The sequence below is a fragment of the Marinobacter mangrovi genome (assembly GCF_016798325.1).
Classification (GTDB): Bacteria; Pseudomonadota; Gammaproteobacteria; order Pseudomonadales; family Oleiphilaceae; genus Marinobacter_A; species Marinobacter_A mangrovi.
In genome coordinates, this window is record NZ_JAERVO010000001.1 from 230,687 (window position 1) to 287,458 (window position 56,772).

59 protein-coding genes (1 of these 59 running past the window's edge) are annotated in these 56,772 nt (G+C 61.5%); 50 read left to right on the forward strand and 9 right to left on the reverse strand.

The features are described from left to right. Positions 1-569 carry the 3' portion of a transcriptional repressor LexA gene (gene lexA, locus JL474_RS01010; protein WP_123633183.1) on the forward strand. Its footprint begins 40 nt before the window's first position, so the window shows 569 of its 609 coding nt (coding positions 41-609); its start codon lies beyond the left edge, outside the window; it ends in the stop codon at positions 567-569. 32 nt (positions 570-601) lie between these two features. Continuing rightward, positions 602-1,129: a cell division inhibitor SulA gene (locus JL474_RS01015; protein WP_123633185.1), complete on the forward strand. Its 528-nt coding sequence runs from the start codon at positions 602-604 to the stop codon at positions 1,127-1,129. A gap of 279 nt (positions 1,130-1,408) precedes the next feature. On the opposite strand, the gene JL474_RS01020 is transcribed toward JL474_RS01015, so the two are convergent. Both JL474_RS01020 and JL474_RS01025 read right to left on the reverse strand, forming a co-directional pair. Further along, entirely contained in the window at positions 1,409-1,675 is a 267-nt protein-coding gene (locus JL474_RS01020; protein WP_123633187.1) for a hypothetical protein, read from the reverse strand. 87 nt (positions 1,676-1,762) lie between these two features. Beyond that, complete coding sequence (locus tag JL474_RS01025; protein WP_203140618.1) at positions 1,763-2,239, reverse strand: DUF6586 family protein; 477 nt, start codon at positions 2,237-2,239, stop codon at positions 1,763-1,765. A gap of 259 nt (positions 2,240-2,498) precedes the next feature. Between JL474_RS01025 and JL474_RS01030 the strand changes: the two genes are divergently transcribed. From JL474_RS01030 to flhB, 23 genes are all read left to right on the forward strand, one after another. Continuing rightward, on the forward strand, positions 2,499-3,860 hold the full coding sequence (locus tag JL474_RS01030) for a DUF1329 domain-containing protein (protein WP_203140619.1): 1,362 nt from the start codon (positions 2,499-2,501) through the stop codon (positions 3,858-3,860). A gap of 145 nt (positions 3,861-4,005) precedes the next feature. Next, entirely contained in the window at positions 4,006-4,320 is a 315-nt protein-coding gene (locus JL474_RS01035) for an SOS cell division inhibitor (RefSeq protein ID WP_203140620.1), read from the forward strand. Between the two features lie 208 nt (positions 4,321-4,528). Next, positions 4,529-5,974, forward strand: coding sequence for a sigma-54 dependent transcriptional regulator (locus JL474_RS01040; protein WP_203140621.1), 1,446 nt, complete (start codon positions 4,529-4,531; stop codon positions 5,972-5,974). A 252-nt stretch (positions 5,975-6,226) separates the two neighbouring features. After that, positions 6,227-7,462 carry a sensor histidine kinase gene (locus JL474_RS01045; RefSeq protein ID WP_203140622.1) on the forward strand — a complete coding sequence of 412 codons (1,236 nt, stop codon included), beginning with the start codon at positions 6,227-6,229 and terminating at the stop codon, positions 7,460-7,462. Positions 7,463-7,513: 51 nt separating this feature from the next. After that, positions 7,514-8,944, forward strand: coding sequence for a sigma-54-dependent transcriptional regulator (locus JL474_RS01050; protein WP_203140623.1), 1,431 nt, complete (start codon positions 7,514-7,516; stop codon positions 8,942-8,944). Between the two features lie 280 nt (positions 8,945-9,224). Further along, positions 9,225-9,602: a flagellar hook-basal body complex protein FliE gene (fliE, locus tag JL474_RS01055; protein WP_131477906.1), complete on the forward strand. Its 378-nt coding sequence runs from the start codon at positions 9,225-9,227 to the stop codon at positions 9,600-9,602. Between the two features lie 15 nt (positions 9,603-9,617). Beyond that, complete coding sequence (gene fliF / locus JL474_RS01060) at positions 9,618-11,357, forward strand: flagellar basal-body MS-ring/collar protein FliF (protein ID WP_203140624.1); 1,740 nt, start codon at positions 9,618-9,620, stop codon at positions 11,355-11,357. A 46-nt stretch (positions 11,358-11,403) separates the two neighbouring features. After that, positions 11,404-12,399, forward strand: coding sequence for a flagellar motor switch protein FliG (gene fliG / locus JL474_RS01065; RefSeq protein WP_236012011.1), 996 nt, complete (start codon positions 11,404-11,406; stop codon positions 12,397-12,399). Continuing rightward, a complete protein-coding gene (locus JL474_RS01070) occupies positions 12,399-13,310 on the forward strand; it encodes a flagellar assembly protein FliH (protein WP_203140626.1) in 912 nt (303 codons plus the stop codon). The genes fliG and JL474_RS01070 overlap by 1 nt, the downstream gene beginning before the upstream one ends. After that, positions 13,291-14,661, forward strand: a complete 1,371-nt coding sequence (gene fliI / locus JL474_RS01075; protein ID WP_203140627.1) for a flagellar protein export ATPase FliI — start codon at positions 13,291-13,293, stop codon at positions 14,659-14,661. The genes JL474_RS01070 and fliI overlap by 20 nt, the downstream gene beginning before the upstream one ends. Next, positions 14,658-15,107, forward strand: a complete 450-nt coding sequence (fliJ, locus tag JL474_RS01080) for a flagellar export protein FliJ (RefSeq protein ID WP_123633211.1) — start codon at positions 14,658-14,660, stop codon at positions 15,105-15,107. The genes fliI and fliJ overlap by 4 nt, the downstream gene beginning before the upstream one ends. Before the next feature lie 205 nt (positions 15,108-15,312). Beyond that, positions 15,313-15,618, forward strand: coding sequence for an STAS domain-containing protein (locus JL474_RS01085; RefSeq protein ID WP_131477894.1), 306 nt, complete (start codon positions 15,313-15,315; stop codon positions 15,616-15,618). Positions 15,619-15,636: 18 nt separating this feature from the next. Continuing rightward, on the forward strand, positions 15,637-17,379 hold the full coding sequence (locus tag JL474_RS01090; RefSeq protein ID WP_203140628.1) for an ATP-binding SpoIIE family protein phosphatase: 1,743 nt from the start codon (positions 15,637-15,639) through the stop codon (positions 17,377-17,379). A 159-nt stretch (positions 17,380-17,538) separates the two neighbouring features. Next, positions 17,539-17,886: an Hpt domain-containing protein gene (locus tag JL474_RS01095; protein ID WP_131477892.1), complete on the forward strand. Its 348-nt coding sequence runs from the start codon at positions 17,539-17,541 to the stop codon at positions 17,884-17,886. A 156-nt stretch (positions 17,887-18,042) separates the two neighbouring features. After that, positions 18,043-19,308, forward strand: a complete 1,266-nt coding sequence (locus JL474_RS01100; RefSeq protein ID WP_203140629.1) for a flagellar hook-length control protein FliK — start codon at positions 18,043-18,045, stop codon at positions 19,306-19,308. 221 nt (positions 19,309-19,529) lie between these two features. Next, positions 19,530-20,036 carry a flagellar basal body-associated FliL family protein gene (locus JL474_RS01105; protein ID WP_131477888.1) on the forward strand — a complete coding sequence of 169 codons (507 nt, stop codon included), beginning with the start codon at positions 19,530-19,532 and terminating at the stop codon, positions 20,034-20,036. Positions 20,037-20,085: 49 nt separating this feature from the next. Then, positions 20,086-21,084 (forward strand): flagellar motor switch protein FliM, encoded by a 999-nt coding sequence (gene fliM / locus JL474_RS01110; protein ID WP_123633223.1) that lies wholly within the window; start codon positions 20,086-20,088, stop codon positions 21,082-21,084. After that, positions 21,077-21,598 (forward strand): flagellar motor switch protein FliN, encoded by a 522-nt coding sequence (gene fliN / locus JL474_RS01115; RefSeq protein WP_123633225.1) that lies wholly within the window; start codon positions 21,077-21,079, stop codon positions 21,596-21,598. The genes fliM and fliN overlap by 8 nt, the downstream gene beginning before the upstream one ends. Before the next feature lie 61 nt (positions 21,599-21,659). Continuing rightward, complete coding sequence (fliO, locus tag JL474_RS01120; protein WP_407944032.1) at positions 21,660-22,121, forward strand: flagellar biosynthetic protein FliO; 462 nt, start codon at positions 21,660-21,662, stop codon at positions 22,119-22,121. 5 nt (positions 22,122-22,126) lie between these two features. After that, a complete protein-coding gene (gene fliP, locus JL474_RS01125; RefSeq protein ID WP_203141268.1) occupies positions 22,127-22,882 on the forward strand; it encodes a flagellar type III secretion system pore protein FliP in 756 nt (251 codons plus the stop codon). A gap of 12 nt (positions 22,883-22,894) precedes the next feature. Next, entirely contained in the window at positions 22,895-23,164 is a 270-nt protein-coding gene (fliQ, locus tag JL474_RS01130; RefSeq protein WP_203140630.1) for a flagellar biosynthesis protein FliQ, read from the forward strand. A gap of 2 nt (positions 23,165-23,166) precedes the next feature. Beyond that, on the forward strand, positions 23,167-23,949 hold the full coding sequence (fliR, locus tag JL474_RS01135) for a flagellar biosynthetic protein FliR (protein ID WP_203140631.1): 783 nt from the start codon (positions 23,167-23,169) through the stop codon (positions 23,947-23,949). Positions 23,950-23,967: 18 nt separating this feature from the next. Continuing rightward, on the forward strand, positions 23,968-25,104 hold the full coding sequence (flhB, locus tag JL474_RS01140) for a flagellar biosynthesis protein FlhB (RefSeq protein WP_123633228.1): 1,137 nt from the start codon (positions 23,968-23,970) through the stop codon (positions 25,102-25,104). A 316-nt stretch (positions 25,105-25,420) separates the two neighbouring features. On the opposite strand, the gene JL474_RS01145 is transcribed toward flhB, so the two are convergent. From JL474_RS01145 to upp, 3 genes are all read right to left on the reverse strand, one after another. Beyond that, the gene (locus tag JL474_RS01145; protein ID WP_203140632.1) at positions 25,421-26,272 is read right to left on the reverse strand and encodes a class I SAM-dependent methyltransferase; all 852 of its coding nucleotides are present in this window, start codon (positions 26,270-26,272) and stop codon (positions 25,421-25,423) included. A gap of 78 nt (positions 26,273-26,350) precedes the next feature. After that, positions 26,351-27,619: a uracil-xanthine permease family protein gene (locus JL474_RS01150; protein ID WP_203140633.1), complete on the reverse strand. Its 1,269-nt coding sequence runs from the start codon at positions 27,617-27,619 to the stop codon at positions 26,351-26,353. 2 nt (positions 27,620-27,621) lie between these two features. After that, positions 27,622-28,260, reverse strand: coding sequence for a uracil phosphoribosyltransferase (gene upp / locus JL474_RS01155; RefSeq protein ID WP_123633231.1), 639 nt, complete (start codon positions 28,258-28,260; stop codon positions 27,622-27,624). A gap of 216 nt (positions 28,261-28,476) precedes the next feature. Here upp and flhA point away from each other — a divergent pair, with 216 nt between their 5' ends. The 14 genes from flhA (at position 28,477) to JL474_RS01225 (ending at position 43,129) form a co-directional block, all read left to right on the forward strand. Continuing rightward, positions 28,477-30,654 (forward strand): flagellar biosynthesis protein FlhA, encoded by a 2,178-nt coding sequence (gene flhA, locus JL474_RS01160; protein ID WP_123633232.1) that lies wholly within the window; start codon positions 28,477-28,479, stop codon positions 30,652-30,654. Positions 30,655-30,712: 58 nt separating this feature from the next. Continuing rightward, positions 30,713-31,984 (forward strand): flagellar biosynthesis protein FlhF, encoded by a 1,272-nt coding sequence (gene flhF, locus JL474_RS01165; RefSeq protein WP_203140634.1) that lies wholly within the window; start codon positions 30,713-30,715, stop codon positions 31,982-31,984. A 109-nt stretch (positions 31,985-32,093) separates the two neighbouring features. After that, positions 32,094-32,906 (forward strand): MinD/ParA family protein, encoded by an 813-nt coding sequence (locus tag JL474_RS01170; protein ID WP_123633234.1) that lies wholly within the window; start codon positions 32,094-32,096, stop codon positions 32,904-32,906. Between the two features lie 67 nt (positions 32,907-32,973). Next, the gene (locus JL474_RS01175) at positions 32,974-33,717 is read left to right on the forward strand and encodes an RNA polymerase sigma factor FliA (RefSeq protein ID WP_123633235.1); all 744 of its coding nucleotides are present in this window, start codon (positions 32,974-32,976) and stop codon (positions 33,715-33,717) included. A 293-nt stretch (positions 33,718-34,010) separates the two neighbouring features. Then, positions 34,011-34,397, forward strand: coding sequence for a chemotaxis response regulator CheY (cheY, locus tag JL474_RS01180; protein ID WP_123633236.1), 387 nt, complete (start codon positions 34,011-34,013; stop codon positions 34,395-34,397). 17 nt (positions 34,398-34,414) lie between these two features. After that, entirely contained in the window at positions 34,415-35,200 is a 786-nt protein-coding gene (locus JL474_RS01185) for a protein phosphatase CheZ (protein WP_203140635.1), read from the forward strand. Between the two features lie 13 nt (positions 35,201-35,213). Then, a complete protein-coding gene (locus JL474_RS01190) occupies positions 35,214-37,406 on the forward strand; it encodes a chemotaxis protein CheA (RefSeq protein ID WP_203140636.1) in 2,193 nt (730 codons plus the stop codon). A 16-nt stretch (positions 37,407-37,422) separates the two neighbouring features. After that, on the forward strand, positions 37,423-38,547 hold the full coding sequence (locus tag JL474_RS01195) for a protein-glutamate methylesterase/protein-glutamine glutaminase (RefSeq protein WP_203140637.1): 1,125 nt from the start codon (positions 37,423-37,425) through the stop codon (positions 38,545-38,547). After that, the gene (locus JL474_RS01200; RefSeq protein ID WP_123633240.1) at positions 38,547-39,287 is read left to right on the forward strand and encodes a flagellar motor protein; all 741 of its coding nucleotides are present in this window, start codon (positions 38,547-38,549) and stop codon (positions 39,285-39,287) included. The genes JL474_RS01195 and JL474_RS01200 overlap by 1 nt, the downstream gene beginning before the upstream one ends. An 11-nt stretch (positions 39,288-39,298) precedes the next feature. Continuing rightward, positions 39,299-40,081 (forward strand): flagellar motor protein MotD, encoded by a 783-nt coding sequence (gene motD, locus JL474_RS01205; protein ID WP_123633241.1) that lies wholly within the window; start codon positions 39,299-39,301, stop codon positions 40,079-40,081. A 255-nt stretch (positions 40,082-40,336) separates the two neighbouring features. Further along, positions 40,337-41,119 carry a ParA family protein gene (locus JL474_RS01210; protein ID WP_203140638.1) on the forward strand — a complete coding sequence of 261 codons (783 nt, stop codon included), beginning with the start codon at positions 40,337-40,339 and terminating at the stop codon, positions 41,117-41,119. 31 nt (positions 41,120-41,150) lie between these two features. Further along, entirely contained in the window at positions 41,151-42,041 is an 891-nt protein-coding gene (locus JL474_RS01215) for a chemotaxis protein CheW (protein WP_203140639.1), read from the forward strand. A gap of 150 nt (positions 42,042-42,191) precedes the next feature. Continuing rightward, on the forward strand, positions 42,192-42,680 hold the full coding sequence (locus tag JL474_RS01220; protein WP_123633244.1) for a chemotaxis protein CheW: 489 nt from the start codon (positions 42,192-42,194) through the stop codon (positions 42,678-42,680). Between the two features lie 59 nt (positions 42,681-42,739). Further along, positions 42,740-43,129: a DUF2802 domain-containing protein gene (locus JL474_RS01225; protein WP_123633245.1), complete on the forward strand. Its 390-nt coding sequence runs from the start codon at positions 42,740-42,742 to the stop codon at positions 43,127-43,129. Here the strand turns inward: JL474_RS01225 and JL474_RS01230 are convergent. Both JL474_RS01230 and fliK read right to left on the reverse strand, forming a co-directional pair. Then, a complete protein-coding gene (locus tag JL474_RS01230; protein WP_123633246.1) occupies positions 43,117-43,455 on the reverse strand; it encodes an EscU/YscU/HrcU family type III secretion system export apparatus switch protein in 339 nt (112 codons plus the stop codon). The two genes, JL474_RS01225 and JL474_RS01230, sit on opposite strands and share 13 nt — an antisense overlap. Then, the gene (gene fliK, locus JL474_RS01235; protein WP_203140640.1) at positions 43,452-44,789 is read right to left on the reverse strand and encodes a flagellar hook-length control protein FliK; all 1,338 of its coding nucleotides are present in this window, start codon (positions 44,787-44,789) and stop codon (positions 43,452-43,454) included. Before fliK ends, JL474_RS01230 begins: the two co-directional genes overlap by 4 nt. A 274-nt stretch (positions 44,790-45,063) precedes the next feature. Here fliK and ccmA point away from each other — a divergent pair, with 274 nt between their 5' ends. The 9 genes from ccmA to ccmI are packed head-to-tail and all read left to right on the forward strand — an operon-like array spanning position 45,064 to position 52,196. After that, complete coding sequence (gene ccmA, locus JL474_RS01240) at positions 45,064-45,708, forward strand: cytochrome c biogenesis heme-transporting ATPase CcmA (RefSeq protein WP_203140641.1); 645 nt, start codon at positions 45,064-45,066, stop codon at positions 45,706-45,708. Positions 45,709-45,713: 5 nt separating this feature from the next. Beyond that, a complete protein-coding gene (gene ccmB, locus JL474_RS01245; RefSeq protein ID WP_223807794.1) occupies positions 45,714-46,433 on the forward strand; it encodes a heme exporter protein CcmB in 720 nt (239 codons plus the stop codon). A gap of 15 nt (positions 46,434-46,448) precedes the next feature. Continuing rightward, positions 46,449-47,180: a heme ABC transporter permease gene (locus JL474_RS01250; protein WP_123633250.1), complete on the forward strand. Its 732-nt coding sequence runs from the start codon at positions 46,449-46,451 to the stop codon at positions 47,178-47,180. 7 nt (positions 47,181-47,187) lie between these two features. After that, complete coding sequence (ccmD, locus tag JL474_RS01255) at positions 47,188-47,403, forward strand: heme exporter protein CcmD (RefSeq protein WP_123633251.1); 216 nt, start codon at positions 47,188-47,190, stop codon at positions 47,401-47,403. Next, positions 47,403-47,873, forward strand: a complete 471-nt coding sequence (gene ccmE, locus JL474_RS01260; RefSeq protein WP_123633252.1) for a cytochrome c maturation protein CcmE — start codon at positions 47,403-47,405, stop codon at positions 47,871-47,873. The genes ccmD and ccmE overlap by 1 nt, the downstream gene beginning before the upstream one ends. A 12-nt stretch (positions 47,874-47,885) precedes the next feature. Next, the gene (locus JL474_RS01265; RefSeq protein ID WP_203140642.1) at positions 47,886-49,886 is read left to right on the forward strand and encodes a heme lyase CcmF/NrfE family subunit; all 2,001 of its coding nucleotides are present in this window, start codon (positions 47,886-47,888) and stop codon (positions 49,884-49,886) included. Continuing rightward, a complete protein-coding gene (locus JL474_RS01270; protein ID WP_203140643.1) occupies positions 49,883-50,425 on the forward strand; it encodes a DsbE family thiol:disulfide interchange protein in 543 nt (180 codons plus the stop codon). The genes JL474_RS01265 and JL474_RS01270 overlap by 4 nt, the downstream gene beginning before the upstream one ends. Next, positions 50,422-50,916, forward strand: a complete 495-nt coding sequence (locus tag JL474_RS01275; RefSeq protein ID WP_407944038.1) for a cytochrome c-type biogenesis protein — start codon at positions 50,422-50,424, stop codon at positions 50,914-50,916. The genes JL474_RS01270 and JL474_RS01275 overlap by 4 nt, the downstream gene beginning before the upstream one ends. A gap of 17 nt (positions 50,917-50,933) precedes the next feature. After that, on the forward strand, positions 50,934-52,196 hold the full coding sequence (gene ccmI / locus JL474_RS01280) for a c-type cytochrome biogenesis protein CcmI (protein WP_203140645.1): 1,263 nt from the start codon (positions 50,934-50,936) through the stop codon (positions 52,194-52,196). A 76-nt stretch (positions 52,197-52,272) separates the two neighbouring features. On the opposite strand, the gene rnt is transcribed toward ccmI, so the two are convergent. Next, positions 52,273-52,908 (reverse strand): ribonuclease T, encoded by a 636-nt coding sequence (gene rnt / locus JL474_RS01285; protein ID WP_203140646.1) that lies wholly within the window; start codon positions 52,906-52,908, stop codon positions 52,273-52,275. 80 nt (positions 52,909-52,988) lie between these two features. Further along, complete coding sequence (gene pyrC / locus JL474_RS01290; RefSeq protein WP_203140647.1) at positions 52,989-54,023, reverse strand: dihydroorotase; 1,035 nt, start codon at positions 54,021-54,023, stop codon at positions 52,989-52,991. A gap of 167 nt (positions 54,024-54,190) precedes the next feature. Here pyrC and JL474_RS01295 point away from each other — a divergent pair, with 167 nt between their 5' ends. Beyond that, positions 54,191-55,093, forward strand: coding sequence for an OmpA family protein (locus tag JL474_RS01295; protein WP_223807781.1), 903 nt, complete (start codon positions 54,191-54,193; stop codon positions 55,091-55,093). A 189-nt stretch (positions 55,094-55,282) separates the two neighbouring features. Next, on the forward strand, positions 55,283-56,497 hold the full coding sequence (locus tag JL474_RS01300) for an argininosuccinate synthase (RefSeq protein WP_203140648.1): 1,215 nt from the start codon (positions 55,283-55,285) through the stop codon (positions 56,495-56,497). Positions 56,498-56,772 lie beyond the last annotated feature (275 nt).

The following is a 56,772-nucleotide window of genomic DNA, read 5'->3' on the forward strand; positions in this document are numbered from 1 at the left end:
TCCGTCGGTCGATCGACGAGACGGGTTATCCCCCCACGCGTGCGGAAATCGCCCAGGAGTTGGGCTTCAAGTCCGCAAACGCCGCGGAAGAACACCTGCGGGCGCTGGCCCGCAAGGGTGCGATCGAAATGGTGCCGGGCGCCAGTCGTGGCATCCGGTTGCCGGAAGCGGAAGAGGATCCGGGCCTGCCGATTGTCGGCCAGGTCGCTGCCGGCAGTCCCATTCTCGCGCAGGAGCACATTGACGACTATTGTGCCCTGCAGCCAACCTTTTTCTCCCCATCCGCTGATTACCTGCTGCGCGTTCGCGGCATGAGTATGAAGGACATCGGTATCCTCGACGGCGATTTGCTGGCCGTTCACCGAACCCAGGACGTGCATAACGGTCAGGTGGTCGTGGCCCGGGTTGGCGAGGAAGTCACGGTCAAGCGCTACAAGCGCGACGGCTCCCGTGTCTACCTGATTGCCGAGAATGAGGAATTCGACCCCATCGAGGTTGATCTCACAGAGCAGGAACTGTTTATCGAAGGCCTGGGGGTGGGTGTGATCCGTCGTTCGGATATGCACTGACCACCCGGCACGCGAGCATTCGGAGGTGTCCCATGGAGCAGCTCAGTTTTAACCCGTCACTTTCCCGTCATCCGATGCCGGCGCCTGTTGTGGAGCCGGCCCTGGAACGACAGAGTCGTCGCCAAGAGACGGGCCGCCCGACCGGATCCGTTGATTTCGCGAGGAGCGCGTCGTCCCGCGGAGCATCGGCGCCTCAGGTGCCCCAAGGTAATGTGACGGAGATTATCCTGCCGGAAGCGCAGGTGGAAAACATGCAGTTGCTCCTGCCCATGCTGACCCAGCTCAACCAGGAGCGCCGTTGGCTGGCGTGGATTGATCCGCCCCAGGCACTGATGCAGAAATGGCAGCAGATGCACGGTATCGTTGCCGGGGAAATCCTGGTGCTGCGTTCCAGCGATCAGCACGATGCGTCGTCACTGGCCGAGCGTGCTCTGCGGGCCGGAACGTGCCATGCGGTCGTGATGTGGACCGGTGGTGTTATGGGCGCGCCGGCGTTCGAGCGCCTGCAGTCGGCTTCAGCGCAGGGCAACAGTCATGGCGTCGTACTGCGCCAGAGGTAAGCTTTCGCGGGCGTGGCCGTTGAGCGCAGGGGCATTCGGATATCATGGTTCGCTCGGATGATCCCGGCCTGATGGCGACTTGTGGGCAAATCGAATCGCGCACATTCAGGTCGAGCATGGTAGGCGCTGTTGTTCAGGTTAGTCGGTCGTCGTGGTCGGGTCGCCGATGCTCTGGATGGGTCGTTTTTCAGGTTAATTGGAGCGGGGGTGGTGGTTTGCGGCGAGCAGCCGCGCTGAACTCGCCACGATGAGAAGCAGGGTCTGGAAGGTCCGACCCTGTCAGTGAAGTGTTCTGGGGGTAACCGGTTTGGCGACCTCGGCCTCGGCGTCTTCATCATCCCAATCGATGGCATCTGCAATATTGCCCACCGCCTCGATACCGGCGGTCATCATCGCTTTGGCGACAGACAGGTCGCGATCTTCCATCATGTCCCGTGCTTCCTGGGAGAAAGAAATACGCACCAGCGGTGTGGTTTCGTCGTCCGCCCGGCGCAGGGCAAAGTCACCATCGGGAAGTTCGACAATTTCCAGAATCGATGTGGACATATAGACTGCCTTATCCTGAAGGCCATTGGCCTTTTCAAATCAGTGTGTTCGTTGTCGCCGCGTCATGGCATGGGGGAGAGTGATTGGTCACCACTCGTCATGACGCTCCACGACCATTTCCAGATACGTTTTCATGCCGGCGGCGGTTTCCTGCAATGCCGGCAGCGCGCGATCCGGTCCGTTCTGGGACGAAATCGCAATCATGTTTTCCTGCTCGGTTGGCGCCTTGCGCTCCGTCGGTCTCTGTTGCTCACTGAGCAACTGTTCGGTTTGCTGCCACCAGGAGCCGGGCTCCATCGACAGGCGTCTCAGCTCTTCCACCTCGGCACGATCACCGCCAATGCTGTCTGCGAGGGCGTCCAGGCTTTGTGGTGCCTGCTGGCGCGCCTGGTAGATGTCGGCAATGACTCGCAGCAGGGCCTGGCGTGATTCGGCCAACAGGGCAATACCGCCCTGAATGCTGGCTTCCCGCTCAACGGCGTGTTCCTGCTGCTCGGCAAGCCGGAACAGGGTACTGGCCAGAAACAGCTTCTGTCTGGTAAATGACGGCCATTGTGACGCCATGTCGGAACCCCGTGACTTCATTGATCGCTACTGGTTGTGATTCTACCAGATTGTTGCCTGTGTTTCGCTGTCGTTGTGTGTCGATGATTGGCGCCTCGCAAGCTACCAATTAACAACTTCCTACAATTCAATGCTTGTCATCCGCTCGCCAATCAGGCAAAAAGCGCGCGCATTCGAAAAATATAACGACGTGTTCGCAACACGTTCGACGAAAGGTCGTCCGTGGCGGAATGCGTCCATGCTGGTTGGAGAACGGACTATGGGGAAGCAGACGCTTGCACTGATGGCAGTGTTGTCATTGGCCGGGATGGGCAGTATCGCCCAGGCCAAGGTATCCGACGCTGAGGCCGCCCGCCTGGATCAGGACCTGACACCGGTTGGCGCCGAGCGCGCTGGAAATCCGTCAGGCACGATCCCGGCCTGGGACGGCGGGCTGTCAACGCCGCCCGCGAGTTACCAGAAGGGTAAGATCGAGACGGATCCGTTTACCGATGACAAGCCGCTGTTCGTCATTACGGCCCGCAATGCCGATCTCTACAAGGACAAGCTGACCGCCGGCCATCGAAAACTGCTGGAGCAGTACGGCTCCGATTATGTGATGCCGATCTACCGGACCCGGCGCACGGCGGCTTACCCTGAGCGAATCTATGATCGCCTGCGTGATAACGCCGTTTCTGCAACCCTGCTGGATAACGGTAATGGCGTGCGCGATACCATTGCCACCAGCCCGTTCCCGATACCCAAGAGCGGCCTGGAAGCGATCTGGAATCACATCCTGCGCTACCGGGGGGAAGAAGTGTCCTACCGTTCCGCCTTCGCCACACCGACGGTGGATGGATCGTTCACGCCGGTGCTGACCGAGTACGACTACTTCTTCGCCTACAGCGAGCCGGGCGCTACCCTCGCGGATATCGACAACAAGATCTTCTATCTGAAGACCCGGATTATGGCGCCCTCCAGTCTGGCCGGGACACTGAATCTGGTTCACGAGACGCTGGACCAGGTGCGTTCGCCGCGTCTGGCGTGGCGTTATGAATCCGGAGAGCGTCGCCTGCGTCGGTCCCCGAACCTGGCCTATACCACGGATCTGCCCAACAGCTCGTCGCTGCGTTCGGTGGATCAGAAGGATATGTATAACGGTGCGCCCAACCAGTACGACTGGGTGCTCAAGGGCAAGCGTGAAATCTACGTGCCCTACAACGCCTATCGCCTGCATCAGCCGTCCGCAACGGCCGACAAGATCGTCCAGGCGCGCCACATCAATCAGGAACTGACCCGTTACGAACTGCACCGGGTCTGGGTTGTGGAAGCCACCCTGCGGACCGGCATCGAGCACATTTATCATCGTCGTGTGTTCTACATCGACGAAGACAGTTGGCAGATCCTGGTGTCTGAAGAGTACGACGAGGACGGCAACCTCTGGCGGGTTTCAGAGGCTCACAACATCAGCTACTACACGGTACCGGTGTTCTGGACCACGCTGGAACTGACCTACGATCTCAAGTCCGACCGCTATTATGTGGATGGGCTTGATGATGGCCAGGGCCCGTATGATTTCCATCCGGGCTTCCGTGGCAACGAGTTCACCGCCTCTGCGGTACGCCGCTCAGCCCGCCGCTGATGAATATCGACGCCGATAAAACCCGATCCCTGTGGATCGGGTTTTTTGTTGGGACGCAAGCCTGGTGGCGTACCGGTCGGCGGCAGGCGATATCGCGGTTATACTGCGTGAATCATCCACTGAACGCCGGGAAGGGGAAGACCGAATGCCGAACGCACTGGAATCGCTGGATCGCCTGATCAACGCCTTTCGCGAAGCGCTCTCGCAGGAAGACTGGGAGACGCTGGGGCAGATCAGCCAGTCTGTTCAGCCGACGGTTTCAGCAGCCGTTGCGGATGAGGCGAATGATCGCGGTGAGCTGGGTCAGCGGCTGGAAACCCTCCAGGAGTTGATGGACGACGCTGCCCGGCAGGCGACCGAATCTCGTGATACGGCGGCGAGGGAACTGCGTGGAATGAACCAGAACCGTAATGCGCTGAAGACCTATGCCAATGTCCGTGCCCGCGGGCGCCGGCCGTGATTTTTGGTAAAAATTTGCGTCATAAAATTGACTCAAACCTTTCCGGAGTCTTAACTACGCGTCAGAATTCAGGCAAACTGTGGCCTTTCCAGAGCATTGCCGAGGGGCTCCGGCATCCAATGCAGCACATCTTTCGCAGACCCGTCCCCGGGGCGATCTGACAGCTGGCTGGTCGGTGCCTTCCTGATAACCCGGAGACAAATCCTGCATGTCCAGCGAACACAATAAAATTCTGGTCCTGATTAGTAATGACGCAGTCCGTCGTGATCTGACAACGATCCTGGATTTTATCGGAGAGGTCTCTCAGGTGGTCGCCCCGGAGGCTTTGGCGAGTATTGAGACGACCGATCTGGCCGACGCGACGTCGGTGATGGTGGACAGCGCCGAGCCGGGGCTGGTCGACCTGCTCAAGCAGCTGGACGAGCGTGATCCCGGACTGCCGGTTCTGGTGGTGGGGGATCCCGACCTGACCGATGTCAGTGAGGACATCGCGAAACGGGTGATCGCCCGCATGGAATGGCCCCTCAACTACACCAAATTTGTTGACTCCCTCTATCGCGGGCAGGTCTTCCGTGATCAGTACGCCCGATCCAAAGAGCGGGGCCAGCAGCGCAGCGTTCAGCTGTTCCGCAGCCTGGTGGGCACGAGTCGAAGTGTCCAGCATGTGCGCCAGCTGATGAGCCAGGTCGCCGATAAAGAAGTCAGCGTGCTGATCACCGGCGAATCCGGAACCGGCAAGGAAGTGGTGGCGCGCAACCTGCACTACCATTCGCCGCGCCGCGACAAGCCCTTCGTACCCGTCAACTGCGGCGCCATTCCCGGCGAGCTGCTGGAAAGCGAATTGTTCGGTCATGAGAAAGGCGCTTTCACCGGCGCGATTACCGCCCGCATTGGGCGTTTCGAGATGGCCGAAGGCGGCACCCTGTTCCTCGACGAGATCGGCGATATGCCGCTCAACATGCAGGTCAAGATCCTGCGGGTCCTGCAGGAGAAAACCTTTGAACGGGTGGGCAGTAACCGCACCCAGAGCGCCGACGTTCGGGTCATCGCCGCCACCCACAAGAACCTCGAAGACATGATCGAGGGCGGCGACTTCCGGGAAGACCTCTACTACCGCCTCAATGTCTTTCCCATCGAGATGCCGGCCTTGCGCGAGCGTGTCGAGGACATTCCGCTGCTGGTGAACGAGCTGATCGCCCGTATGGAGAAGGAAAAGCGCGGCTCACTGCGACTGAATTCCGCTGCCATCATGAGCCTGTGCCGCCATGACTGGCCGGGCAATGTGCGCGAACTGGCCAACTTGGTGGAGCGCCTCGCCATCATGCACCCCTACGGCGTGATCGGTGTCCAGGAGCTGCCCAAGAAGTTCCGCTATGTGGACGATTTCGATGAGAATCGGCCGATGGAAGATCAGGGCATGCCGGGCGCCGTGCCGGGCCTGGTGGGGCTGGATGCGCCGGCGCTACTGCCCGTCAACGGCATCGACCTGAAAGATTACCTGGGCAATCTCGAGAAGCAGCTGATCCAACAGGCGTTGGATGAAGCCGGCGGCGTCGTGGCTCGTGCGGCGGAAAAACTGCGCATTCGCCGGACCACGCTGGTGGAAAAAGTCCGCAAATACGGCCTGCGCGAAGAGACTTCCGAAAACGCCTGAATGTCCCGGGCCGGCTGTTCGTGGCCGGCCCGAATGCCTGATTCCTTCCACTGTCAAAATCCCGTTCCCGCCTTGTCTAACGCCTTCATATTCCGACAAATATCTGGCATCTCCGCTTTCTGTTTTCCGGAAACTTACTGAAAAGTAAGAAAAAATAAAAACTGGCACAGCAATCGCTTGACGACCTGCAACGCTAATTATATTGCGGGCGTCGCGACCTTTCGTCGTGAGCCCGCAGCCGGGAGGTCAGGCATGAGCCAGCTGCAGTTTTCCGCCAAGTCATCCGCGACGGCCGGTGGGTCCAACGCCGCCGCCGACGCCAATCAGAAGGTGACGGCGCTGTTTCCGGAAGCCACCGACGATGCTGCGGTGGATTCCGCCCTGGACCTGTTCAACCGCATGTCCCGGCAGATTACCGATTCCTACCGCACGTTGGAGTCCCGGGTGAACCAGCTGTCTGGTGAACTGACCGCTGAGACCCGACAGCGCCAGCAGGAGCTGGAAGAGAAGGAGCGCCTGGCCGACCGACTGTCCACACTGCTCTCCGTCATGCCGGCGGGCGTGGTGGTTCTCGACAGCAAGGGCGTCGTCAGCCAGTGCAACCCGGCGGCGGTGTCGCTGCTCGGCGAGCCGCTGGAAGGGGAGGCCTGGCTGGAGGTGATCCGGCGCTGTTTCGCACCGCGTCGGGACGACGGTCATGAAGTCTCTTTGCGGGATGGCCGGCGGGTCAGCATTGAAATCCGCTCCATGGAAAACGAGCCGGGCCAGTTGATCCTGCTGAACGACCTGACAGAAACCCGTCGCCTCCAGGCCCAGCTGTCCCACGCCCAGCGCCTGTCGGCCATGGGCCGGATGGTGGCGTCGCTGGCCCACCAGATCCGTACACCGCTGTCCGCCGCCATTCTGTATGGCGGGCATCTGTCCCAGCCGGACCTGGAGCCGGAGCTGCGTCAGCGTTGTGCCGATCGACTGATGTCCCGACTGACTCACCTGGAACAACAGGTCCGCGACATGCTCATCTTTGCCCGTGGCGAGACACGCCTGGCAGAACAGCTGTCGCTGGCGTCCCTGGGCGAGGCCCTGCAGAGCGCGGCCGATGCTCTGGCGCTGCGTCCGGAAACGACGCTGGAGTGGGCGCTGACACCGTCCACCGCGTCGATCCACTGCAATCGCGACGCCCTGATCGGCGCCTGTCTGAACCTGGTGAACAACAGCCTCGAAGCTGGCGCCAATCATGTGACGGTGCGGGTCAGCGTGAACGAAGGCCAGGCGGAAATCATTGTGGCTGACAACGGGCCGGGCTTTGCGCCGGAAGAGCGTGAGCAACTGCTCGAAGCGTTTTACACCACCAAATCCCAGGGCACCGGGCTGGGTCTGGCCGTGGTCCAGGCCGTGGTGAAAGCGCACAAGGGCGAATTTGATCTGACGTCCGAGGGCTCAGGTGCGCAAGCGATTCTACGCCTGCCTCTGGCCCAGGACGCGGTTTAACACTGAACTCAAGAAACTGAGTACAAGAGTAAGGACAAGGCGGAGGCAATCATGGCCAAATCAACCGTTCTGATCGTCGAGGATGATCGTGACCTGCGCGAGGCGTTGGTGACGACCCTGGAGCTGGCGAAATTCAAGGTACGTGAAGCCGACTCCGCCGAGCAGGCGCTGCAGCGGCTGGCGGACGGCCCCGTCGATATTGTGGTGAGCGACGTCAACATGCCCGGTAAGTCCGGTCATGACCTGCTGTCGGACGTCCAGCGACTGCATCCGGGGCTGCCGATGATGCTGATTACCGCCTACGGCCAGATCAGCGACGCGGTGGCCGCGATGCAGGCCGGCGCCATCGATTACCTGGTCAAGCCGTTCGAGCCGCAGGTGCTGGTAGAGGCGGTTGGTCGCGTTGTGGGCGGCGATGGCTCCCGCCGCAAGGACGAGCCGGTAGCGGAAGATCCGGTCAGCCAGCGTATGTTCCAACTGGCCCGCAAGGTAGCCGCCAGTGATTCGACGGTGATGATCTCCGGCGAGAGCGGGACGGGTAAGGAAGTGCTGGCTCGCTATATCCATCAGTATTCCTCGCGGGCGGATCAGCCGTTCGTGGCGATCAACTGCGCGGCGATTCCCGAAAACATGCTGGAAGCGATCCTGTTTGGTCACGAGAAAGGGGCCTTTACAGGCGCCCACGCCTCATCGCCGGGCAAATTCGAGCAGGCCAACGGCGGCACGTTGCTGCTGGACGAGATATCCGAAATGGACATGGGCTTGCAGGCCAAGCTGCTGAGGGTCCTGCAGGAAAGAGAGGTGGAGCGCGTCGGCGGTCGCAAGCCGATCCGGCTGGATGTGCGCGTGCTGGCCACCACCAACCGTGACCTGGCGGATTATGTCCGCGAAGGCAAATTCCGGGAAGACCTCTACTACCGCCTGAGCGTCTTCCCGATGCAGTGGCAGCCGCTGCGCGAGCGCCCGCGGGACATTATGCCCCTGGCGCGCCACCTGCTGAAGTCCCACAGTCGCAAGATGAAACTGACCGGCATCAGCTTCAGCCGCGATGCCGAGCAGGCCCTGCGCCATCACAGCTGGCCGGGCAACGTTCGTGAGCTGGACAATGCCATCCAGCGGGCGTTGGTGCTGCTCCAGGGTCAGGACATCGTCGCCGACGATCTGTGTCTGGACATGGGCATTACCGGACTGAGTCCCCGCACCGTGCCAACCCCGCCGCAACCGGTGGTTGAAGAACCGACGCTGCCGGTCAGTGAGTCGCTCCAGACGGAAATGACCGAAGAAGAGGCCGAGTCCGGTTCATTGGGGCAGGACCTCAAACAACGTGAATTCCGCATCATCATCGATGCCCTCAAGCGTGAGCGCGGCCGCCGGAATCGCGCCGCCGAGCAGTTGGGCATCAGTCCACGCACGCTGCGCTACAAACTGGCCCAAATGCGTGATTTCGGTATCGACCTCGACGCGGAGCTGGCCACCGCCTGATCCGCATTGTGAACCCCTGATTGACTCCTGCGTTAACTCCTTCGTCTGGCACCTTCGGGTGCCACTTTTTTGTTACCGGCCCGTCGGTCCTTCGGCGCTGCTGCCTGGCGCCAGTCAATTATTTGGCAAGGTTCCGGTAACAATATCGAAAACTCTACTTATCTTTATGAAAATTAACGTTATTTATGGTTTGGCCCGAGCTTTGCTTTAAATCCTCCAGCAATGACTGATCAACGCGAGCCGGTTTGCTGTCAGGCGCAACCGGCGAGGAGAGAGCACCATGGTTCAACGGGCCGACATCAACAACGTCCTTTCCGAGATTCGTTCTCTGCGCTCGCAGATGATGCAGAATCAGCGGGTCGAGCAGGAGAACCAGCTCAAGGGTTCCCTCGACAGCGTCCGCAAGCCCAATGGTCCCAGCGAAACCCAGGAAGCCCCGGGGTTTGGTGACATGCTCAAGCAGGCCGTCGATGGCGTGAACGAGCTGCAGTCCAACTCCACGCAACTGGCCACGGCCTACGAGCAAGGCGATCCCAATGTGGATATTGCCCGGGTTATGATTGCCTCGCAGAAAGCCTCGGTCTCTTTCGAAGCCCTGACTCAGGTCCGCAACCGTGTGGTGCAGGCCTATGAAGACATCATGAACATGCCGGTCTGATAGCGGAGCAGAACCATGGCCAGTGCAGCCGCCGAAGCAACAACATCCAATACACCGGCAACGACCGACGCCGGCAATGAAAGCCAGAGCGATCTCCTGTTCGGCTTCAATCGCCTGACCCTGCTGCGCCAGATTGGCCTGATGGTGGGGCTGGCAGCCAGCGTCGCGCTGGGCGTCGCGGTGGTACTCTGGGCCCAGGAACCCAACTACCAACCGGTATTGGGGGATCTGTCCAGTTACAACACCCAGGAAGTCACCAATATCTTGGATCAGTCCGGTATCGACTATCACATGGAGCCCCGTACCGGTGCGCTCCTGGTTGCCTCGGATGACGTCTATAACGCCCGCCTCAAGCTGGCCGCCGCTGGCGTCACCGACGAGAAAACCGTTGGTTATGAACTGCTCGACAAGGAGCAGGGGCTGGGCACGTCCCAGTTCATGGAGAACATCAGCTACCGCCGCGGCCTGGAAGGGGAGCTGGCGCGTACCATTTCCAGTATGAGCAACGTCCACGGGGCGCGTGTCCACCTGGCGATTCCCAAGCGTTCCGTCTTTGTCCGGGATGCCCGCGAACCGTCGGCGTCTGTCTTCCTGGAGGTCTACTCCGGTCGGCGCCTGTCGGACGAACAAATTTCCGCCGTCGTCAATCTCGTGGCCGGCAGCGTGCCGGAAATGAAGCGGGAGCACGTCACCGTTGTGGATCAGAACGGCAACCTGCTGACCAATGATGACGAGGACAGCGACGCCAAGCAGATGCAGGACCAGTATGAATACGCGTCCCGCATCGAGGACAAGCTCAACAAGCGGGTCGCCAGTATTCTGGCGCCGGTGGTCGGTGACGACCGCTTCCGCGCCGAAGTCTCGGCGGATCTGGATTTCTCCAACGTGGAGAAAGCCCAGGAACTCTACAACCCCGAACAGCGGGCCATCCGGTCCGAGCGGAAGATGAGCGAGCAGCGGACTGCGGGGGCTCAAGGCGGGATTCCGGGTGCGCTCAGCAATCAGCCGCCAGGCAATGCGACGGCACCGGAAGTGGCCAACAACAACCAGGCCCAGCAGAATCAGCAGAACGGTCAGGGTCAGCAGGGGCAACAGAACCAGCAGCAAAGTACGCCGGTTAACGTCCGCACCGAGTCGACCAAGAACTATGAGATGGACCGTTCCGTCAGCTACATTCGTCAGGAGCAGGGCACGGTCCAGCGTCTGACCGTGGCCGTGGCCGTGGACGACAAGCGGGTGGTCAATCCCGACACCGGCGAAGTCAGCTACCAGCCCTGGTCGGAGCAGGAGTTGCAGCGCCTGACCCTGCTGGTGCGGGATGCGGTAGGTTACTCGGCAGCCCGTGGCGACAGTGTGACCGTCATGAATACGGCGTTTGCGCCGGAGCAGCAGGTGGCCTTTGAAAAACCGGGCTTCTGGGAGCAGCCCTGGTTCTGGGATCTGATGAAGCAGGTGCTGGCGGGTCTGGTGATCCTGATCCTGGTCCTTGGTCTGCTGCGCCCGACCCTGAAGAGCCTGTCCGGCGCCGGTCGCAGCGAGCGCGACCGGTCACTGGGTTCGGACGATTACGACAGCCTGCAGGGCATCGAAGGTGACGACGCCCTGCGCAGCGCCATGGATCGCAGCGACGACCTCCTTTTGCCGGGTGCGACAGATAGCTATGATAAGCAACTGAACGCATTGAAAGGCGTGATTTCGGAAGACCCGGCCCGGGTCGCCCAGGTCATGCGCCAGTGGGTAAACGTGGATGACTGACGACAACGCAGCGCAAAACCAGCCGGCCAAAGAACCGACCAAGCCGATGCGCAAGATTCCCCGGGTGGAGCAGGCGGCTATTCTGCTGATGAGCCTGGGTGAAGCGGATGCTGCGCAGATCCTCAAGCATATGGGGCCCAAGGAGGTCCAGCGCGTGGGGGTCGCCATGGCCCAGATGAAGGACGTCAGCCGAGAAGAGGTCAAGTACGTGCTGGACCAGTTCGTCGACGCCGTGGGTGGGCAAACCGGTCTGGGCGTGGGCAACGACGACTATATTCGGGCGATGCTGACCCAGGCGCTGGGTGACGACAAAGCCTCCAGTCTGATTGACCGGATCCTGATCGGCGGCAACACCACTGGCCTGGACACGCTGAAATGGATGGAGCCGCGGGCGGTGGCGGATATCATTCGCTACGAGCACCCGCAGATCCAGGCCATCGTCGTGTCCTACCTGGACCCGGACCAGGCCGCCGAAATCCTCGCCACGCTGGACGACAAGGTCCGGCTGGATGTCCTGATGCGGGTGGCCTCGCTGGAAAGCGTCCAGCCCCAGGCCCTGCAGGAACTCAACGACATCCTCGAGAAACAGTTCTCCGGCGGCTCCACCACCCAAACCAGCCGGATTGGCGGGGTCAAGCGGGCGGCTGATATCATGAACTTCATGGACCGCAGCGTCGAAGGCAACCTGATGGATTCCATCAAGGATATGGATCCGGATCTGGCGTCGACCATCGAAGACCTCATGTTCGTCTTTGACAACCTCAAGGATATCGATGACCGGGGCATTCAGGCCCTGCTGCGCGAAGTCTCTTCCGAAGTCCTGGTCGTGGCACTCAAGGGTGCCGATGACGAGGTCAAGGACAAGATCTTCAAGAACATGTCCAAACGCGCGTCCGAGCTGCTGGCGGATGACCTGGAGGCCAAGGGGCCGGTCCGCGTCAGCGAGGTGGAAGCGGCGCAGAAAGACATTATCACCATTGCCCGCCGAATGGCTGAAGCGGGTGAAATCACCCTCGGCGGTTCCGGCGAAGAAATGATGTAATGAAACACAAGGGCCATCGTGATCGAATTCCTTCCGAAGAGCTGACTGCCTACGAGCGTTGGGAGCTCCCGCTGCTTGATGAAAAAGGCAACATGGTGGCGCATTCCCGGGAGGAAGATCGCAACGTCAAACCGCTGACGGCTGCCGACCTGGAAGCCATTCGCAAGGAAGCCTGGGAAGACGGTCAGAAGGAGGGGCAGGAAGCCGGCCACGAGGAAGGTCTGACCCGCGGTCGGGAAGCCGGCCACCAGGAAGGGTTCCAGCAGGGGCTGGAAGAGGGCCGTACCCAGGGCCGGGAAGAAGCGCTGCAGCAGACCCGTGAAGAGGTCGAGGCCCGGCTGAAGCAGCTCGAAGCCATCATGGCCGATCTGGTGGATCCCATCCATCGCCATGAGGACGAGCTGGAAACGGCCCTGTTCAATCTGAGCACCGTTCTGGCCCGTGCGGTGGTCTATCGGGAGTTGCAAACCGATTCGTCCCAGATCCGCACCGTGGTCCGTGAAGCCGTGGCCAGCCTGCCGTCCACCCAGGATAACGTACGCATCCGCGTCAATCCGTCGGACCTGGAATGGGTCCGGGATGTGGCTGGTCGTCTGGAAGCCGAAGCCAGTGTCGTCGAAGACGAGACCATCCTGGCCGGCGGCTGTAAGGTGGAAACCCGCCACAGCCTGGTGGATTTCACGGTGGAGAAACGCTTCCAGAAAGCCGTCCAGCGCATGCTGGATCAGCAACTGGACAGTGACGAGCCCGGCGACAGCGTCGAGCTGGATGCCATGATGGGCGACCTGACGGATTTCCATCGCGACGTGCTGGAAACCGGCAACGCCGACGACCAGACAGCGTCCGGCCCGACCGACACGGACACCGAGACCGACCGCGGGGAGGATGACCGTGACGAGCACTCTGGCTGACCGCCTCAACCGACTCCAGGATTACTTGCCACCACAGATCGAACCGGAGCTGTCCGGGCGCCTGACCCGTATGGTCGGGCTGACGCTGGAGTGCGTCGGCTGCCCGATGGTGGTGGGCGATCGCTGCGTGATCCAGGGGCAGGGTATTGGCAGTGTTGAGGCGGAAGTGGTCGGTTTCGAGGATGACCGCGTCTACCTGATGCCGTTGACCGCCATCGAGGGGCTGCGGCCCGGCGCTCGCGTTGTGCCGCTGTCTTCGGCGAGCCGGGTGCCGGTGGGACCTGAGCTACTGGGTCGGGTGATCAATGGCTCCGGCGTGCCGCTGGACGGTGGCGGTCCCCTGCGGGCCGAAGCCCAGGTGGGCCTGGCCGGTGAAATCATCAACCCCCTGCACCGTGCGCCGGTCCGTCAGAGCCTGGACGTCGGGATTCGAGCCATCAATTCACTGCTGACGGTCGGCCAGGGCCAGCGCCTGGGGCTGTTCGCCGGTAGTGGTGTGGGCAAGAGTATGCTGTTGGGCATGATGACCCGGTTCACCGACGCGGACATCACCGTCGTCGGCCTGATCGGCGAACGGGGCCGAGAGGTGAAGGAATTCATCGAAGACATCCTCGGCGATGAGGGGCTGGCCCGTTCCGTGGTCGTGGCCTCACCGGCGGACGATTCGCCGCTGATGCGCTTGCGCGCCGCCATGCTCACCACGCGCATCGCCGAGTATTTCCGTGACCGGGGCAAACGCGTCCTGCTGTTGATGGACTCGCTGACCCGTTACGCCCAGGCCCAGCGGGAGATTGCGCTGGCAGTCGGCGAGCCACCAGCGACCAAGGGTTATCCGCCGTCGGTCTTTGCCAAACTGCCCCAATTGGTGGAACGTACGGGTAACGGCAAGCCCGGTGGCGGGTCGATTACCGCGTTCTACACGGTCCTGACCGAAGGCGATGACCAGCAGGATCCGATAGCCGACGCGGCCCGGGCGATCCTGGACGGCCACATTGTGCTGTCCCGCTCGCTGGCGGAAGAGGGGCATTATCCGGCCATTGATGTGGAAGCCTCGGTCAGCCGGGTCATGCCCCAGGTGACAGCCAACGAGCATTTCCGCAAGGCCCAGGAATTCAAGCAGGTATTCGCCCGGTACCAGCAGGCGCGGGATCTGATCAGCGTCGGCGCCTACGTCAGAGGGTCCGATCCGGAGACCGATTACGCCATCGAACGCATCGACGACATGCGTGCCTTCCTGCGCCAGGGGCTGAAAGAGAGCGCGCCCTACCAGGCCAGCGTTGACCGGTTGCAGGAGGTGCTGCCCAATCGTAAGAACCGGGCGCCGGAACCGCCGCAGCAGGGTAACGTATGAAACCGCGGTCCGAACGGCTAGAAGTGGTCCTGTCGCTGGAGCAGCGCCGCGAGGACCAGGCGCTGGATGGGCTGAACCGGGCGCGCCAGCACATGCAACAACAACAGCACCAGCTGGATGAGCTGCGCCGCTATCAGGCCGACTACCGGGACCAGATGCGCCGCGGTCAGCAAGGGGTGGTGTCGGTGACCAAGCTGCAGGGCTGGCAGGCCTTCATTGCCCAGCTCGATCAGGCCATCGTGTCCCAGGAACAACAGGTCCGCAAAGCGGTTGAAGCGTTTGAAAAGGCACGGGATGTCTGGCGCGAGGCTTATGAACGTCGCAAGGGGATGGCACGTCACATTGAAGCCTGCCGGGCCCAGGAACAGCGCCAGCAGGACCTGCGTGACCAGAAACAGGCCGATGAAGCCGCCAACCGAATGCACGCCCGACGCCGTTTGACGTGATCCGTCGGGGAATCCACTTTAAATTTACGCATGCATTTCGCCGAGTTTTGTCTATCCTCAATCCCGTGGAATAATCAAAAATGAGTTCGGAGACATCCCGGATACTCGGCGTAAAGGACATACCCGGGGCAGGGCAGCAGACGCCATTCAAAGGTGCCGCGCCCGATTCAGACCCGCTGGCTCAAGCATTGACGGAGGACACCGCATGGCCATTCACACGCGGCGAAGCGAAGACGGTCGCACGCTGATTATCAGTATCGATGGACGCTTCGACTTCAGTTCCCATCAAAGTTTCCGCGATGCCTACGAGCACGATGACCAGGACGTCAGCGATTACGTCATCGACATGTCCGAAACGACCTACCTGGACAGCTCCGCGCTGGGCATGCTCCTGTTATTGCGGGATTACGCCGGCGGTGATGCCGGTCGGGTCCGCATCGAAAACTGCAACAGCGACGTAAGACGGATTCTCAGCATTTCCAACTTCGAGCAGCTGTTCTCCATCAAGTAGACGGGAAGAGGCGTTACGTTGGACGAGGTGCAAACGGACGCGCAGGCGCTGCGCATCCTGATTGCCGATGACAGCGAAAGCGACCGCCTGATTCTCAGTACCATGGTTCGGCGTCAGGGTCATGACGTCATGACGGCGGCTGACGGTATCGAAGCGGTGGAAGGCTTTCGGCGTTTCCAGCCCCAGATCGTGTTGCTGGATGTGATGATGCCGCGCATGGATGGAATGGATGCGGCACGCCATATCAAGGCGCTGGCGGGCGAATCGTTGGTGCCTGTCATTTTCCTGACGTCCCTGTCCGATGCCGATGCCCTGGCCCGCTGTCTGGAGGCCGGTGGCGACGACTTTCTCTCCAAACCGTACAACCGCATCATCATCGAAGCCAAGATCAACGCCTTTAATCGCATGCGGGTGATGCACCGGACCCTGAGCCAGCAGCGGGACGTGATTCGTGCCCACAACCAGCGACTGGTCAACGAGCAGAATATCGCCAAACGGGTGTTCGACAATGTCGCCCACACCGGCTGCCTGGATGCGCCGAATATCCGCTACCATGCCTCACCCATGTCGGTGTTTAACGGCGACATCCTGTATGCCTGCCCGCGTCCCTCGGGAGGTATGAATATCCTGATCGGGGATTTCACTGGCCACGGCCTGCCGGCGGCCATCGGGGCCATGCCAGTGGCCGAGATTTTCTACGGCATGACCAGCAAGGGCTTTCTCAGTGGCGATATTCTGCGCGAGATCAACCAGAAGCTGTGGCGCATCATGCCCAAGGACATGTTCTGTTGCGCCGCCTTTATCGAACTCGACTTCCATCTGGGCAATCTCAGCATCTGGAATGGCGGCCTGCCCTGTGGCTTCCTGCTGCGCCGGGGTGAGACCGTTGAGCGACTGACCTCCGCTCACCTGCCATTGGGTGTTGTCGCGGCGGAGCGCTTCAGCGTGGATGTGGCCCGTTACAAGGTCGAGGAAGGGGACACGGTCCTGTTTGCCACCGATGGTGTTCCCGAAGCCATGAACGCCGAGGGCGAGATGTTCGGGGAAACCCGGCTGGAAGCGGCAGTAGCCGGCACGCCCGACGATCAGTCGGTGCTGGATGCGGTATTGCGGGCTGTGGCCCGGTTCACCGGCGCCGAGGAATACAGTGATGATCTGACGCTGCTGACCGTCGATGTGGTTCCGCCTGCTGACGTTGAAGAACTGCCGTTGCGGGTCACCCAGTCGGCCCTGAGCGGGCCGGCCACCTGGTCCTGCGAGTATGAGGTGACCGGCGAAACGCTGGCCCAGTTCAATCCGCTGCCGCTGTTGCTGCACATCTGTATGGAGGTGCCCGGTCTGCGCCGGCGGGGCGGCGAGGTGTACACGGTGCTGGCAGAGCTCTATACCAATGCCCTGGAACATGGGGTGCTGGGGCTGCCGTCCGTATGGAAGAATTCGCCGGAAGGGTTCGGCCAGTATTACGCCGAGCGGGAACGCCGCCTGCGAACGGTGGGGAACCATGCGGTGCTGTTCCGGCTCGAACACAAGACCGGCCGGAAAGGCGGTGAGTTGCGGGTGGTGTGCCGGGATAGTGGCGTGGGCTTCAACTATACTGAGCAGACACAAAGGACCGTCCCTGAGGCCGGGTACGCCGGCCGCGGGCTGGCGTTGCTGCGACAGCTGTGTGACTCGCTGACGCACCATGGCACGGGCAATGAAGTCGAGGCGGTCTATCGCTGGACGTTCGATCCCGACGAATCGGAACAACACACGGGTTGAACCGGGATGACGGAGCAGGCACTGTAGCCGACCTCCGTTGGCGGCGCGTTCCCGAGGAGGCACGTCCGGGGCATCGTTGAGGGATGCCCGCTGATCCAAGCTGGACAAAGTGATCCGCCCGCCAAGCCGCAGGCCCGGCCGGATGACAAGGAGACAATCATGAACGACAAGCCACATCTGGACGATGACGCGCTTGCGGAACTTCAGGAGGTTATGGAAGGCGAATTCGACGTGCTGATCAGGACGTACCTGAGCGACTCGTCGGAACGGTTGAATGCACTGAGATCGGCACTCAGTGACCGTGACGCCGACGCCTTCACCCGATCCGCCCACAGTTTCAAGGGAAGCTGTATCAACATCGGTGCGCCGCGTCTTGGCGCCTTGTGCGCCGACGCAGAACTGGCGGGCAAGGAAGAACGCATCGATGATGCCCGCCATGTTCTGGATGATATGCAGAGCGAATTCGCGATCGTCCGCGAGCTGTTGGAACACACCCTGATGCGGTGATGCCGGAGACGGTCGATCCGGTCCCCGTGCCGGCGGCCCGACACCCCTGGGTGGGCGTCACTCAGCCGGCTTATACCCACTCCGTGAAATTTGGCACTTTAATTGCTCCAGTCCCTGCAACACTGTTTGATTGATGCCTAGCGGCAAGAGGTTGCCATGTCCGGACTGGTGCTTAACCCCGCATCGCCCACACCCGATAAAATGTTGGACCGATCCCCGTCAACTGGAGACGCCGAGCGTTCCGGAGAAGCGTTCGAGGAAGTCTCTAACCGCGAGCAGTCGCGCCTGGAACAGAAAGAAGCGCAGCAGGAACGGGCCCAGCGCCGGGCGGAAGACGAGCGCCTGCAGGAAAAACGGGCTGAGCGGGTCGATGCCAAGGAGCGCCAGGAAGAAACCGCCCGCGCGGACAAGGCTGAAGAGCAGAGACGCTCCGATGACGCCAAGGATGCCAAGGGCAAAGAAGCCGATACCGCCGACGATGACAAGCCGGTCGCGGAAGGCCAGGCCAACAAGACCGAGAAAACGGCGTCTGAGGATGACAAGGACGGCAAGGATCAGAAAGACGACAAGCGGAAAGACGATGCCGCTGCCCCGATGCTTTTCTCCATGCCGACCAACGTGAAGGTGGAAACGACCAGGACGGCCGCCGCCGATGGCCCGTCGACCCCTTCGTCCGCTTCACAGAATCCGCTGCAGGGGCTTTCCCTCAAATCGCTGGCCCAGGGGGCGTCGGGCAACAGCGCTCAGGAGGGGAGCAGTGATGGCCTGGGTGCCGGCAAGTCAGACGCGGTCAGCACGTTGCTGGGTAAGAGCGTTGCCGCGGATGGCAAGGCCCTGGACTTTTCCGCCCAACTGGGCCGCTTGCAGGGGGACAGCAATGCCCAAACCTCCGTGCCGAATAACGCCACCGGCTTGCAACGGGGGCTGGACGGTCGCGAGACCATGGCGCCCCTGAAAAGCTATTCCACCAGCATTGATCTGCCGGTTCAGCACGCCGAGTGGGGCGACAAGATCGCAGGCAAGCTGGCCTGGCTCACCAGTCAGCGCATGTCCGCTGCGGAAATCCATGTGACCCCGCCGGACATGGGGCCGCTGGAAGTCCGGGTCCAGGTGCACCACGACCAGGCCCAGGTGACGGTCCATGCCACCCATGCTGCCGTCCGTGACCAGCTGGAACTGAACGGCCACCGTCTGCGTGACATGCTGCAGGAGAACGGACTGAACCTGGATCGCTTTGAAGTGTCCGCTGACACGGCGGACCAGGGCGCCCAGCAGCAACTGCAGCAGGAGGATGAGAATGGTGGCAATGGCAGTGGCAGCCTGGCCGGAGAGGGCGAGGAACTCTCGACCGACGAATCCGGCACGCTTGCCAGCGGTCAGCTTGATCTGAGCTGGCGTGGTGAAGTGGATCTTTACGCCTGACCGTCCGGTCAGGCTGGCTTTCCCCTCCCGTCCATCGCGACGCCGCTTTCGCCAGCCCCTCTTCAGAATGCACCGAACGCGTGTTCGTGGTTTATGTCTCCGCCTCCAGGCGCTAAACTTCTGTTTTCCAAAAGAACTGACTGGAGCGGCAGGATTGGCCTGTTCCTTGCTGCTAACCTCTCCAGACAGCGTGATACGACAATAATCTGACTGTAGGACTTATGGCGGAAAATACCGAGCAAGCCCCGGCGGGTGGGGGGAAAGGCAAGCTGAAGCTGATCATCGGCCTTGTTCTGATCATTATTCTGGCGGTGGGGTTGTCGGTGGCCGGTACGCTCTGGTTCCTGAAATCCGATGACGGTGCTGCCGCCGATGAAGCGGCCGCCGACGAGACGGCCGAGCCAGCATTCCAGCCCAGCCACTACTACGCCATCACCAAACCGTTTGTGGTCACACTGTCCACGGACGGGCGCCAGCGTTACATGCAGATCTTCCTGGCGCTGCAAAGCCGCAACCAGGGGGCGCTGGACGTCGCGCAGGCCAACATGCCGCTGATCCGAAGCCGGTTGCTGACCCTGTTTGGCGGGCAGGATTTCCAGGCCATGCAGACGCCTGAAGGCAAGGAAAAGCTGTTGCAGGAGACACTGGACACGATCAACGGCATCCTGGCGGAGGAAGGCGGCGAGCCGATCGACCATGTCCTTTTCGAAAATTTTGTGTTGCAGTAGCTATGACAGATTGTGGCCGATTGACTAATCTCGAGGTCGGATAGGGACTATGCAGGACTTACTCTCACAAGACGAGATCGACGCGCTCCTGCACGGCGTTGATGACGGCGATGTCGACACCTATGACGACGTCGACGATACAGGCGTCAAGAATTACGACCTGGCCAGCCAGGATCGGATCGTGCGCGGCCGGATGCCGACGCTCGAGATGATCAACGAGCGATTTGCCCGTTACACCCGCATCAGTCTGTTCAACATGCTGCGCCGCAACGCCGACGTTTCCACCGGCGGCGTGCAGATCATGAAATTCGGCGAATACATCCACACGCTGTACGTGCCCACCAGCCTCAACCTGGTCAAGATGCGCCCGCTGCGCGGCACCGCGTTGTTTATTCTCGACGCCAAGCTGGTCTTCAAGTTAGTGGATAACTTCTTTGGCGGGGAAGGTCGGCACGCCAAGATCGAGGGCCGCGAGTTCACGCCCACCGAGACCCGCATCGTGCAGATGATGCTCGATCAGGTCTTCAAGGACATGCGCGAGGCGTGGAATGCCGTCCTGAAGATGGATTTCGAGTACCTCAGCTCCGAGGTCAATCCGGCGATGGCCAACATCGTCAGCCCCAGTGAAGTGGTGGTGATCAGCACGTTCCATATCGAGCTGGACGGCGGCGGTGGCGAGCTTCACATGGCCTTGCCGTATTCCATGATCGAACCGATCCGGGATGTGCTGGACGCGGGTGTCCAGAGTGATATCGACGAAGTCGATGAACGCTGGGTCAATGCCCTTCAGGAAGACATCAAGGCCGTGAACGTTCCGGTCAATGCCACGGTCTGCCGACGCCGGATGTCGTTGCGGGAAATCGCCAAGCTCAAGGCCGGCGATGTGATTCCGGTGGAGCTGGAAGAAGAGCTGACGGTAACGGCTAACGGCATTCCAATCTATCAGGCCCAAATGGGCACCCGCGACGGGAATCTGGCGCTGCGGGTCACCCGTCGCATGAATCGGCCCAAAGTGAAGAAGCAACTGAAGGTGAACAGGCATGGCTGAAGACGACAAAAAGAAAGAGGGGCAGGAGATGAGCGAAGACGAAAAGCTCGCTGCCGAGTGGGAAGCCGCCATGTCCGAATCCGGCGATGATGCGGCTGACGGCGAAACCGCTGCCGAAGACGGCGGTGAACGCGATGACGAATGGGCGGCCGCCATGGCGGAGGCCGGTGCCAGTGAAGAGGATGTGAAAGCCGCACCGATGGAAGAGTTCGGCCAGGAAAGTGCGATCTCGGAAACCGGCACGGGTCCGGCTCCGGATCTGGATGTCATCCTGGATATTCCGGTGACCATCTCCATGGAGGTGGGGAACACCCAGATCCCCATTCGTAACCTGCTGCAGCTCAACCAGGGGTCGGTGATCGAGCTGGACCGGTTGGCGGGCGAACCGCTGGACGTGTTGGTCAACGGCACCCTGATCGCCCATGGTGAGGTGGTCATGGTGAACGAGAAATTCGGTATTCGCCTGACGGACGTCATCAGTCCGGGCGAGCGCATCAAGCGACTGTCAAAATAAGAAAGCCTGACCCCCGGCCCGGCCGATGGCCCGGGCCTGACGGGTGGGTGGAGGTGTTCCCTTGTATCGCATCCTGTTCTGCGGATGGCTTCTGCTGCTCAGCGCCCCGTTGCTGGCCGAAGAAAAAAATGGCGCTGGTGCGGTCACTCGCGGCGCTGATAACCTCACATCACTGATGAGCCTGGGGCTTGGCCTGATTGTCGTCATTGCCCTGATTTTTGGCTGTGCCTGGCTGGTCAAGCGGATGAACGGCCTGTCCGGCATGAACAACCAGGCGATCAAAGTGGTCAGCGTCATGCCGGTGGGCGCCCGCGAGCGCATTGCCCTGATTGAGGTGGGCGGCACCCAGATCCTGGTGGGCATTACCGCCACCGCGATCCGGACGCTGCATGTCTTTGACGAGCCAGTGGTCAGTGGCAGCGTGGGCGGCGACAGTGAGTTTGCCAAGCGACTGCAGACCATGCTCGGGCGCAGCTGGGGTGATCGCTCGGCCTCCCGCAATGACCAGGGAGGTGATGCGTGACCCTGTTGGCCCGAAGCCTCAAACTGTGCCTGACGTGCCTGCCCCTGTTCCTGTTCGCTCTCCCGGCCCAGGCGGCCGATATTCCCGGCATTCCGGCGATCACCGTAACCCCGGGTCCGGACGGCAATACCCAGGAGTATTCGGTCACCCTTCAGGTCCTGGCGCTGATGACGGCGCTCACGTTCCTGCCGGCAATGCTGATGATGATGACGTCGTTCACCCGCATCATCATCGTTTTCTCCATCCTGCGTCAGGCGCTGGGGTTGCAGTCCACGCCGTCCAACCAGATCCTGCTGGGTCTGGCCCTGTTCCTGACCATCTTTATCATGCGGCCGGTGTTCGAGCAGGTGAACGAGACGGCGCTGCAGCCTTATCTTGCCGAACAGATGGCGCCCCTGGAAGCCGTCGAGGCGGCTTCTCAACCGTTCCGCAAATTCATGCTGGCCCAGACCCGGGAGGACGACCTGGGGCTGTTCATGCGGATTTCCGGCGAAAAGGCGGCCAGCCCCGACGATGTGTCGTTCTGGGTGTTGATGCCGGCCTTCGTGACCAGCGAACTGAAGACCGCCTTCCAGATCGGATTCATCCTGTTCATACCCTTCCTGGTCATCGATATGGTGGTGGCCAGCGTGCTGATGGCGATGGGGATGATGATGCTGTCACCGATCATCATCTCGCTGCCTTTCAAGATCATGCTCTTTGTGCTCGTTGACGGCTGGTCCCTGATCATGGGAACGCTGGCAGCCAGCTACGGACTGTAGGGGAGGTCAGTCATGACCCCGGAAACCGTTATCGACATCATGCGCCAGGCGCTCTGGCTGATTGTCCTGCTGTCGGCCATCATCATCGGGCCGGGGCTGGTTGTCGGTCTGATCGTCAGCACGTTCCAGGCGGCGACGCAGATCAACGAGCAGACCCTGAGCTTCCTGCCGCGCCTGCTGGTCACCTTGCTCTCGATCATCGTGTTCGGTCCCTGGATGCTGCATCAGCTCATGGATCACGCTGAACGACTGATCACCAATATTCCCTACCTGATCGGTTGACGATGGCACTGGAGATCGCCGCCGACGGCGTGGGACAGTGGGTCGGGCAACACGTCTGGCCGCTGTTTCGCATTGCCAGCTTCATGATGACGATCCCGTTTGTCGGCGCCGGCCTGGTGCCGGCCCGGATTCGTCTGGGGCTGGCGCTGCTGATGACGATCCTGGTGGTCCCGATGATCGGCGATGTGCCAAAAGTGGATGCGCTGAACGCCAATGCGGTGGTCATTACCATTCAGCAGGTGTTGATTGGCGCCGGCCTGGGCTTTGTGCTCACCGCGCTGTTTCAGCTGTTTGTGATTGCCGGCCAGATGATTGCGATGCAGATGGGCCTGGGCTTCGCTTCAATGGTGGATCCGGCTAACGGCGTGACGGTCCCCGTGCTGTCGCAGATCTACACCATTACCGTCACGCTGCTGTTTCTGGCTATGAACGGCCATCTCGTGGCGTTTGAGGTCTTCCTGGAAAGTTTCCGGACCATTCCCATCGGACTCAGCGGACTGGGGCCCGACGCCTATTGGGATCTGGCGCACCGGATCACCTGGATGTTTGTTTCCGCCATGCTGCTGGCACTGCCGGCGGTGACGGCGGTGCTGATCGTCAACATCTCGTTCGGGGTGATGACCCGGGCTGCGCCCCAGATGAATATCTTCTCCCTCGGCTTCCCGATTGGCCTGATTTTTGGATTGTTTGCCATCTGGGTGCTGCACGCCAATTTTCTGCCACACTTTGACGAGTACACCCGGCAAACCTTTGATTTCATGCGCTCCATAGAGCAGGTCCCCTGATCCGGCGGGTTGACGACAATGGCTGAAGAAGACGACAACAGTCAGGAAAAAACCGAAGAGGCCACCCCTCGAAGGCTTGAAAAGGCCCGCGAAGAGGGGCAGACCGCCCGCTCCCGTGAGCTGGCGACCATGGCCGTCCTGTTGGCGGGCGCCAGTGGCCTGCTGATGTTCGGTTCCACATTGGGGGCATCCCTCGAGCGCATCATGCGCTACAGCTTTTCCTTCGAGCGTATGGTGGCGTTTGACACGAACTATATGACCACCATGCTGGGAGCCGCCGCCCAGGATGCCGCCGTCGCGTTGTCGCCCATTCTGCTGTTGCTGCTGGTGGCGTCCATCTTCGGGCCGATAGGTATCGGCGGTATTCTGTTCAGTGGCAAGGCCATTGCCCCCAAGCTCAGTCGTATGGATCCCCTCAAGGGGCTCAAGCGGATGTTCTCGCTACGGGCGCTGATCGAGTTGGTCAAGGCGGTGGCGAAAGTGGCGCTGGTGATGGTCATCGCGTTGGTGATCCTCGACCAGCGCACCGACGACTTATTGGCAATCGCCGAGGAAGCACCGATTCCGGCCATGGAGCATGTGTTGTGGACGTTGGGCTGGAGCTTTTTCCTGCTGTCCTGCGCCACCATCATCATTGCGGCCATCGATGTGCCGTTCCAGATCTACGACCACCAGAAAAAGCTGCGCATGACCAAGCAGGAGGTCAAGGACGAGTTCAAGGACACCGAGGGCAAGCCGGAGGTCAAGAGCAAGGTCCGTCAGCTCCAGCGGGAGATGGCCCAGCGTCGGATGATGCAGGATGTGCCGACGGCCGACGTGGTCATTACCAACCCGACCCATTATGCGGTAGCGCTCAAGTACGACCAGAAGAAAATGGCGGCGCCGGTCGTCGTGGCCAAGGGCGCCGATCAGGTGGCCTTCAAGATCATGGAAATCGCCCGGGAGCACAAGGTGGATGTCTTGCGCACGCCGCCGCTGACCCGGGCGGTCTATCACAACACCGACGTGGGCGGCGAGATTCCCCAGGGGCTGTATGTGGCGATTGCCCAGGTATTGGCCTACCTGTACCAGTTGCGGCGTTATCGTCGTGGGCAAGGACAGCGACCGGGTATGCCGGACTTCCCGATTCCCGGTGATTTGCGGCGGGATAGCTGAGTTGGGGGACTTCAGCAGATCTTGGGGGCTGAAACCAATGGATGCCATCGCTTCCGCCGCCCTAGAGGGCCATCCCTGGCCCGCTATTGCGGCTAAGGACATCCGTGTCCTTTTCTCCAGCGATGGCATCCATTGGTTTCGATTACGTCTTCGGGCAAGCCCTCTCGAGCCTCTTGAGTACCCCGCGTAATCATGGTGGCGTAGGTTGGGCTGACGAAGGAAGCCCAACATTCCATGTTTAGGCGTGACATTGTTGGGTTTCCTTTGTCAGCCCAACATACTTGAGGAGGCGCCGCCAGGCGACCGTGTCCCGGAGCTAACTCCGAGCATCCAGTATCCGTACCAGCGGCGTTCCCCGGCTCTCGGGAATCGGCAACCGCCCGTAGAAGTCTTCCGGATCAATCGCCCGAACATCATCAAACCCCAGTCCCGCCAAATGCCGGGCCCCGGACTCGCCATCCCGAAAATGAAAACTCACCTGGGCCCGGGTCATCTGGCCCAGCGCGCCGCGCAGCATGTCCAAACCACGGCCTAGAATTTTCCCTTCGGGCTTGAGATAGGTTTCCGTCAGGTAGGCCGAGCCCGGTCTTGCCGCCAGACAGCGCGCGAGCCGGCGCCAGAACTGGCTGATGTCGTCAAGGGAAAAGTAGCTGGTCAGGCCTTCGGTCACGACCAGCAGCGGGCGAGCGGCGTCGAACTGATCCTCAATCACCCGTTCCAGCGCCAGCGGGCCGCCATCGGCAAAAATATCGATGGGCCGAACCTGATGATGGTCCCCCAGATAACCGTGGGTGGCGAGATACGCTGCCTTGCGAGTAGCCATGGCCGGCAGGTCGGTTTCCAGCATCTGCAGGTGAGGGAAGCGCTGGCGCAGGCGGATGCCGCGGGGCGACAGGCCGCACGCGATTTCCAGTATCTGGCTGATGCCGCGCTGTTCGACGGCTTCGTGAATCAGCTGGTCGATGATCAGGTGGCGTTGCAGAAGAAAAGTGCGGATATTGCCGCCGGTAACCAGGCGACTGAGCCCCTCAAAAGGCGTCATCAGGTTGTACAGGACGTGACCGGCGGGGGGTGTGAGGCCGTCTTCCGACAGGCCATTGTGCTGCCAGACGGCGCCGGTGTAGAGGGCGGTAAAGCTGATGCCGGTGCTGTCGATCGGGCGGGTCATGGGCGATCCTTGTTGTTGTCAGGGACGAGCCCTGACAACAGGCGCTCCGCTAAGAGGAGCGCCTGCTCAAGGCCCGACCTATTCTGCCGCCGGGGAATCGCCGTTGGGAATGGTCGAATCGCCCCACGCAGCCTGGCTGCCGGGCAAGATCAGGTTCAACCCGATGGCCACCACCGCGCACAGGGCGATGCCTTCCACGTGACCCAGGGCCATGCCGCCAATACCGAAGACCAGCGTGACACCGGCAATCACCAGATTGCGGGCTTCGGACAGGTCGACGTGGTGACGGATCAGCGTGTTCAGACCGACGACGGCAATGGAGCCGAACAGCAGGCACAGGATGCCGCCCATGACCGGTACCGGAATGGTCTGCAGCGCGGCGCCGAACTTGCCGATGAAGGCCAGCAGGATCGCCACGATGGCCGCCCAGATCATCACCCGCGGGTTGAAGTTGCGGGTCAGCATGACCGCGCCGGTGACTTCGGAATAGGTGGTGTTGGGCGGACCGCCCAGCATCGCCGCAGCGCTGGTGGCCACGCCGTCACCCAGCAGGGTGCGGTGCAGACCCGGCTTCTGGATGTAGTTCTTGCCCGTGACCGTGCCGATCGCCAGTACATCGCCGATGTGCTCAACCGCCGGCGCAATGGCGACAGGAACCATGAACAGAATGGCGCCCCAACCGAATTCCGGTGCGACGAAATCCGGGATGCGCAGCCAGGCCGCCTCACTGACCGGCGACAGGTCGACGATGCCCATGATGGCAGAGGCGATGTAACCCACGATCACGCCGAACATGATGGGGATCAGCCGGAACATGCCCTTGCCGAAGACCGCGAAGAGAATCGTGGTCAGCAGGGAAATCATCGAGATCCAGATCGCGGTGTTGTAGGGGATGAGCTGCGCACTGCCGTCGCCGGCCTTGCCCATCGCCATGTTGACCGCCGTGGAAGCCAGACCCAGCCCGATGACCATGATGACCGGACCGATGACGACCGGGGGGAGCAGGCGGTTCAGGAAGCCGGTGCCCCGCAGTTTAACGGCGCCACTGAGGATCATGTAGAGGACACCCGCGGCCACCAGGCCGCCCAGGGTTTCTTCCATGCCGAATTTGGCCTTGGAGGCGATGATCGGCGCAATGAAGGCAAAGGAGGAGGCCAGGAAAATGGGGATCTGGCCGCCGGTGATGATCTGGAAGATCAGGGTGCCGATACCGGCGGTGAACAGGGCAACGTTGGGGTCCATACCGGTGATCAGCGGCATCAGGACCAGGGCGCCGAAGGCGACCAGCAACATCTGCGCGCCGGCGAGGGCCTGGCGCCATACCGGCTCGTTCGGACTCGTCTGCATGTTTAGTTTTCCTTCTGTTTGGTGCCGAAGATCTTGTCGCCGGCATCACCGAGCCCGGGCAGGATGTAACCTTTCTCGTTCAGCCGCTCGTCGATGGACGCGGTGTAGATGGAGACATCCGGATGGGCCTTCTGGACCTTGTCGATGCCTTCCGGCGCCGCCACCAGGACCAGGGCACGAATTTCCGTGCTGCCGGCCTTCTTGAGCAGGTCAATGGTGGAGATCAGCGAGCCGCCGGTGGCCAGCATGGGATCGACGATCATCGCCATACGCTGGTCCAGTTCGCCGACCAGCTTTTCCAGGTAGGTGCTGGCTTCCAGGGTTTCTTCGTTACGGACCTGGCCGACCACGCTGACGCGGGCGCCGGGGATCAGGGTCAGGACGCCTTCCAGCATGCCCATGCCGGCACGCAGGATGGGGACAATCGTCACTTTCTTGCCGCTCACGCGATCCACTTCCACCGGCCCGGCCCAGCCCTGGATGGTCTGTTTTTCCAGCTGGAAGTCCTTGGTGGCTTCGTAAGTCAGCAGGGCCGTAATCTCTTGCGCCAACTCACGGAAGTTCTTGGTGCTGATGTCCGCCCGGCGCATCAGGCCGAGTTTGTGGCGGATCAGGGGGTGCTTTACCTCGAGGACGGGCATGGCTCACCTTCTTTTCTAAAATAGGGACATAAAATCTCACCAAGGATACCTTACTTCCCCGATTCAGTCAGTCCGGGTAGGCCGCAATCCCCTTGTCGGGCGGGTTGAGCGTCGGTTGGTACGCTTATTGCCAAATACCCTCCAGATACAGTCGTGCCGTCAAAAAAACGACATCTCGGCACGTGAGATACCCTGTTTACTGGAGAACATCGGGTCGTGGACAGAGCGCTGGTCCTCAATAACGTCAAATCGCTGACAAACGGCAACCTGGGCATCCCGGTCCTGCTGATGGCACTGCTGGGCATGATGATTCTGCCCATGCCGGTGTTCCTGCTGGACGTGCTGTTCACGTTCAACATCACCCTGTCCATCGTCATCCTGCTGGTGTGTGTGTACGCATTGCGGCCAATGGAGTTTGCCGCGTTTCCGACGGTGCTGCTGGTGGCCACGTTGCTGCGTCTGGCGCTGAACGTGGCGTCGACCCGGATTGTCCTGCTCAACGGTCACGAAGGGGGCGACGCCGCCGGTAAGGTGATCGAGTCGTTTGGTGCCGTGTTGATCGGCGGCAACTACGCCGTCGGCCTGGTGGTCTTCGCCATACTCGTCATCATCAACTTCATGGTCGTCACCAAGGGTGCCGGTCGGGTGTCGGAAGTCAGCGCCCGCTTCACCCTGGACGCCATGCCCGGCAAGCAGATGGCGATCGATGCCGACCTGAACGCCGGCCTGATCGATCAGGACGAAGCCAAGGCCCGTCGCGCCGAAATCGCCCAGGAGGCGGATTTCTATGGCTCCATGGACGGTGCCAGCAAATTCGTGAAGGGCGACGCGATCGCCGGCCTGTTGATCCTGTTCATCAACATCGCCGGCGGCGTGGCCATCGGCATGATGCAGCACTCGCTGTCGTTCGGCGATGCCATGCGCAGTTACGCGCTGCTGACCATCGGTGACGGTCTGGTTGCCCAGATTCCGTCGCTGCTGCTCTCCACCTCCGCCGCCATTATGGTGACGCGGGTCACCTCCAGTCAGGACATGGGCCAGCAGATCCTGTCCCAGATGTTCACCGCACCGCGGATTCTGTTTATTGCCAGCGCCATCCTGATCATCCTGGGCATTATCCCGGGGATGCCGCACGTGGCCTTTATAGGGCTCGGTCTCATTGCCGGAGCGGGCGCCTACTACATCTGGAAACGCCAGCAGCAGGTGGAAGAGGACGAGACCGTCTTTCCGGCGCGTGGGGGCGGTATGCCGCGCTCGGCGCCTTCCGGCGGTCCGCAGGGCGGCGGCGATGGCGCGCAGAAGCAGGCCTTGCCCGGTCCGCAAACCGAATCCCGGGAACTGGGCTGGGACGATGTGTCCACGGTCGATATCGTCGGCCTGGAAGTGGGTTACCGCCTGATCCCCATGGTGGACAAATCCCAGGGCGGCCAGCTGCTGACCCGGATCAAGGGCGTGCGCAAGAAGCTGTCTCAGGATCTGGGCTTCCTGATGCCGTCGGTCCATATCCGCGACAACCTGGACCTGATGCCCAACGTTTATCGCATCACCCTGATGGGCGTGACCATTGCCGAAGCCGAGATCCACCCGGACCGGGAACTGGCGATCGACCCGGGGCAGGTGTTCGGCAAAATTGAAGGTATCGAGGGCAAGGATCCGGCGTTCGGCCTGGATGCCAGCTGGATCGAACCGGACAAGAAAGATCAGGCCCAGACCCTGGGCTACACCGTGGTGGATGCCAGCACCGTGGTGGCGACCCATCTTAACCAGATCCTGCAGAAGCACGCCCACGAGCTGATCGGTCACGAGGAAGTCCAGAAGTGGCTGGAGCAGTTGGAGAAGATGTCGCCCAAGCTGGCGGAAGAGCTGGTACCCAACACGATTTCCATCAGTCTACTGCTGAAAGTCCTGCAGAGCCTTCTGAAAGAAGAGGTGCCGATCCGGGATATGCGGTCGATTGCGGAAGCGGTCGTCAATGTACAGCCGAAGACCCAGGACGCCCGGATCCTGACAACAGCCGCCCGCCAGTCCCTGCGCCGGATGATTGTCCAGAGCATCTGCGGCAACGAATCCGAGATCCCGGTCATCACCCTGGATCCAGAGTTGGAACAGATGTTGCTGAAGTCCATGCAACAGAGTCAACAATCCGGCGGTCAGGACGATATCGGTCTGGTGCTGGAGCCCAACATGGTGGAACGGCTCCAGCGCTCCCTGCAGGACGCGGCCCAACGTCAGGAAATGATGGGCAAGCCCGCCATCCTGCTGGTTTCGGCGCCACTGCGGCATGTCATGGCGCGCTTTGTGAGTTACGGGGTCGAACGCCTGCACGTCCTGTCTTACCAGGAAGTGCCGGACAACAAGCAGATTACGATTGTCGCGTCGGTGGGCCAGCAGTGAGGCTCGCCCAGCAACAGCAAGGCGTCGCGGGCCGCGGCGCCACCGGAGGTAGGTCATCATGAAGGTTAAACGGTTTTTTGCTCCAACCATGGCGGAAGCCCTGAAGATGGTTCGCCTGGAGATGGGAGAGGATGCCGTCATCCTGTCGAACCGGCGCGTGGACGGGGGCGTCGAAATTGTGACGGCTCTCGACTATGACGAAAATCTGGCGCGCCAGCGTCTGGGCACCGCCGCGGTCGAAGCCACCAATGGCGCCCGGCTGGCCGAAATGCAGGCGGAACAACATCGCCGCCTGGAGGAAGAACTCGGCCGCTCGCGGGACCGTATCCGGGAAATTCGTGAAAAGCGCCAACCCCGTGAACAGGACATTCTTGATTTCACCACGCCGGAACCGGCGGCTGCCGAACCCGCTCAGGACGCCACCCATGCGGCCCTCGAAGCCATGCGGGCGGAAATCCATTCACTGCGGGATATGGTCAACGAGCGTCGTTCTCCGGCCGCGGCAAATGGACCGGTAAACGACCCGGTGGACGCGAGTCAGCAGCGCCTGATGGAGCGGCTGGAAGAGTACGGACTGTCCCACACGCTGGCCTCCACGCTGTCTCGTAACGCGGCTGGTGTTCGACTGGAAGAGGGCTGGAAGCGGGCGTTGCGCACGCTGGCGGCCGGCCTGCGCACCCAGCAGCAGGAACTGGTCGAGCAGGGTGGTCTGGTCGCGTTGGTGGGCCCCACTGGCTCTGGCAAGACCACCACCATCGGCAAGATGGCGGCGCGTTATGTCCTGGAGCACGGCGCCGATTCCCTGGCGCTGGTCACCACCGACCGCTATCGGATCGCGGCACATGAGCATCTGTTTGTATTCGGTCGCATCCTGAACGTGCCGGTGCGGGTGGTGGATGAGAGCCATTCCCTGGACCAGATCCTCGATGACCTGTCCGATAAACGCCTGGTTCTGATCGACACGGCGGGCCTGACCCATTCCGATCGCGGCCACCAGGAACAGCTTGAGGAGCTGGCTGCAAGCCGGCATCCGGTCAAGCCTTACCTGGTGCTGGCAGCCACCAGCCAGCCTCGCATTATGAAATCCACGTGGCATTGCTATAAGATGGCGAATCCGGCCGGGTGTATCATGACCAAACTGGATGAAGCCCTGACACTCGGCGAGGTGCTAGGCTTTGCCATGGAAACGGGTCTTCGGGTGGCGTATTACACCGATGGGCAGCGCATCCCCGAGGACATTCATCCGGCACAGGCGGCTCCACTGGTCAGACTGGGTGTGGAGCGTCTGAAGCAGGTTCGGGAAACCGCCGTGGTTGCAGCCGGCGCCTGAGGCCCGGGAGTCCGCCGGAACAGCCGCAGGGCGTTCATGGGCTCCACTATCGAGCCGGTCATCAACCGGCCATCCTTATCAAGAGTTGTCGTGAGAGACTGTATCCGGCATGAGTAGAGTTAACCCGGTCCAGGTGATCGCCGTCTCAGGTGGCAAGGGCGGCGTTGGCAAGAGCAACGTTTCGGTCAACCTGGCTATTGCACTGGCGCAGATGGGGCGTCGGGTGGTGGTTCTGGATGCCGATCTGGGGCTGGCCAACATCGACGTCCTGCTGGGTATCACTGCGAACCACAATCTCAATGATGTGCTGAACGGCGAGTGCGACCTGCGCGATGTCCTGGTCGACGGCCCGGGCGGCATCAAGATCGTTCCCGCCTCGTCCGGCACCCAGCGGATGACCCAGCTGACGCCCATGGAGCACGCTGGCCTGATCAACGCCTTCAGCGAACTGGGCGATCAGATCGACGTGTTGATCGTTGACACCGCTGCCGGCATTTCCGAATCGGTGGTCAGCTTCCTGCGGGCGTCTCAGGAATTACTGCTGGTGGTCTGCGACGAGCCCACTTCCATTACCGATGCCTACGCGCTGATCAAGCTCATGAACCGGGACTACGGGGTGAACCGGTTTCGCATCCTTGCCAACCAGGTTCGCAACGAGCAGGAAGGCAAGCATCTGTTTGGGAAACTGACCCGGGTTACCGAGCGATTTCTGGATGTTGCGCTACAATATGTGGGCATCGTCCCTTACGACGAAGCCGTCAAAAAAGCGGTACAACGGCAGCGTGCGGTGCTTGACGCTTACCCACGCGCCAAGGCCTCGCTGGCGATCAAGGCGCTGGCCCAGCAGGTGGACAACTGGCCGCTCCCGTCTTCTCCACGGGGGCATCTCGAATTTTTCGTTGAGCGCCTGGTGGACGCCTGATGGAGTACCCTGACCGACAGGTGGCGTGGTATGACGGTCGCATGAAACACACGGGTAATCCGGATTGATGACGTTGGCAAAAGGCCTGGGAATCTACCAACAGACGAGCTCGCGCAAATCGGCCCATCAACTGGTCGAGGACCATGCGCCGCTGGTGAAAAAGATCGCGTTGCACGTGCTGGCGCGATTGCCCGCCTCTGTCCAGCTTGAAGACCTGATGCAGGCCGGCATGATCGGCCTTCTCGAGGCAGCCCAGAAGTACGACGCCGGCAAAGGCGCTTCCTTTGAAACCTATGCGGGTATCCGCATTCGCGGTGCCATTGTGGATGAGATTCGCAAGGGCGACTGGGTGCCGCGTTCCGTTCACCGCAATTCCCGTCGCATCGCCCAGGCGATCAAGGCCGTCGAAGACCGGACCGGGCGCGAGGCTCAGGATCACGAAGTCGCCGACGAGCTGGACATGACCCTGCCGGAGTACCATGCCTGCCTGGCCGATTCCAACAGCGGCCGTCTTTTTAGTCTGGATGAGCTAAATGAATCGGGAGAGCTGCCGATAGACAATGAAGAGGCCGTGCCCGATCGTCCGTTCGAAGAGCTGTCGGCAGCTGGATTCCAGCGCAGTCTGGCCGAGGCGATCGCGGCGCTGCCGGAGCGGGAAAAGCTGGTGTTGAGTCTGTATTACCAGGAAGAGCTGAACCTGAAAGAAATCGGCGCCGTCATCGGTGTCAGTGAAAGTCGGGTCAGCCAGATTCACAGTCAGGCGGCATTGCGCCTGAAATCACGTCTGACGGATTGGCAGGAAGCCCGTTAGCCACGCCGTTCAAAGCCGGTTCGCAAAACACCGGTGGAGCAGGGCAGAATGGGCGGACGCGCCACATCAGGCGCGACAAGCAAAGAGTTGACATCGAATTCCGGGAGCTTGTGGTCAGCGTTGATGCCCAGGCTACGATCCCGGAACTGTAGTTTTTGGTAACGGACGCTTTACAGCGGGCGTTGACGCGACAGAATAGGCGGTGCTTTCAGTGGCGCCGGCATCGTATGGATTGCCGGACACTGAACTGGACGCTGGATTGGTATTCCGGGCTGTAATGATTGGAGGTCCCTTTGGACAAAAACATGAAAATTCTGATCGTGGATGACTTCTCCACGATGCGACGGATCATCAAGAATCTGCTTCGCGACCTCGGTTTCACCAATACTGACGAGGCGGATGACGGCAACACCGCGCTGCCCATGCTCAAGAGTGGCAAATACGATTTTCTGGTCACCGACTGGAACATGCCGGGCATGTCCGGATTTGAACTGCTGCAGGCTGTTCGCGCGGACGAGAACCTCAAGAACCTGCCGATCCTGATGGTGACGGCGGAAGCCAAGCGTGACCAGATCGTGGCGGCGGCCCAGGCCGGCGTTAACGGTTACGTCGTGAAGCCGTTTACGGCGGCTGTCCTGAAGGAAAAGATCGAGAAGATTTTCGAACGCATCCAGTCCTGAGTATCAGAGCGCCAATCATGGGCACAAAAAAAGACAAGGCCGGCTCCCTCGATCCCGATGTCGTTGAGAAGCTGCAGCACCAGGCGGAAGAACTGAAGCAACAGGTGGACGCCGGCGATTACGCCGCGGCGATGCGCCTGATTAATGAACTGAATGATGTCCGGGACCAGAGCCTTTACCGTGAGGTTGGCCGGTTGACCCGCAGCCTCCACGAGGCCATTCGCAACTTCAATATCGATCCGCAGAACCCGGAGCAGCAGGAAGCCCTGTCCAAGATCACGGACGCTTCCGACCGGTTGGCGTACGTGGTGGACATGACCAGTCAGGCCGCCAACCGCACCATGGACATCGTGGAAGAGGCGATGCCCAAGGCCAACAGCCTGCGGGAGCAGGCCGTCGCGCTGCGAGCCGACTGGCACAAGCTGCGCCGCCGGGAAATCGGCGCCGGCGAATTCCGCGAGCTGTACAACCGGATCGACAACTTCTTCGAACAAACGGCCAGCGATGCGGAAGCCCTTTACGGCAACCTGTCCGAGATCCTGCTGGCGCAGGACTTCCAGGACCTGACCGGTCAGGTCATCCAGAAGGTCACGGCGCTAGTCAAGGAAGTGGAAGAACACCTGCTCAGCCTGGTGGTCATGGCCAGCCATGTCGATGAAATCACCGGCACTGTCCATGATATCGGCGAAACAACGACAACAATCGAAAAAGGCGAAGGCCCTCAAATGAACGCCAAAGAGCGTGAGGATGTCGTATCCGGCCAGGATGATGTCGATGACCTCCTGTCCAGCCTTGGTTTTTGAGTGAGGACACTGCATGGCGCTTGATGCTGACGAAGAAATTCTCCAGGACTTCCTGGTAGAGGCCGGTGAAATACTCGAAAAGCTGTCCGAACAGCTGGTGGATCTGGAGCAGAATCCGGATAACGGGGATCTGCTGAACGCGATCTTCCGTGGGTTCCACACCGTCAAGGGTGGTGCCGGCTTCCTGCAGCTTGAAGCGCTGGTCAATTGTTGTCATTCGGCGGAAAACGTCTTTGACACCCTGCGTAACCACAAGCGCCGGGTCGACTCCGATCTCATGGACGTGGTCCTCGAAGCCCTGGACAACGTCAATGCCATGTTTGACCAGGTACGCAACCGGGAGGAACCGACACCGGCCGATCCGGCATTGATCGAGGCGCTGGATGCCCTGGCGTTGCCCGAAGGCGAGGCCCCCGCCGCACCCGAGCCGGAGGCAGCTCCCAAGCCTGAACCGGCGGCTGAAGCCGGCGACCATGCGGACCAGGGCGACATCACCGACGAAGAATTCGAGCAGTTGCTGGATGCCCTTGAGGATGAGAAATCTTCATCCGGCGACAGCAGTGGCGACGATCAGATCACAGACGATGAGTTCGAGAACCTGCTGGATGAGCTGCACGGCAAAGGGCAGCACAGCGGTAAACCGGCAGACGACGACAAACCCGCTGCAGCAGGGCATTCCGGCGGCAGTGGCGGCGATGACATCACCGACGATGAGTTCGAGAGTCTGCTCGATGACCTGCACGGCAAGGGGCAGTTCAAAGGCTCAGTCGAACCGGCGTCAAAGGGCGGTGGTGCATCGGATGCGAGCGCCAGGACAAGCGGTGGCGATGAGCTGATTACCGACGACGAATTCGAGAACCTGCTGGACGAACTGCACGGCTCGGGCAAAGGCCCCGGTGCCCCGGGCGCCAGTCAGCCGGCAGCGAAGAAGCCGGAACCGGCGCCAGCGCCCAGGAAGGCTGAGAAACCGAGCGCTCCCGCCAACAAGGATGAGAATAAATCGCCCGCCACCCCGGCTGTGCCGCAGCGGGACTCCCAGCCGGCTGCCGAAACCACCGTGCGAGTGGACACCAAACGCCTCGACGACATCATGAACATGGTGGGCGAACTGGTGTTGGTGCGTAACCGCCTGCAGCGTCTGGGTAACGACAGCGAAGACGAACAGATGCACAAAGCGGTGGCCAACCTCGATGTGGTGACCACCGATCTCCAGTCTGCCGTCATGCAGACGCGCATGCAGCCGATCAAAAAAGTCTTCGGCCGTTTCCCGCGTGTGGTGCGCGATCTGGCGCGCAGCCTCAAGAAGGAAATCAACCTGGTCATGCACGGCGAGGACACCGACCTGGACAAGAACCTGGTCGAAGCCCTGTCCGATCCGCTCGTTCACCTGGTGCGCAACTCCGTAGACCATGGCATCGAAGCGCCGGATGTGCGCGAAAAAGCCGGTAAGCCCCGGACGGGTGTGGTGACGCTTTCAGCCGAGCAGGAAGGCGATCATATCCTGCTGTCGATCGAAGACGACGGTGGCGGCATGGATCCGGACAAGCTGCGTCAGAAGGCGGTCGAGAAAGGATTGTTTGAACAGGACGCCGCGGATCGTCTGACCAACAACGAATGCTACAACCTCATCTTTGCCCCTGGCTTTTCCACCAAGGACCAGATTTCCGACGTGTCCGGGCGGGGTGTGGGCATGGACGTGGTCAAGACCAAGATCAGTCAATTGAACGGCACCATCCATGTGGAGTCGGAGCTGGGTAAAGGCTCCCGCATCCTGATCAAGGTGCCGCTGACGCTGGCGATCATGCCGACACTGATGATCATGCTGGGCGACCAGTCCTTCGCGCTGCCGCTGGTCAATGTCGTGGAGATCTTCCACCTGGATCTGACCAAGAAGAACATCGTTGACGGTCGTGAGTGTATTGTGGTTCGCGACAAGGTGTTCCCGATCTACAACATCAAGGACTGGCTGATCCACGGCGCAGCCGGCGAGCCCGATCCCGAGAATGGGCACGTGGTCATTGTCGCGATGGGCACCAAGCGGGTTGGTTTTGTGGTGGACCAGTTGATCGGGCAGGAAGAGGTGGTCATCAAGCCTTTGGGGCGGATGCTCCACGGCACGCCGGGCATGGCCGGTGCGACCATTACCGGCGATGGGCGGATCGCGTTGATTATCGACGTGCCCAGTCTGCTGCAGCACTACGGATGACAGGAGAAATGCCTGAATGACCGTTTCCGTTCTGGTCGTTGATGATTCCGGTTTCTTCCGCAAGCGACTCACCGAAATCCTGAACGCGTCGGGTAATATCCGCGTGGTCGGTGCCGCCACTAACGGTCGTGAAGCGATCGAGATGGCGGACAAGCTGCGCCCGGACGTGATCACGATGGATTATGAGATGCCCATCATGGATGGCATCACCGCCGTGAAGGAAATCATGAAGCGCCGGCCCGTGCCGGTGTTGATGTTTTCCTCGCTGACCTACGAAGGCGCCCGGGTGACGCTGGATGCCCTGGAAGCAGGGGCCGTGGACTTCCTGCCCAAGAATTTCGAGGAAATCGCCCGGGACAATAGCCAGCTCCAGAAGATCCTGCGCGAACGGATCCTGGATGTGGCGCGCAGTCGCCCCGGCTCTCGACCGGCTCCGGCCGTGCCGTCTACGCCGCCTCCCGCGCAACCGGCTCGCCCGCAGACACGTGGTCCTGCCAGGCCCACACCGGCACAGCGCCGGGCCGAGCCGGAAGCGGAAGCCGCCCGGTCATCGCGCAAGACCCAGCCGCGCAGTTACAGCGTGGTGGGCATTGGCACGTCCACGGGCGGTCCCATTGCCCTGCAGCGGGTTCTTACCCGTTTGCCATCCCGTTTTCCGGCACCGATCGTGCTGATCCAGCACATGCCCGCCAGTTTCACGCCGGCGTTTGCGGATCGCCTCAACAAATTGTGCCAGATTGAGGTCCGCCAGGCTGAAGACGGCGACATGCTGCGCCCGGGCCTGGCCCTGCTGGCGCCCGGCGGCAAGCAGATGATGATCGAGAACAAGGGCCCGCATGGCCGGGTGCGTATCCTGGAAAGCGACGAGCGCTTGACCTACAAACCCTGCGTCGATGTGACGTTCGGCTCGCTGGCTCGCAGCTTTCCCGGCAAGACCCTGGGTATCATCCTGACCGGCATGGGCGCCGATGGTAAGGAAGGTTGCCGGATGATGAAGCAGTCCGGTAGCGTGATCTGGTCCCAGGATGAGAAATCCTCCGTGATCTACGGTATGCCCATGGCGGTCGCCAAGGCCGGCCTGAGCGACGAAGTCCTGACCCTGGATGACATTGGCGAGCGGATGGTCGAGGGCGTCTGCTGATGGACGTGCTCAGCTTACTGGGCATCATCCTCGCCTTTGCCGCCATCCTCGGTGGCAACGTCCTGGAGGGCGGTGCGCTTGGGTCTCTGTTCAATGCGCCCGCTGGCCTGATCGTGGTGGGCGGCACGGTCGCCGCGACGATCCTGCAAACCTCCTGGCCGGTCATCAAGCGGGCGCTCAAACAGGTCCGCTGGGTGTTTGTGCCGCCTTACATCGGCCTTGAAGACGGTATCGACAAGGTCATCAACTGGAGCGTACGCGCCCGCAAACAGGGATTACTGGGCCTTGAGGGACTGGCCGAGCGCGAACCGGAGCGGTTTGCCCGTAAGGGGCTGCAGTTGCTGGTCGATGGCGCCGAGACCGAATCCATCCGCAGCATCATGGAAGTGGAGCTGGATGCCCGCGAGCAGAGTGATATCGAAGCGGCCAAGGTGTTTGAGGCGATGGGCGGTTATGCGCCGACCATCGGCATCATCGGCGCTGTCATGGGGCTGATCCAGGTCATGACCAATCTGGAAGACCCCAGCACTCTGGGGGCGGGCATTGCCACTGCGTTTGTGGCCACCATCTATGGGGTGGCGCTGGCCAACCTCCTGTTCTTTCCGGTCGCCAGCAAGCTGCGCGCCATTGCCCGCCAGCGCACGCGCTACGAAGACATGATGATTGACGGCCTCATCGCGATTGCGGAAGGGGAGAACCCGCGCTCCATCGAACTTCGCCTCAAGGGCTTCATCCAGTAGCAGGCACGACTATGCGACGCCGGCGCGCCAGAGAAGACGATCAGCACAACCGGGAACGCTGGCTGATATCCTACGCGGACTTCATCACGTTGCTGTTCGGCTTTTTCGTGGTCATGTATTCTGTCTCGTCGGTGAACGAAGGCAAGTACAAAGTGCTTTCGGAAACCCTGACCGGGGTGTTCAATGCGCCGCAGCACTCGGTGGAGCCGATTACCGTGGGAGATCGTATTTCCCGCCCGGAACCGCCCGCAGAAGATCAGGTGATCGCACCTCCGGTGGCCACTGCCCCGGCCAATGAAGCCAATGACGAGGAAGGGCGCAGCAAGGCCCTGGAATCCATCGCCAACCAGCTTGAAGACCATTTCCAGACCCTCATCAACAAGGGGCTGATTTCCGTTGAGACCAACGAGAACTGGATCGAACTGAGCCTCCAGAACAGCCTGCTGTTTGGCTCCGGCGATGCCGAACCCCATTACGATGCCTTCCCGGTCGTGGAGAAAATTGCCGGTATCCTGTCCGGCTACGACAATGCCGTTCGCGTCGAAGGCTTCACCGACAACCAGCCCATCCATACCGCGGCCTACCCCTCGAACTGGGAGCTGTCGGCCGCCCGGGCGGCAGCCGTTGTCCGCTTGCTGGCGAGCAATCACATCGATCCGCGGCGCATGGCAGCGATTGGTTACGGCCAGTACCAGCCAGTGGCCCGCAACGACACCCGGGAAGGGCGCAGCCGCAACCGGCGGGTGGTTCTGCTGATCTCCAGGGACGCCAGTATCCGCGGTGCCGTTCGCTAGATCGCAGTCAGCCACAGTTTCATCCGCGTTTCATTTTCGCTTCCAATCCCCTGAAACTGGCATGGTTTCTGTATTTATCCTTGTCGTTACCAGCGACGGGCAAAGGTTTGCCTGTTGCCTCGTTGTCGGCTTGCGGAAGTGGCTCAAGTTTTCCGTCACGGAGCCGATACAAAAATAAATGTCATGGCAGCGGCGAGTGCGATCTAATCAGGCACCGCAGGGTACTGCGATGAGGCTCAACGGGAGAATGATTTCGTGCGAATCTGGGCGGTCGCCAATCAGAAAGGCGGTGTCGGCAAGACCACAACGGTGGTCACACTGGGTGGATTACTGGCCGAGTCGGGTAAGCGTGTGCTGGTTGTCGACCTCGATCCCCACGGTTCGCTGACCAGCTGGTTCGGGCATGATCCGGACAGTCTGGCTCACAGTGCCTTCGATCTGTTCCAGCACAGTGGCAAGGTGCCCGAGGGGCTGCCGGCGCAACTGCTGCTGGAGACGTCCTGCCCGGGGTTGTCGTTGATACCGGCCAGTTCGGCGCTGGCGACGCTGGAGCGAAAGATGGTGGGTGTCGAGGGCATGGGGCTGATCGTCTCCCGGGCGCTGGCGCAGCTCTGGGACGATTTCGACTACGTGCTGCTGGATAACACCCCGTCACTGGGTGTATTGATGGTGAACGCCCTGGCGGCGTCACAGCGCCTTCTGGTACCGGTGCAGACCGAGTTCCTGGCGATGAAGGGCCTGGAGCGGATGATCAATACGCTCAAGATGATCATCCGGTCGCGCAACACGCCATTGCCGTACACGATTATCCCGACGCTGTTCGATCGTCGCACCCAGGCGTCCGTCCACAGTCTCAACGCATTGCGCAAAGCCTATCCCGAGGACCTGTGGCGTTTCGCCGTTCCTGTGGACACCAAGTTCCGGGATGCCAGCGAAGCGGGGCAGGTGCCGTCCTCATTCAGTGGTGACACCCATGGTGTCAGGGCTTACCGGCGTCTGCTGGATGATCTGATCGAACAGGGCAAAGGCCAGGAATGAGTACGTCAGTTTGTTGACGCCGGAGTCGTTGATGCAGGAAAAGAGTCAAAAAACAGACTACGTCGATCCCACGGCGGCTCTATCCAGTTACCTGGACGATCTGTTGTTCGTGGCGACCAGCACGGCGACGGAAACCGAGACCGAAACCGAAACCGGGACGGAGGTCAAAGCCGAAGCGCCGGTCGCGCCGGTGGAAGCGCCGCCCTCGGTGGATGTTGCGGAACAGGACCGTGTCAAACAGGCTGAACGCGAGGCCCGTCGTGAGCGCGTGCGGGCGCAGGCCCTGCGTGTGAAGGCCCGTCGGGCGGAGGCGGAGAAGCAGCGTCAGGCGGAAGCACTCCAGCAGGTTGAAGCTCGGGCTGTGGTGACAGAAACGGCCGCACCGCCGGCGCCAGAGGTGATCGCCGAGCCAGCCGACGCGGCCCAGCCGGATACCCAGCCGGCACCGCTGGGGCGTCCAGAGTGGGCGGATCAGGCGTTCGAGTGTCTGATCTTCCGGGTTGCAGGTCTGCAGCTCGCGGTTCCGCTGGTGCTGTTGGGAGCCATCCATCGCATGGATACCGACCTGCATCCGATTCCCGGGCGCCCCCGCTGGTTTATGGGCATGATGCCGTCAGGCGAACACAACCTGCGGGTTGTGGACACCGCGGAATGGGTGATGTCGGGACGGGTTCCCGAAGGCGCGCGGGACGGCTACCAGTTCGTGATCCGGCTGGATGACAGCGAGTGGGGCCTGGCCTGTGACGAAGTGGCCCAGTCCTTTACCCTGCGCCCGGGCGATGTACGCTGGCGCTCGGAGCGCAGCCGCCGGCCCTGGCTGGCGGGCACGGTGGTGGATCACATGTGTGCGCTGCTGGATGTGGGGGCGATGACCCAGCTGCTGTCCCGTGCGGAGCGGGAACAGAAACTCGATCTGAACTGATTCGTTTTACAAATATTGAAAAATGACGGTTGGCCCGGGATGGCACGCTTTGTGCCCTGTTCTATAGTATGGGGCAACCGTGTTGGAATTTTGACAGCGTTTGTGCGGTGCCCCTTGCCGGGGGCGCCATCTGATTGAAGAGAGGACATTATGGCTTCCCCAAGTGGACAACAGAGTCAGGGCGCAGAAGACAAGGTCCTGCAGTACGTGACCTTCAGGCTCGACGAAGAGACCTACGGCATCGACGTGATGCAGATCCAGGAAGTGCTGCGTTATACCGAGATTGCCCCGGTTCCAGGTGCGCCGGACTACGTGCTGGGGATCATCAACCTGCGCGGCAACGTCGTCACGGTGATCGACACCCGCCGCCGGTTTGGTCTGGCGGATGCCGAGGTGACCGATGCCACCCGGATCGTGGTGATGGAGTCCTCCCAGCAGGTGATGGGCATCCTGGTCGATTCGGTGGCTGAAGTCGTCTATCTGAAGTCCAGTGAAATCGAGACCGCACCCAACGTGGGGAACGAGGAAAGCGCCAAGTTCATCCAGGGGGTGTGCAACAAGAACGGCGAACTCATCATTCTGGTTGAGTTCGACAAGATGCTGGCAGATCACGAGTGGGCGGAAATCGCCGCACTGTAACCCCTCCCGACCGGAGGGCCCTTCACGGGGTGTGATGCTGCCAGCCGGGAGAAAAGGCTATGGCTGACTGGCTAGACATCGCACCCTGGGCCCTCACGGCAGGGTCCCTGATCCTGCTCAGCGTTCAGGCAATCCTCAATCGTCGTCGCATCCAGCAACTGGAGACCCGTTTCCGGGAGCGTCTGGAAACCGTGGGCCGCGAGCTGCACGCCACCAGCAGTGGCAGCATGGGCGTGGGACAGCGGGTGATTGCCTGCGAGCGCAGCCTGCACGAGTTGCGGGCTGCGGTGGACGAGATGCGTCAGAACGATCCGCTGAGAATTTCCTACGACGAGGCGTCGCGCCTGGTTGACCTGGGTGCGGATATCGACGACCTGATGAATACCTGCGGCATTTCCCGGCCAGAAGCCGAGTTGGTGTCCGCGCTGCGTCGTCGTCAGGTTGCCTGAGCCGGTCCGTCTGCCTCGGGTGAGTCTGTCCCGGTCCGGCCCGCATCGGCCGGCGTCTTGCCCTGCAGGTGGAAGGCAAAGGAGAGAATCTCCGCAATGACCCGGTACAGGGTCTCGGGGATTTCCTCGTCCAGGTCCAGTCGTCCCAGGATTCCGGCCAACTCGGCGTTCTCATACAGCGGTACGCCGTGTTCCCGGGCAATCCGAATGATCTCCCGGGCCAGTTCGTCGGTACCGCTGGCCGCGACGGTGGGCGCTCGCTCACCGTCGTACTTCAGGGCGACCGCCGTTTCCCGCCGATAATCTGTGCTGTTTTCCGTGCTCATGCCCTGACATCCACCAGTCGATGATCCAGTTGCGTTTTGGCCCCCTGCGGCTGGCCGCGACGGCATTCCAGCTCCACCACATCCAGTCCCAGATCCCCGAGTCGCTGACGCAGCTGGGGCAGCTCTTCGTTGGCCCGACGCAGCGTGTCGGTTTTCTCGGCCCAGATCCGGGCTGACACCTGTTGCTGCTGAATGCCCAATTCGAACGTAACGGCGCCCGCTTCATCCAGATCCATCGCCAGCGTCAACCGCCACTCCGCCACACGCCGCTTGGGACGGTTGCTGTCGGCGTCCTCGCCATCGTGTTCCAGGCGGAGTTGCGCGGTGCGTGGCTGATTCTGGGCGTCCAGCCAGGGCAATTCCAGCAGCCAGGTGGGCGTCGCTACCGGCGCATCCGCCGTGGTGCGCGTCGTCAGCGTTTGGCTATGGAGCTGGTTGACCGTAATGCGGTTGAGCATGCCGGCCAGCAGGCGCAGCATCTGACCGGTGTTGAGCTGATCCTGGGCCGGGGGCGGTGCCAGTGGCGAACCGGCCTGGGGGAACTGTAACGGCGACTGCACCAGGTCCTTGCTGGTCAAGGGTACATAGCGGTTGAACGCTTCGGCTTCTTCATTCTGGCTGTTGAGCAGGGCCGTGACGAGGCGGTTCAGGGCCAGCTTCAGGTCGGCCGGTGGCGACGTGGGCGCCTGCGCCAGGCGGCTTTCCGCAAACAGGCCACTGTCTCGGACCCAGGCTTTCAGCGTGTCGACCGGGTTGTCGGTATTGGCCCTCTGGAGTTTGCCGGCCTGCGGCAACTGGGAAACCAGTTGCTCCAGGGCCTGGCGAACCTGGGGTGGAACGGTCGTCTGGCGATTGTCCGTCGGCGGTGAGGACAGGGTCTGTAATGCCCGCGCCAACTGGCCAAGCCCCTGATCCAGTCGATGCTGCCAGGGCAGATGTTGAGCCAGTTGCTGGGCAATCCGGGCCTGCGGCGTGGTGTCCTGGGCCACCTGGCCCATCAGTCGCAACTCATTCCCGGCGCGCATGATTTTGACCCAATCGCCGGGTTGGAGGCGGGTATCGCTGTTGACCACCAGGGATTTGCCGCGCACCTCCAAAAGGAGCTGTTCCGGGGCGGACGCGGTTTTCTCCAGAACCTGCGACACCCGGGCCAGCACCTGCTGACTCTGGCGAAGCTGCAACTGGTCCAGCAGCTGACGCGGGCTCACTGTCGGGCGTGCAGCCGGTTCGCCGTCGCTGCCTGACGTGGGCCCGGGGCGAGTGGGGGAGGCCTTGTCCGTTTGGGTGCTCTTATCCGGTGTCGGGGGTGTCTGTCCCGGTACGGGAATTTTCATGGTTGGCCCGTTTGTAGTAGGGGAATCAGCCCTTCGAGGCATTGTTCCCCTGGCACGTTCTCACTATTCTGTTCAGGTTAAACCCTTTCGGACCTTTATGTGTAATCGAAGGAGCGGAGCAGAGGCTCCCTGGGGCTCTTCTGGGTGTCATGATAACAATGAAACACGATTCAACAGTACGGCATCCCGACCTGATTTCGGCTATAGTGCGGCCTTCCGATTCTAAGCCGATGGTGCCCTGCAAGCACATCGTGAGCGGCCACCGGGGTACCTGATGTCATTTCCTCTTCTGCAAGCCACCAGCCTCAGCTGTGAGCGGGACGATCGCATCCTGTTCACCGGCGTGGATCTGGCGGTCGAGGCAGGGAGCCTGTTGCGGGTTGAGGGACCCAATGGTGCCGGCAAGACCACGCTCTTGCGCATTCTGGCCGGGCTGCATGCCGGTTATGAGGGCGAGATTCTCTGGTGCGGCGAACCGATTCGGCGGGCGCGGGAACATTTTCTCCGGAACCTGCTGTACATTGGGCATCGTCCCGGTATCAAGCCCCTGCTGACACCGCTGGAGAATCTGGGTGCGCTGCTGGCCCGCAATCCGGGGATGACCCGGGATCAGCAGGAAGAGGCCCTGGAGGCGGTGTCGCTTCTGCCATTCGCCCACATTCCTTGCCACCATCTCTCGGCAGGGCAGCAGCGTCGAGTGGCACTGGCTCGTCTTTACCTGTCCGACGAACCGCTCTGGATTCTGGACGAAGCCTTTACCGCCATCGACCGCGCTGGCGTGGAATCCCTGGAACGCCTGCTGGAAAAGCGCATGGCGGCTGGTGGGGCCATCATACTTACCACCCATCATCGGCTATCCATCCAGGGTGCCCAGTCCCTCGACCTGCAGATCCATGCCGGGGAGGCGTTGTCGGTATGAGTGCCATGCAGAAATTGCCGCGACTGACGCCCAAGCAGGAGAGTGTGCCGGTCTGGCCCGCGTGCTGGGCGGTCCTGCGGCGGGATTTGCTGAGCAGCCTGCGCCAGCGACAGGATCTGTTCAATCCGCTGGTTTTCTTTGTGATGGTGGTGTCGCTGTTCCCGCTTGGGGTGAGTCCCGAGAAGGCTTTCCTGAGCGAAGCGGGCGCCGGCATTCTCTGGGTGGCGGCCTTGTTGTCGACCCTGCTGTCGCTGGATCATCTGTTCCGCCATGATTTCGAGGAAGGGGTGCTGGAACAGCTGTTGCTCCAGCCCCAGCCGCTCTACCTGATCGTGCTGACCAAGGTATTTGCCCACTGGCTGGTGACCGGGGTGCCGCTGATCCTGATGACGCCGCTGCTGGGCCTCATGCTGCAACTGGACGGGAACTCGATCGCCTGCCTCTGTCTAACGCTGCTGCTTGGAACGCCGGTGCTCAGTTTTATTGGCGCAATCGGTGCGGCGCTGACGCTGGGGCTGCGTTCGGCGGGCATCCTGCTTTCTCTGCTGGTGATCCCCCTCTATATTCCCGTGCTGATTTTCGGCACCGGTACCGTAATGGCTGCCGGCCAGGGCCTGCCGATCACCAGTCACCTTGCGCTGTTGGGCGCCTTACTGGTCCTGGCGTTGACCTGCGCGCCTTTCGCCACGGCGGCCGCCCTGCGTATCAGCGTTTCAAACAGTTAACCGGAGACAGGTCTGATGTGGCAGTTCTTTCACAAACTCGGCTCCCCCAAATGGTTCTATGGCATCGCCGGCCGGCTGATGCCCTGGTTCCTGGTGCCGGGTTTGCTGCTGTTGCTTACCGGTATTGTCTGGGGGCTGGCCTTCGCACCGCCAGACTACCTGCAGGGCAACAGCTATCGGATCATCTACATCCATGTGCCGACGGCCTTCCTGGCCCAGGCCTGCTACGTGATGATGGCGGCTGCGGGGCTGGTGACGCTGGTCTGGCGCCTGAAACTGGCGGATGTGTTCGTCAAGGCGGTGGCGCCCGTGGGCGCCGTGGTGACGTTCCTGGCGTTGTTCACCGGTTCGGTCTGGGGTAAGCCCACCTGGGGTACCTGGTGGATCTGGGACGCGCGTCTGACGTCGATGTTGATCCTGCTGTTCCTGTACTTCGGTGTGATTGCCCTGGGCAACGCCATCGCCGACGAGAAGTCCGCTGCGCGGGCAGTGGCCGTGCTGGTCCTGGTGGGCGTGGTAAATATCCCGATCATCAAGTATTCCGTGGAGTGGTGGAACACGCTGCATCAGCCTGCCACCCTGAAGCTGACCGAGAAACCCAGCATGCCGCCGGAGATGTGGGTACCGCTGGTCTTATCGATCGTCGGACTGTACCTGCTGTTCGGCTGGCTGGCCTGTCTGCGGATGCAGACCGAAATCCTGCATCGGGAACGGCGCGCGCGCTGGGTCCGGGAACTGGTAGAGTGAGGCTGTTATGGCGTTTGATTCGCTGCACGATTTCTGGACGATGAACGGGCACGGGCCGTATGTCTGGACCTGCTACGGCGTGTTTTTCCTGGTGATGGCGACCCTGGTCATCGGTTCGATCCTCCAGCGTCGCCGGGTGATCGATCGTCAACGCTGGCAGCTGAAAATGGCGCGTCGCCAAACCGCAACGGCCACACCGAGAACCGAAGAGGGCACGTCCTGATGCATCCCGTCCGCAAACGACGTCTGACCATCGTGATCTTCCTGCTGGCGGGCTTGGGCATTGCCGTTGGGCTGACGGTCTACGCCTTCCGGCAGAACATCAACCTGTTCTACGATCCCACGGCGATCGCAGCCGGGGAGGCGCCCCACGACATCGTCATCCGGGCTGGCGGCATGGTTGAGGACAACAGCGTCGAGCGCGAGCCCAACAGCCTGAAGGTCCGGTTCAAGGTGACCGACTTCAAGTCCACTGTCCTCATGGAGTACGACGGCATCCTGCCGGACCTGTTCGCAGAAGGGCAGGGCGTGGTGGCCACCGGCCGTCTGCGGGATGACGGTGTGTTTGTCGCGGATGAGGTGCTGGCGAAGCATGATGAAAACTACATGCCGCCGGAGGTGGCCAAATCCCTGAAGAAAAAGACCGGTGACGATGCCGCCGCAGATGCGGTGAAAACGGTTGTCACGGAATAGGCGGAGAGCGCGATGATTCCCGAGTTTGGCCATTTTGCCCTGATCCTGGCCCTGATGCTGGCGATTTTGCTGGCGCTGGTGCCCCTGGCCGGCTCCATTACCCAACGGTCGGACCTGCAGGCGTTCGCCCGTCCGCTGGCCAGCGGTCAGTTCGTGTTTGTGGCCATTGCCTTTGGCTGCCTGGCCTGGGCGTTCATCACGGACGATTTCTCGGTGGCCTATGTGGCCAACAACAGCAACAGCCTGCTGCCTTGGTACTACAAATTCAGTGCCGTTTGGGGCAGCCACGAGGGTTCACTGCTGCTGTGGATCCTGATCCTGACGGCCTGGACCGTCGCTGTTGCGATTTTCAGCCGGCGCCTGCCAACCGAGCTGGTGTCGCTGGTGCTGTCGATCATGGGCATGATCAGCGTCGCCTTCCTGCTGTTTATCCTGATCACCTCCAATCCGTTTACGCGTCTGCTGCCGAATGTACCGGCAGACGGCGCTGACCTGAATCCGTTGTTGCAGGACTTCGGCCTGGTGATCCACCCGCCGATGCTTTACATGGGCTATGTAGGTTTTTCGGTGGCCTTTGCCTTCTCCATTGCGGCGCTGATCAACGGCCGCATGGACGGCGCCTGGGCGCGCTGGTCACGGCCCTGGACCACGGTGGCCTGGTGCTTCCTGTCGCTGGGGATCGCGCTGGGCAGCTGGTGGGCCTATTACGAGCTGGGCTGGGGCGGCTGGTGGTTCTGGGACCCGGTGGAGAACGCCTCCGTGCTGCCCTGGCTGGCGGGCACGGCGCTGATGCACTCGCTGGCAGTCACCGAGAAGCGCGGCGTGTTCAAGAGTTGGACCGTGTTGCTGGCGATTGTCACCTTCTCGCTCAGTCTGCTGGGCACGTTCCTCGTGCGTTCCGGGGTGCTGACGTCGGTGCATGCCTTTGCCGCCGACCCGGCGCGGGGCAAATTCCTGATCGGCGTCCTGGCGGTAACCATCATCGGTTCGCTGGCGCTGTATGCTTTCCGGGCGCCGGTGGTGCACACGCGGGTCCGCTACGGCTCGCTGTCCCGGGAAATTTTCCTGCTGCTCAACAACGTGCTGTTGATGGCAGCGATGCTGCTGGTGCTGGTCGGTACGCTGTATCCGTTGGTGCTGGACTATCTGGGCGCGGGTAGCCTGTCCGTCGGTAAACCGTTCTTCGACATGACGTTCAGCCCGGTGGCCATAGCCGTGGCGCTGCTGCTGGGCGCCGGTATTTTCTCGCGCTGGAAACGCACGGATGGTGGCTGGCTGGGTCGGCAATTGCTGTGGCCAGCGGCGATCAGCCTGGTGTTGGCGGTGATCGTGCCGCTGTGGCTGGGGCATCTGGAGCCCTGGGCGTTTGCCGGCTGTTTTGCGGCGGCGTGGGTCGTCGTCGCCACTTTCCGAGACATCTGGGCCCGGTCCGCTTCCCGCCAGGGACGCTGGGCGGGCCTGCGTCGCTTGACCCGCAGCTATTACGGGATGGTGTTGGGGCATCTGGGCGTGGCGATCGTCATGGCCGGCGCCACCGTTGTCACCAACTATGGCGTCGAGCGGGACGTGCGCATGGCGCCGGGTGAAACGGTGGAAATGAGCGGTCTGACGTTCCATTTCGACAGCCTCAAACATCGCCAGGGCCCCAACTATTCCGCCGAACAGGGTCGGTTTGTGATCACCCACGAGGGAGAACCGGTCACCACGCTCTATCCCGAAAAGCGGGTCTACACCGTCCAGCGCAACGTGATGACCGAAGCGGGGATCGATGCAGGTTTGTTCCGGGACCTGTTTGTGGCGCTGGGCGAGCCTGTGGGCGACACGGCCTGGGCCGTGCGGATCCAGTACAAACCGCTGGTCCGTTGGGTCTGGTTGGGCGCGATTTTCATGGCGTTGGGTGGGGCGCTGGCCATCGCCGACCGGCGTTACCGGATGCGGGTCACCCGTGAATCGCCGGAAGCGTCGACACAACAACCCGCTTCAGCAAGTACCGTTACAGGGAGCGCGTCTTGAGTCTCAAACGAGTGTTGCTGTTCCTGCCGTTGGTGGTCGCCGTTGGGGTCGGCGTGGTGTTGTCTGCCGGCATCGGCCGGGACAAGGAAACCCTGGAGTCGGCGTTGATCGGCAAGCCCGTGCCCGGATTCCAGCTGGCCTCGCTGCAGGACCCGCAAACCACCTACCTGCCGGATGTGTTCAAGGGCCAGGTCAGGCTGCTCAATGTCTGGGCGACCTGGTGTCCGTCCTGTCGTGTCGAACACCCGCAACTGGTCAAGCTGGCGCGGGAGGAGGGCATCCCCATTATTGGCCTGAATTACAAGGACAATCGTCAGGAAGCGCTGAAATGGCTGGACAAACTGGGCAACCCCTACAGCAAGGTCCTGTTTGATCCACAAGGCACGTTCGGCTTCGATCTGGGCGTCTATGGGGCGCCGGAAACCTACATCATCGATGCGGACGGCACTGTGCGCTACCGCCACGTCGGCGTCGTGGACGAAAAGGTCTGGAAAGAAGAGCTGGCACCGCTGGTTGCCCGTTACAGGAGGGAAGGCTGATGCGCGCGATTGGCCTGTTTTTTCTGATCCTTCTCAGCGGCGTGGTCCATGCGGCCGGCGACACCTATCCCTTTGACAGCGAGGCCGACCGGAATCGCTTCGAGACCCTGACCCAGGAACTGCGCTGCCCCAAGTGCCAGAACCAGAGCATTGCCGATTCCCACGCGCCGATTGCTGCGGATATGCGGGCGGAAGTGCACCGCCTGGTCCAGCAGGGCGTGAGCAACGACGCCATCATGGCCGCCATGACCTCCCGCTTCGGTGAGTTCGTGCGCTACCGGCCCGAACTGGAGAAGCGGACGTTGCTGCTTTGGTTCACGCCCCTGATCGTCGTGGTGGTGGGGATTGTCGCCGTCACCCTCCTGGTGATTCGCTCCAGGCGCTCGGCACGCACCAGCGAACCGGTACTCAGTGAGGCGGATCGCGCGCGCCTGGACCGCCTCCTGGATGCCGATGAGTCTCCCCGCGATACACCCTCCCAACATTCCTGATTCATGGTCACGAGTCTATGACAACCGCTTTCTGGCTGACGCTTGCCGCACTGATTGGACTGGCGCTGGTCTTTGTCCTCTACCCGTTGTTTTTCGGTCGGTCGCAGAAGGCGGACGTCGATGATATCCGGCACCAGAACCTGCTGGCGTACCGGTCCCGACTGGCAGAGCTGGATGCGGACCATGAGGCGGGCGTGATCGATACACCCACCCACGCCCAGATGAAGGAAGAGCTGGCGGGGACGTTACTGGACGATGTGGATCGATCGCCCGAGTCTCCCGGCCGAGGGCCGGGGCGAAGCCGTCGAGCTGCCCTGGTCGTCGTTCTTATCAGCGTCGTTGCGGTGCCGGCGGTCTCCCTGTGGCTGTATCGCGACTGGGGTGGCGTGGATCAGCTGGAGCAATACCGAACCATGCTGGCCCTGCAGCAGGCGGATCAGGGCCGCAACCAGAAAATGGCCGCGCTGGCGGAACAGTTACGGGATCGCCTCATGGATAGCCCGGACAATCTGGACGGCTGGGCCATGCTGGGTCGCACTTACATGAGCCTCGAGAACTACGATGAGGCGGCCTGGGCGTTCGAGCAATTGGCCGGACAGGTGGATGAGGTGCCCCGTGAAGCGGCGACCGCCTGGGGCCTGGCCGCACAGGCCCGCTTCTTCGCCAGCAAAGGGGCCATGACCCCGGTGGTTACCTCCACCATCGACAAGGCGCGCTCGCGCAACCCGGATGAAGTCAATGCGCTGGGCCTGCTGGGCATCCATGCCTTCGAGCAGCAGGACTACCGGGAAGCGATTCGTTACTGGGAACGCATCATCCAGGTGGCGCCGGATCATCCCCAGTTGCCGTCCATCAAACAGGGCGTGGCGGAAGCCTACCGACGCCTTGGCGAACCGGTGCCCGAACAATTGCTGGCCTCTGGTGGGGCGGCCGTTAAGGTGAAGGTCACTCTGGCGGATAACCTGAGGGGCAAGATCAAGCCTGACACGACCTTGTTCGTCTTCGCCAAGGCGGCCGGTGGATCGCCGATGCCGCTGGCGGTTGCCCGACTGCAGGCCGGCCAGCTGCCGGTTACCGTGACCCTGGACGACAGCATGGCCATGGCGCCGGGCAACACGCTCTCCAGCGCCGATCAGGTGATTGTCTCAGCGCGCTTGTCGCCGTCCGGCAACGCGATTCCGCAGAGCGGGGATTGGCAGGGTTCCGCCAGCGACCCGGTCAGGTTGGCGGAGTACGACGGGCAGCCGGTCGCCGTCACGATTGATCGGCAGGTACCTTGAGCTGACTGTCCTCAAGTTGTTCTGAGGTAGGTGGGTCCCCGCCGGGACATTGCGGCGGGCCCTGCACGCGGCGGCGTTATGCCGTCTCGTCTTCCTCGATGTCCACCAACGGTGGCGGGAAGCCGCCCAGTTCTTTCCAGCGATTGACGATGCCGCAGAATAGGTCGGCCGTTTTCTCCGCGTCGTAGGCGGCGGAATGCGCTTCACGGTTGCTGAACGGAATGCCGGCAATCTTGCAGGCGCGGGCCAACACCGTGTGCCCATAGGCCAGGCCGGCGAGTGTGGCCGTATCAAACGTGGAGAACGGGTGGAACGGGTTACGCTTGATGCCGCACCGGTCGGAGGCCGCAAACAGGAAATTGTGGTCGAAGGTCGCGTTATGGCCCACCAGCACCGCCCGCTTGCACTCGTTGTGGCGGATGGCCTTGCGGATCGGCGTGAAGATATCACTCAGGGCATCCCGCTCGTGGACCGCATCCCGTTCCGGATCCCACGGATCGATCCCGGTAAAGTCCAGGGCCGATTGTTCCAGATTGGCATTGTCGAAGGGGTGAACGTGATAGGCCAGGGTCTCGCCCCTCTTGAGCCAGCCCTCATCGTCCATCTCAATCAGTACGGCAGCAATTTCCAGCAGGGCATCCGTCCGGGCGTTGAAGCCGCCGGTTTCCACATCCACGACGACGGGCAGGAAGCCCCGGAAACGTGCGGCCATGGGAGAGGTCGGTTTTTCTTCCTCGATCACTGAATACCCTTACTGTTGCTGTTGAATGATGTCGCTTGGCTCACGGTTATTTACGCCTGCAGGCGCCAGCGGATCGTTTCTCCCGCGCGCAACGGCGTAATGCGGCCCTCGCCCAGGGGCAGGGAATCGGCCTGGGTCCACGGCTCCTTCACCAGGGTAATGGTGTCGGTGTTGCGCGGCAGGCCGTAGTAATCCGGGCCATTGAAGCTGGCGAAGGCCTCCAGCTTGTCCAGTACGCCCAGATCCTCGAAGGCTTCCGCATAGAGCTCAATGGCGGCGGGCGCCGAGAAGCAGCCGGCGCAACCGCAGGCGCTCTCTTTGCGGCTGGTGTCATGGGGGGCCGAATCGGTCCCCAGGAAAAAACGGGCATCCCCGCTGACCACTGCGTCCTGCAAGGCCTGTTGATGTTGCTGGCGCTTGAGGATCGGCAGGCAGTACAGGTGCGGGCGGATGCCGCCCACCAGCATGTGGTTGCGGTTATAGAGCAGATGCTGCGGTGTGATGGTGGCGGCGAGGTTGCGCTCGCTTTCCATCACGTAGCGGGCGGAATCCGCCGTCGTGATGTGCTCCAGTACGACGCGCAAATCCGGGAATCGTTCACGGGTCGGCGCCAGCACGCGCTCCAGGAAAATCTTTTCCCGATCGAAAATATCGATATCACCGTCCGTGACCTCACCGTGAACCAGCAGGAGCATGCCGCACTCGCTCATGGCGGCCAGCGCATCGTCGATGTTGCGGATGTCGGTCACGCCGGAGGCGGAATTCGTGGTCGCGCCGGCGGGATAGAGCTTGGCCGCCAGAACGCCGGCGGCGTGGGCGGTGCGGATATCCTCCGGCGTCGTCTGCTCGGTGAGATACAGGGTCATCAGGGGATCGAACCCGGTGTCGCCCGGCAGGGCGTCCAGGATCCGCTGGCGATAGGCCATGGCCTCATCCGCATTGACCACCGGTGGTACCAGGTTGGGCATGATGATCGCCCGATGAAAGCAGCGCGCGGTTGCCGGTACGACATCGGCCAGAGTGGCGCCATCGCGAACGTGGAGGTGCCAGTCGTCGGGGCGGGTCAGGGTCAGTGTGGTGGTCATGGAGGCAGCGGTTTCCTGATGCGGGTGTGACGGTTTCCGGCGGAGTATACCAGACCCGGAATGGGGATTGGGCGCGCGGTAACGGCCAACCGATTTCCTAAAGATTTCCGCGGAACGGCCGATAGCAACACTATCAACCGTTTACCGTATTCCAGATGGTCCGTCCGATGAAAAACGTCCTGCGCCCGTTGCTGATGCTCCCGCTGTTTGCTGTTCCCTTGCCGGTGAGCCAAGCCGCGAGCTATGGTGCCGGCATCGAGAATAGCCAGTGGTACCTGACCACTTCAGTGTTCAACTGCACGATGACCCACGATGTCCCGGGATACGGGCGCGCGGTTTTCCAGCATCGGGCGGGGGAGGCGTTGACCTTCTATCTTGAGTCCAACCTCCGGCTGATGAAGGTGGGGCAGGCATCGCTCAACGTGGAGGCACCGAGTTGGCGGCCAGGTGTCGCACCGCGGCCGTTGGGACAAATCCGTGTCTCTTCTGATCCGCGCCCGGTCAAAGTCGGGACGCCCCAGGCGATGGCGATGGTCGACGGGCTCATGAAAGGCATGGCGCCGACGGTCACCAGCCCGGCGCGCTATTCGTCCGGTCCGGTTCGGGTGCAATTGTCCAATATCCACTTTGCCAACACCTATCAGGAATACCAGACCTGTGTCGCCGGTCTGCTGCCGGTGAACTACGATCAGATCAAACGCTCCCGCATCCACTTCAAGCTCGACAGTGCCCAGCTCAGCAATGCGGATCTGGATCGCCTGGATCTGATTGTCCGCTTCATCCAGGCCGACAGCACCATCGCCCAGATCTACGTGGACGGCCACACCGATCGCAGCGGCAGCCGGATCCACAATCGGCAGTTGTCCGAGGATCGCGCCAATACGGTGGCCGAATACCTCAAGGCAAACGGAATCCCCGAAGACAAGATCATCACGCGATACCATGGTGAGCGCTATCCGGCCTCCAGCAATCCGGCCGAAAACCGTCGCACTACGGTGCGGCTGGAGCGGGAAGGCGAGCGCCGCAGTCTTCAGCGTGCGGAAGCCGACAGCGATCCCCGCAACGGTTAACAGAGCCGCGAACCGCGGCTTTTCACTCTTCCCGATTGGATGCGGCGCCCGCCTGCCGTACAATATCGCACTTCTCTGAATCCGGTCGTTCCTTCTCCACGCCTCCGTTAGGGTTGAAGATGGGGCGCCGTTTAGCCATTCGGAGGCGCCGGCGCGGCGTCTCCTTTCTGATCGACTCGGAGCATGGACATGTCAAACATCAAGAAGGTCGTACTGGCCTATTCCGGTGGCCTCGATACCTCGGTCATCGTGCGCTGGCTGCAGGACACCTATCAGTGTGAGGTCGTCACGTTTACGGCTGACCTGGGTCAGGGCGAGGAAGTGGAGCCGGCCCGCGCCAAGGCCGAAGCCCTGGGCGTCAAGGAAATCTACATCGAAGACCTGCGCGAAGAATTCGTGCGTGACTTCGTGTTCCCCATGTTCCGAGCCAACACCATCTACGAAGGCGAGTACCTGCTGGGTACCTCCATTGCCCGTCCGCTGATTTCCAAGCGGCTGATCGACATTGCCAACGAAACCGGCGCGGATGCGATCTCTCACGGCGCGACCGGCAAGGGCAACGACCAGGTCCGTTTCGAGCTGGGCGCCTATGCGCTCAAGCCGGGCGTTCACGTGATTGCCCCCTGGCGTGAATGGGACCTGAACTCTCGCGAGAAGCTGCTGGCCTACTGCGAAGAGCGCAACATCCCGGTGGAGAAGAAGAAGGGCAAATCCCCTTACTCCATGGACGCCAACCTGCTGCACATCTCCTATGAAGGCATGGTGCTGGAGGATCCCTGGGCCGAGGCAGAAGAGGAAATGTGGCGCTGGAGCGTGGCACCGGAGCAGGCGCCGGACCAGCCGACCTATATCGAGCTGACCTACGAGAAGGGTGACATCGTGGCCATCGACGGCGAGCGCCTGAAGCCGCACGAAGTCCTGGCCAAGCTGAACAAGATCGGCGGCGATAACGGCATCGGCCGTATCGACATCGTCGAAAACCGCTACGTGGGCATGAAGTCCCGCGGCTGCTACGAAACCCCGGGCGGCACCATCATGCTGCGTGGCCACCGTGCCATTGAGTCCATCACCCTGGACCGTGAAGTGGCCCACCTGAAAGACAGCATCATGCCGCGCTACGCCGAAGTGATCTACAACGGCTACTGGTGGTCACCGGAGCGTGAGGCGCTGCAAGCGCTGATCGACCAGACCCAGACCTACGTCAACGGCACCGTTCGCCTGAAACTCTACAAGGGCAACGTGGACGTGGTTGGCCGGAAGTCTGAAGACTCCCTGTTCGACGAGAAGATCGCTACTTTCGAGGAAGACCAGGGCGCCTACGACCAGAAGGACGCCGAAGGCTTCATCAAGCTGAACGCCTTGCGTCTGCGGATTGCAGCCAGCAAAGGTCGCAAGCTGAGCTGATCGATTCCCGGAGGCCGGCGTCCGTCGGCCTCCTTTGTTTTCCTTTCACCCTGTCCGGCATCCTGTCTTTTTTCTGGACGTGTCGCCGCTCTCCTGACGCGTTTTTACTGCCCCTTTAGCCGCCAGTCCCTTGGCTTAAGCTCGTCGCCTGAAAACACTGTCGCATGACTAAAAGGTTGCAAAGTCATGTGGTTACGTAATGAAACGCCAAAAAGTGAATCAATACTCACGTTTTGGGGTGATCTATTCCGCCAGTCTGCTAATCTGAAATTTGA

Excerpts from the sequence above, each read along its gene's own strand:
- JL474_RS01015 (WP_123633185.1), top strand. The coding sequence starts at position 602 with ATGGAGCAGCTCAGTTTTAACCCGTCACTTTCCCGTCATCCGATGCCG.
- JL474_RS01020 (WP_123633187.1), bottom strand. The coding sequence starts at position 1,675 with ATGTCCACATCGATTCTGGAAATTGTCGAACTTCCCGATGGTGACTTT.
- JL474_RS01025 (WP_203140618.1), bottom strand. The coding sequence starts at position 2,239 with ATGGCGTCACAATGGCCGTCATTTACCAGACAGAAGCTGTTTCTGGCC.
- JL474_RS01030 (WP_203140619.1), top strand. The coding sequence starts at position 2,499 with ATGGGGAAGCAGACGCTTGCACTGATGGCAGTGTTGTCATTGGCCGGG.
- JL474_RS01035 (WP_203140620.1), top strand. The coding sequence starts at position 4,006 with ATGCCGAACGCACTGGAATCGCTGGATCGCCTGATCAACGCCTTTCGC.
- JL474_RS01040 (WP_203140621.1), top strand. The coding sequence starts at position 4,529 with ATGTCCAGCGAACACAATAAAATTCTGGTCCTGATTAGTAATGACGCA.
- JL474_RS01045 (WP_203140622.1), top strand. The coding sequence starts at position 6,227 with ATGAGCCAGCTGCAGTTTTCCGCCAAGTCATCCGCGACGGCCGGTGGG.
- JL474_RS01050 (WP_203140623.1), top strand. The coding sequence starts at position 7,514 with ATGGCCAAATCAACCGTTCTGATCGTCGAGGATGATCGTGACCTGCGC.
- fliE (WP_131477906.1), top strand. The coding sequence starts at position 9,225 with ATGGTTCAACGGGCCGACATCAACAACGTCCTTTCCGAGATTCGTTCT.
- fliF (WP_203140624.1), top strand. The coding sequence starts at position 9,618 with ATGGCCAGTGCAGCCGCCGAAGCAACAACATCCAATACACCGGCAACG.
- fliG (WP_236012011.1), top strand. The coding sequence starts at position 11,404 with ATGCGCAAGATTCCCCGGGTGGAGCAGGCGGCTATTCTGCTGATGAGC.
- JL474_RS01070 (WP_203140626.1), top strand. The coding sequence starts at position 12,399 with ATGAAACACAAGGGCCATCGTGATCGAATTCCTTCCGAAGAGCTGACT.
- fliJ (WP_123633211.1), top strand. The coding sequence starts at position 14,658 with ATGAAACCGCGGTCCGAACGGCTAGAAGTGGTCCTGTCGCTGGAGCAG.
- JL474_RS01085 (WP_131477894.1), top strand. The coding sequence starts at position 15,313 with ATGGCCATTCACACGCGGCGAAGCGAAGACGGTCGCACGCTGATTATC.
- JL474_RS01095 (WP_131477892.1), top strand. The coding sequence starts at position 17,539 with ATGAACGACAAGCCACATCTGGACGATGACGCGCTTGCGGAACTTCAG.
- JL474_RS01100 (WP_203140629.1), top strand. The coding sequence starts at position 18,043 with ATGTCCGGACTGGTGCTTAACCCCGCATCGCCCACACCCGATAAAATG.
- JL474_RS01105 (WP_131477888.1), top strand. The coding sequence starts at position 19,530 with ATGGCGGAAAATACCGAGCAAGCCCCGGCGGGTGGGGGGAAAGGCAAG.
- fliM (WP_123633223.1), top strand. The coding sequence starts at position 20,086 with ATGCAGGACTTACTCTCACAAGACGAGATCGACGCGCTCCTGCACGGC.
- fliN (WP_123633225.1), top strand. The coding sequence starts at position 21,077 with ATGGCTGAAGACGACAAAAAGAAAGAGGGGCAGGAGATGAGCGAAGAC.
- fliQ (WP_203140630.1), top strand. The coding sequence starts at position 22,895 with ATGACCCCGGAAACCGTTATCGACATCATGCGCCAGGCGCTCTGGCTG.
- fliR (WP_203140631.1), top strand. The coding sequence starts at position 23,167 with ATGGCACTGGAGATCGCCGCCGACGGCGTGGGACAGTGGGTCGGGCAA.
- flhB (WP_123633228.1), top strand. The coding sequence starts at position 23,968 with ATGGCTGAAGAAGACGACAACAGTCAGGAAAAAACCGAAGAGGCCACC.
- JL474_RS01145 (WP_203140632.1), bottom strand. The coding sequence starts at position 26,272 with ATGACCCGCCCGATCGACAGCACCGGCATCAGCTTTACCGCCCTCTAC.
- JL474_RS01150 (WP_203140633.1), bottom strand. The coding sequence starts at position 27,619 with ATGCAGACGAGTCCGAACGAGCCGGTATGGCGCCAGGCCCTCGCCGGC.
- upp (WP_123633231.1), bottom strand. The coding sequence starts at position 28,260 with ATGCCCGTCCTCGAGGTAAAGCACCCCCTGATCCGCCACAAACTCGGC.
- flhF (WP_203140634.1), top strand. The coding sequence starts at position 30,713 with ATGAAGGTTAAACGGTTTTTTGCTCCAACCATGGCGGAAGCCCTGAAG.
- JL474_RS01170 (WP_123633234.1), top strand. The coding sequence starts at position 32,094 with ATGAGTAGAGTTAACCCGGTCCAGGTGATCGCCGTCTCAGGTGGCAAG.
- JL474_RS01175 (WP_123633235.1), top strand. The coding sequence starts at position 32,974 with ATGACGTTGGCAAAAGGCCTGGGAATCTACCAACAGACGAGCTCGCGC.
- JL474_RS01185 (WP_203140635.1), top strand. The coding sequence starts at position 34,415 with ATGGGCACAAAAAAAGACAAGGCCGGCTCCCTCGATCCCGATGTCGTT.
- JL474_RS01190 (WP_203140636.1), top strand. The coding sequence starts at position 35,214 with ATGGCGCTTGATGCTGACGAAGAAATTCTCCAGGACTTCCTGGTAGAG.
- JL474_RS01195 (WP_203140637.1), top strand. The coding sequence starts at position 37,423 with ATGACCGTTTCCGTTCTGGTCGTTGATGATTCCGGTTTCTTCCGCAAG.
- JL474_RS01200 (WP_123633240.1), top strand. The coding sequence starts at position 38,547 with ATGGACGTGCTCAGCTTACTGGGCATCATCCTCGCCTTTGCCGCCATC.
- motD (WP_123633241.1), top strand. The coding sequence starts at position 39,299 with ATGCGACGCCGGCGCGCCAGAGAAGACGATCAGCACAACCGGGAACGC.
- JL474_RS01215 (WP_203140639.1), top strand. The coding sequence starts at position 41,151 with ATGCAGGAAAAGAGTCAAAAAACAGACTACGTCGATCCCACGGCGGCT.
- JL474_RS01220 (WP_123633244.1), top strand. The coding sequence starts at position 42,192 with ATGGCTTCCCCAAGTGGACAACAGAGTCAGGGCGCAGAAGACAAGGTC.
- JL474_RS01225 (WP_123633245.1), top strand. The coding sequence starts at position 42,740 with ATGGCTGACTGGCTAGACATCGCACCCTGGGCCCTCACGGCAGGGTCC.
- JL474_RS01230 (WP_123633246.1), bottom strand. The coding sequence starts at position 43,455 with ATGAGCACGGAAAACAGCACAGATTATCGGCGGGAAACGGCGGTCGCC.
- fliK (WP_203140640.1), bottom strand. The coding sequence starts at position 44,789 with ATGAAAATTCCCGTACCGGGACAGACACCCCCGACACCGGATAAGAGC.
- ccmA (WP_203140641.1), top strand. The coding sequence starts at position 45,064 with ATGTCATTTCCTCTTCTGCAAGCCACCAGCCTCAGCTGTGAGCGGGAC.
- ccmB (WP_223807794.1), top strand. The coding sequence starts at position 45,714 with ATGCAGAAATTGCCGCGACTGACGCCCAAGCAGGAGAGTGTGCCGGTC.
- JL474_RS01250 (WP_123633250.1), top strand. The coding sequence starts at position 46,449 with ATGTGGCAGTTCTTTCACAAACTCGGCTCCCCCAAATGGTTCTATGGC.
- ccmD (WP_123633251.1), top strand. The coding sequence starts at position 47,188 with ATGGCGTTTGATTCGCTGCACGATTTCTGGACGATGAACGGGCACGGG.
- ccmE (WP_123633252.1), top strand. The coding sequence starts at position 47,403 with ATGCATCCCGTCCGCAAACGACGTCTGACCATCGTGATCTTCCTGCTG.
- JL474_RS01265 (WP_203140642.1), top strand. The coding sequence starts at position 47,886 with ATGATTCCCGAGTTTGGCCATTTTGCCCTGATCCTGGCCCTGATGCTG.
- ccmI (WP_203140645.1), top strand. The coding sequence starts at position 50,934 with ATGACAACCGCTTTCTGGCTGACGCTTGCCGCACTGATTGGACTGGCG.
- rnt (WP_203140646.1), bottom strand. The coding sequence starts at position 52,908 with ATGGCCGCACGTTTCCGGGGCTTCCTGCCCGTCGTCGTGGATGTGGAA.
- pyrC (WP_203140647.1), bottom strand. The coding sequence starts at position 54,023 with ATGACCACCACACTGACCCTGACCCGCCCCGACGACTGGCACCTCCAC.
- JL474_RS01295 (WP_223807781.1), top strand. The coding sequence starts at position 54,191 with ATGAAAAACGTCCTGCGCCCGTTGCTGATGCTCCCGCTGTTTGCTGTT.
- JL474_RS01300 (WP_203140648.1), top strand. The coding sequence starts at position 55,283 with ATGTCAAACATCAAGAAGGTCGTACTGGCCTATTCCGGTGGCCTCGAT.